Here is a 42,511-nt window from a genome sequence, read left to right on the forward strand (position 1 = left end):
CCTGCCGAAGCTTCGTGACGATCTCGTCGGGCTTGTGTCGCTTGTTTGCCATTGTGGTCCTCCTTCATGGTCAAAACCATACTTCAAGGTGGACCCGTTCAATGGGGGTGGATCAGGAACCGGCGCGTCGAGATCGTGGAACTGGTGACGCGGTCGGAGTAAGCATCGTCATCGGGAGGAAGATGTCCAACACCTGAATCTGTTGCGGGAGGCTCAGATGAAATGTCGTTCCAGTCTCGCTATCGCCTGCGCAACGATCCTCAGCACGGTGTCCGCGGCGCAGGCAAACGGCGCGATATCCGAATTCCCGGCAGGCGGCCTCGTCTTCAAGTCCGAGGAGAGCATTTCGATCGCGCGCGAGGACCTTGAGATCGGATGGGACCGGATCAATGTCCGCTACGTCTTTGTCTCGTCCGCAACCGAGCCGCTCGTAAGGACGATCGGCTTCCCCTTGGCAAAGGTTTCGCTGGAAGACGGACCAGACAATATCGAGAACAGGAGCTGGAGCCAGGACGAAGGCGTGGACGATCCGCGCAACTACATGGCTTTCAGGGTCTTCGTGAATGGCACGCCGCTGACGCCGAAGCTTCACGAATACGCATGGTCCGGGGAAACCGATGTTACTCGAAGACTTCTCGATCTCGACATACCGCTCCTTTCGACCGACATGGATTCATACGTCAGGCTGGCGCAACTGCCGGACGCGACACTTGAGGAGCTGAGACGGCACGATCTGGTGTGGGACGAGGTGCCGCCGGGCGCCGGCTGGATCGCCCCGAAATGGGAATATCAATCCGTCTATGAATGGACTCAGACTTTCTCGCCCGGCGAGACCGTGGTCGAAATCTCCTACCGGCCGCTGTTCGGTGCCGACGTCGATTACCACCGTTACTATCCGGATGGCGAAGGCGCTTCGCACTATTGCATGGACGAAGCGACCAAGAGGGAGTTCATGACGAGAGGCGGTCAACCGGAGGCGTTCACAGTCGGCTACATCCTGCAGACGGCGAGATACTGGAACGGCCCGATCGGTGACTTCCGGCTGAAGGTCGGCGACGACCTTGGGGTCCTGTTTGCGTTCTGCGTTCCCGAAGGCCTGGAGCCGGCCGGTGATGACCGGAGTTGGACAGCCAGGGACTTCGTGCCCGATTCAGACGTGAAAATCGTGTTCTATGTGTATGGCTAGCGCATATCGCCCACATTACGGCACAAAGCTTTCCGTTGCACACCTGCGCTTATTTCCAATCCTGCTCGTGCTCCTTATGGGCATGGCCGGCAGTGCAACGGCACAGCCGTCCTTTTCCCCGGAGGCGACCGACGCGCTGCCCGAGGGCAACGGAAGGACATATCTCGACCTCATCCGGCTCGTCATGCCAGGAATCGCCGTCAGCGGCAGCGCCTATTCCGACGCCCACCAGCCAACCGGCATCAGGCATCTCGGAGGCTGGATTGACGGCGATATCGGGTTGGCACCTACTGGTACTCTTGGGCTTCAAGCCGTGCCGTTGCGCTCTGGCGGCAGGCAACGGCTGGTGCTGCTGGTAGACTTCGGAATGACCGAATACAGCGTCGGCTATGCCATCCTGGCGCTTTTTGACATTGAAGGTGACGCCCGGCTGCTCGACGCCGCCGATGTCGCGTTGGATCGGTGGACATCGTTCATGGACCCCGTTCATCTGCCGGTCGGCGCTGACGACGATCTCCTGGTAACCCAAAGCACGCACCACAATTCTAGCCAGAGCTTCCTGTCCGCATCCCTGATCCTGGTTCGCAATGACCAGTTCGAATTGGTCGATACGATCTCCTTGCTCGGCGACAGAGCGTATGGCTTCGAACGCACCCAGGAGTTGACCATCGAACAACGCGCAGGCGAGCCCTTCGCGGACATAGCGGTCAGCGTAACTGAAACGACGGAGCTCACGGCCGTGGACCAGGACGACGGGACGCTTCCCGAGCCGGGAAGTCGTGCGATCACCGTAACCTATCGCTGGGATACCGCCGCCCAACGCTACATGCCGGATTCGAACGCTTTGACAACCCTGGCACGCGAGAACGAAGAGCGCTTCTGAAAAAGCGGCGGCAGTCGCGTCGGCCGCGGGCTGGAAAATCCGCCGCTTGCGCTCGCGGCGCGACGTCCAGAGACCAAATTCGGTGTAGCGACAGCGAAGCCGATGCCGGGCTATATGCAAGTGGGGCGGGCCTTGCTGTTGCCATTCGAAGTTCTGGTGCAACAGCTGAAGGACGGCTTTTTCAACTTTTGCACCCGGAAGCGGACGGGCAGGAAACAACCCCCGACCCAGCCATTCCGTTTCGCCATTCGCCGGGAGAGGCTGATCCGGCAGCTTCCGCCCCCATGTTGGACGTTTAAGGAGTCCGCCCTGAACAATGGCTAAGCCATTGACATTTCACGTCTGGGAAGACGGGCGGCAGTATCCGATTTCGCCATTTTCGGCATGAGCGATTGCAGTAGCCAGGCAAGCCAAAGGGCCAATACCGCAAGGATCAGGCGCAGATTGTGGGCGGCGGCCACGAGCAGCGCATTTGTCGCGTCGCCAGCATGGCCGAGGAGGAAGTTGCGGTCCAGCCGTCCATCGGTCTTCATGTGCCCGATGGTGGCTTCGATGGCCGATCGTCGTTTCAGTTCCCGTTTCATCGTGGCGGTCAGGCCACGCTTGCTGCCAGCGATCATCACCGAGCCCGAGCCGGCATAGTCGTGACCGCGATAGCCCTTGTCGACGTAGATGCGCTGCGGGTCGACGCCGCCGATCTCCACTGCCTGATCGACGGTTGCTGCGAGCGTGTGGCCATCATACGGATTGCCCTCGAAGGATCTGGCGGCCAGCACAAGGCCTTCCCGGTTGGTCGTTGCAATCCCGACCTTGCAGCCGAACTCGTAAGGGGTACGGGCCTTGCCTTTCGAGATGCAGACCACCTCGGGCGCATGCAGCGAATAGAGCTTGTTGCTGTCCTTCGGCTTCTGAGCCAGCAGCCGTTCGACGAGCCCGAGCAGTCGGGCGAACCTGGCCTCGAGTTCACCATTGCCGGCGATCTTGCGGCCGATGTCGCGGAATACTCGGCCGAGATAGGTGCGAAGACGCTTGAGCTCGCGCCGCATCCGTCGGAATTGCTTGGCATGGGCATAGCGTCCCGCCCGCGCCGCCGCAGACTTGGCCAGCCGGGTGTGGCTTTGCCTCAGCACGATGTCGTGCCGCTTCGCCTGGCGGACCAGGATCTGGATCGCCTTCAGGTAAAGCCGGCTATCGGTCGGATGTGCGATCGCCTTCGGCTGAACCGTAGTATCGACGCTGATCCGCTCCAGCGAACTGGGCTTGGCGACCCCGGTGTCGAGCGCAAAGTCAACGCTCGCCTTCAGCATCTGCTCAAGCCCCTCTGGCCCGATCCGCTTGCGCCAGCGCGTCATTGTGCTGGCGTCGATCGGCGCCTCGTGCTGGAAGAACTCGAAGCCGCAGAACAATTGCCAATAGGGATTCTCCACCCACCGATCGACCACTTCCTCGTCCGAAAGGTCGTGGACGTGCTTGAGGTAGTGCAGACCCACCATCAGCCGCGTCGGCTTGGCCGGCCTGCCGACAGGGCGATAAAAGCCGCCAAACGCTTCATCGAACTGCGCCCACGGCATCAGCTCCGACAATCGCGCCAGCGGATGACGCGGATTGATGATCGCGTCGAGACGCTCGCGAAAGAGATCATTCTTGCCGGATGATGGGCGGAACGGAGGCATTGCAAAAACCCAGAAAATGACCGGATCGGATTCGATTTCCGGCATTCTCCAACACTTCAGACGCCATGGGAATCCCCGAAGGACAAGGGGTTCAGGAGTTTTTCAGGGCGAACTAAGGACCTATTGCAGTTCCCCCAAAGCTGCCGTTCGTGAAGTGACTGGCTTCTGACATGATCGGGAAGGATGGAGGCGAACAGAACACTCCTTCAAGCATCTAGATCGCGGACTTGGCCAGGCTTCTTGATTTCTATGAGAGCTTGGCGACAAGATCGAATCGAGAATCTATAGCGTGAGTAGGCCCGCAGTCCCAATGTCTCCATCTGAAAGACAATACCTGACCGAACTCGCCACGGAGATGTCGCGGCTATACGGTTTCGCTCGTCAGATGAACGAGATGGACTTTGCGGCCTCCCTCGGCGGCGAGTTTCGCGGCATGCAGGACGCGGGCTGGTCCACCCAAATTACGGCCGCAGACGTTCGCCAGGAACTCGGCACCTACCTGACCAAAGATAGCCCGCTGACGACCGCCGAGTATCGCATCACGCTCCTGCTTTACTGCCAGCTTGCCGAAGCCGGCGGTGTGTACGAGTCGATTAAGAACGTGATGGGGGTTATTACGACAGTCCCGTACAACCTATGGCCTTTCAAGGACCTGGTCCGCGTCAGGAAACAACCCGCCGCGATCATTGGTCCGAACGCTAACAAGACATTCCGTGACCTTGCTAACACAGCCAAAGCATCGGCATGCCGCGCTTGGGGAAGTTGTTGGCCGATGCTTTTCGCGATGATATACGGAACGGTATCGCCCATGCGGACTACGTGATCTGGTCGGACGGACTGCGCCTTCGCCGCCGCAACGGCGGCAATGTTTATGCCATACCACATGAGGACGTTTTGTCGGCGGTAGTACGCGGGATCGCGTTCTTCGACATTCTGCAAGACCATAACACGACCGCGATGGGCTTTTACAATCCGCCGAAAGAGATCGTGGGCAAGTTCAGCGGGAATTTTCCGATGCCATGGACGATACACGCGGATCCGGTGAAGAGAACGTTTTCGATAAGTGGCTCATCGCCCGGGCCAGTCACCACACCGGCTTATCTCCGGCAGGTGGAGATCACCAGTCGTCTCGGAGGTAAAGTGCTGGCCGTGTTCCCGCGGAACGGAAATAGAGACGACGAAATTACAATCAATGGGATCGAAGCGGCTGGCTACGAGCCACACGTAGTGCCACTGGACGCTGCCGGATTTGCCGGCCTGATGAAACAGATCGAGCACCACGTTATGCAGGATGATCGTCGGACGAACGAGAACGGGCTCCTGGTCGCGAGCCCGTACGGTTTCACGCAATTGGCCGATGCATCCGAGCTCGAAGTCTTGCTGCCTCCCCCGATCACCACTGTCTTGTTTGACGAAGTCGAGTGCTTTCCGACAAACCAGGCTGAAGGCACCTGACTTTCAGAAAGCGACCGTGTTGCCGGTACGCAAGCAACAAGCGGACGGGCCGAAATCCACCGGATGCCGGCCATCACACCAACAACGCTCCTGTTCATTGCTTCAACGGCGGCATCGGGGCCGTCTTCAGACAGTCCGGTTCTGGCCGAAAAATCAGTAAGCCACCATACCACTCATCGCACCAATTGCGACCATTCTTCAATCGAGAATCGGTAGGGAAGCGCGTTCGTAAAATCGCGCGCGAACCGTTACTGTATTGCTGACGGCGCGATATTCGAAACGTGGCTCAGAACACTCAACGACGTGCGGAACATATGCGCACACCATTCACGGTTCTGGAACAAGCCGCTCGTCAACCATCCGGCGTGGCCTGCGGTCGGGTCTGTTCATGAGCTCGATGATATTGCCGGCAGCCAGGCGCGCGCAGACGCGATCGCTGCTTTACTGATCACGCGGTACTTGCTGCGAACCATCAATCCAAACAGTGCTTGGTGTTCGCGCTTGCGAACACACCTTATGGATTTCCCCAGTAAGTATGTGACATTAGGGATGCGGGATTTCCCGCAAACTGGCAAAGCGAGCCGATCTGGGAGTAGTGGCTAAGGCCTGTATCTAAAGGCCATGGGTCATATCCAAGACTAGTCGGCAGTAAGCTAAGAGTTCTTCCTTGTTCGTCTCGGCATTCGGGTCGCCTTCGATGGCCGCGTGGTTATCGGTGCGGGAGTACGCGTTGATCTCTCGCAAATCCTCAAGTGCCGCTTTGTATGGGTGATCATCCGGAGCTTGATCAAGCCTGCGGATAATCTCATCTAGCGTTGCCGATTGTCCAAACAAGCCGGGGTCGCCGCGACGATAAAAATCTTCACTTACCGTGCGCAGGCGGGTTCGGATATAAGCCAGTTCGTGCTGCTCTCCTTCGACGAATTCCTCGATCTGCATGCGCTCTGTGACATGGCGGGGCTGCGTCAAGTCGGGAATGCTGAACGCGGCAATCGTGGACATGCCCTGCGCTCCGGTCTGGAGCGCGATCGACTGGATCTTCGATTGGTCGATCTTCTCCCACAACAATCTGAGAAACATCTTGTCGTGGGAGAGAACGATGGTCTGAGCGGCTTTGGAGCAAAGCTTTTTGATTTCAATTGCCGTGAATTGCCGCCGGAACTGGTCAAGGCTGGTGAAAGGATCGTCGAGCACGATGATGGTTTCGCCCAACTCGGCGTCAGCATGCAGGCGGGCGAGGAAGAACGCCAGCGCCAGCGTGGATTTGTCGCCAGCGCTCAACGTGTTGCGGAATGACGGTTTGTCAATTTCGCTGGCCCGCGGCGACACCGGCTGTTCGTTGATAAGAATCTGATAGCTCGCCGCCGGTTCCTTTCCACGATAATCTGGTTCACGATAGTCGATCCGAAAACCGGCGTTCAACCGACGAAGATATTCGTTGATCGTCGCGCCGAGTTTTTCCGTGATGGCCTTTCCGTGCGCGTTGAGTTCTTCGCGCAAACGGTCTTTTTCCTTGGATAGTGCTGTTTTCGCCTGCTTGGCTGCATCCAGTTTTTCGATAAGAGCAACCGTCTCCGGCTCATATCTCCGCTTGTGAGCGTTCAGCGTCATCAGCGCGTTTTCAAGCGAAGGAAGCTGGCTTTCGTCCAGCGCGTCCCTGACGGAGGTGATAGCTTCAACGGCCTGGGTGACGACGGCATTGTACCGCTCGATATCGCCGCGCCCGGCGCTCCAATCGGACAACACCGACGAATAGTCCGTTGCGTTCAGCGGTTCCGCAACATTTTCGAGCTTGCGCGCCAGAAGTGCATCCAGGTCGGATGCAATTCGTTCCAGCGTGGACACCGTTTCATCAAGGTCGGGATACTGCGGCCGGGCGATCTGCGCATTGCTGTTCCAGAAGCCAGACAGTTCGTGGTTGCGCTCTGTCCGGGTCACAATGGCATTTCGGAAATCACCCTTGGCATAGCGAGCGCAGGTTTCCCTAGCCTTCCGTATCTTTTCCGACAGGTTTCGATAGGCGTCGCTGAAAAACGCCTTATACGCATCAACAAGGGTGCGGTCCTTGAGAGGCTGGCCGCAAAACGCACAATCTTCGGCGTCTGCGAAGGGCAGTCCGCTTTCCAGCCAGCTTTCGTGCGCAACAGCAATCTGTTCGCCATGACGGCGGTGCTTTTCGATATGCCTCCGTACTGCGGTTGCAGCTTGTTCGCTGATATCGTCAAGGCCAGCCCGGAACAGATCCTCGAACGTCTGGGCATCCGAAGGCGTTGGCAAGGATTCGGGCAACTTGGCCGCTTTCAGTTCTTTTGCTTTGCGCGCCCGGCTTACCTCCGCCGACTTTTCAACGATGAGGTTTTCGATCGCCGAAATTTCCTCCAACGCGATGAAGTCGCCGATCTTCATATTGATCGGCGCGTGGCCGCGCATGAGGGCGGTAATCTCCTGTTCGGTCGATTTGATGCTGGCGTTGCAGTCGCGATTCTCACCATCAATCTCGACAATGCGCCGGACGCGCCGCACGCCTTCCTCGCCGACGACAAGCCCATACTGATTCTTGAGGTGGTCGGCGGATACCTGATCGCCTGAGAAAACATTACCATTGATGAATGCGCTGTCATATACGGCAATCTTCGGCGTGTAACCGACCCATCCGCTGCCGTCGAAATGGACCGTGCGGCTGCCGAATGCGAACACGGCGGTCTGTTTGATATCGCCGCCAAGCGTCTTACGGCCGAGCACGATGGCTGGGTTTTTCGTTGCAATTGAACGCAATATATCGGCGAGCGTTGACTTGCCCCAACCATTCTCTCCAAAAACCAGGGTGCAGTGACCAAGACGAACACCAGGCATTGGCTTGGCCTCCGCAAACCGACCGATATTTCTGATCAGCTTAATTTCGGTAAGAATGGTCGAGCTTGTCAGATCACTGTTACTCAACTCTCTGTCCCCCTCGGTCTGCAAAAAGATCCCCCTGATCCGTCGCGATTTCGCTGTGAGCGCCTAAAATCGCGGCCAGCGCATTATCGTCCAAAGCGTCGGACAAGACGTCGCCGTTGAATTCCAGTACGCGCAGAACCCTGATATTTTTTGGTGAGCTTGCTTTGCCTTGGAATGCCCACTGCACCTTAATCGTATCCATGATGTGGATGTTGAGCTGCTCGGCTTTCACCAAGCCCCAAAACTCTTCGTCCTCGATTCGGAACAGCCGCTCGCGCCCCTTGGCATCCCTTGCCTTCCAAGAGCGATGACGATCCTCTCTTTCCCAGTTCGGGGACGTGACCTTGAGGTCCACTATGTCCGTCAGCCACGGCTCATCGTTTTCGTCCTTCACAGGCGGGAGAACGACCTGTAGGCGTGCAAAGCCGCTTCGGTTGATTGGAAAAACAGGTTCATCCTCGAACCCGACGGCGCGGATATCAGGTGTGGCAGCACAGGCTTCGTAGAATTCGTTCCGTGCGGAAAAGCCATCGCGGAAACGTGTCGTGGTTATCCCAACCGATTCCAGTTCGGCGACATCTGTTTGCAGGAAGGATTTTGTCGCATCGACAAGGAACTCCGCAGCGGCATGGCAGTTCGCTTCGTCATCTGCTGACGCGTCATCCGCTTCACCGGTGTTCCCGTCATCGTCATTAGAAACTATCTGTTCCCTGATCGCCGAACCTGCCTGCTCAGCCCAATGTGCCGGTTCCTGCAATGTCAAACCACGGATGAAAGCCTGACCGATGTCGCTTTCGGTAAACGTCCAAACGGCAAGCCAGCCACCGAACAAATAGACACCGATCCTGCTTTTGAAGGAGCCTTCCTGCGGCGGAAGCACCAGCATTTCGTATTTCAGCTTTCCATCGAACAACTCTCTGTTCAATGAGGCGATGATGACTTCCGCCTGCTCGGCGGTGCGCACAAACGTGTGGAGGGGTATGGCATGAGCCGGTAAGTCAAAATGGATCGGCAGGATAGCGAGTAGGCCGTCCCCACTTGATCTTGACTGCACCATCCCCGCGTCCCCCCGACGCAGCCAATTGCGGCTGCTTACATTTGAATTGATCCCAACAATGCAAACATGCTCATTTACCGATATCCAACGCAGGAAGGCTACGGACGATTTTCATCGTTTCCAAGCTGACGGTAATGACACGCTGAAACAGCTCCAACGGATAGTCGGAGCACACCGGCGCTCCGTGCCGGGCATTCGTGATACGACAGTCAGCCTCGTAGGCACGTCTTACGGCAGCTTTAGCTTTATATCTGCACAAAGCTGCCCGTCCGATTCCCACCCACTCAAGCCGTTCCGCGTCGCAAAGCGCGCGGTGACCGGCGTCTGGCAGGAGTCGCCCCCGTCTCGGACGTTTAAAGACCCATTGCGATTGCCCGAAAGCTGCCGTTCGTTTCACTTTCTCTGTGCGGCAGCGCTGGGCCATACCGGACTGCCCGGTTTTAGGAATGTCCTGCGCAAAGCTGACGTTCCGAGGTCGGCGTGTGTTTCGATTGGTCCGCCAGGCAGACTTGGCTACAGACCGTCTCACGTCCGGGGCCCGAGATGGGTTGATCGATTGCAAGCTTCATAGGAACCTCAAACGGCGCAGCCGGGAACAAGCCGTCCGTCTCATCCACTTGTCAGATTTGTTCCGACTCGACGAGCAGGTTTCCCCCAGAGTGCCACTAGAGATGAAGATCACCCGACGATTCCGGCTGGTAGATCACCTTCTCGATCAGGATACGTCGGGTGCGATCTGCAACCATCCAGTCGATGGCATCGCCTTCCTGGCAACCCAGGATCGCGGTGCCGATCTCGGAGAGGACCGATAGCTTGCGATCGCGCTCGTCGGCGTCTTGCGGATAGACGAGAGTGACTTCTTCTTTTTCGTCATCGAGATGCAGAACGACGCGCGAATTCATCGTCACGACGTCGCGTGGGACGCGCTGAGGCTCAACGACAATGGCCCTTTCGATCTCGTGTTCGAGGTCGGGCATCGGCACCTCTTCATCGAATGCCATCAGGCTCTGAAGCCGAGCCTTGTCGATCTCCGTGACGTAGATCTCGGCCGAATCTGCCATGACACCTTCGCGCAGAAGCTGGAGATATCGGCCAGCGGTCATGGACAGGAAGTTGAGCGTTGGCGTCTCGCGTTTGAGGCGAAAACCGCAGCGCTCGAAACCCTTCAGCGAGCGTATGTTGTTCGGATGAATCCTGGCGATGACGTTTTCGGCGCGCATGTCGAGGAAGGCGAGTTTCAAGCCTTCCCGAATAGTGCTCCCGCCAAGTCCTTGCCCCCAGTTCTCATGGTCTCCGATGACAAGCACAATTTCACAGTCAGCGCCCGTCTTGACCAGTCGGACGAAGCCAACCGGGCGATTGTTTCTGTCGTAAGCCATGAAGAAGCGGCCGCCCTGATTGAACAGATGTGTCAGGATCGGCATCTGAGCGCGATCGACGGCCTGTGCGATGAATCGGGACACGCTGCTTGAATCACTGAGGTAACGCGTGACACGTTCGTCTTCCATCCAATTCATCAGGGTAAAGGCGTGCGAACGGGTGATTTCTGGACGCAACGCAACAAAAGGCTTCTTCATCTTCGCCACCTTGGTCGCAAGAATGAAAGCCTGTCACGGTCGCTGCCGTGCTGGTTCTTTCGGATCGGTGTTTCAGGATTGGAGCGGACTCTTTAGCAAAGAACCATACATAAAGGCCAGAGGCGGAATGCACCTGCATGCATGGCACCTTCACGCCTTGTCCTGAGCGCGCGGTGGGTGAAGACCGAGCCATGACTTCTAAGGGGCCGAAGACGAACCCATTCAGGACATTAGGAAGTTGGGTCAGCGGCTCGAAACCGGCCATACTGGCTGGAACATGGCTCGACGAAAGGAGGAAACCTGATGACCGCCGGAACGACGGAAGGATATGAGCTGCGGTTTGAGTATCTGCTGGAGGCGCCGTGCACGAAGGTGTGGCGTTGCTGGTCGGAGCCTAGACTGCTTGAGCAATGGTTCCATCCTCCCTTCTGGAACACCGAGGTGAAGATCTTGGAGCAGCGCGCCGGGGGTGCATCGCGCATCGTCATGCGCGGGCCCAACGGCGAGGTGTCCGATGGCGTTGGCGTGTTCCTGGAAGCGGTGCCAGAACAGCGGCTGGTGTTTACTAATGCCTACAGGTCGGGTTGGATTCCGTCCGCTCCACCATCGGAAACCCCCTTAAGGACCATGATCATCGAAATGTCCGGCGAAGGCGATAGGACCCGATATGTTGTGCGGGCCCTGCACTGGAGCGAGGAGGCGCGGAAACAGCATGAGGATATGGGCTTCCATCAAGGTTGGAAACAGACATCTCATCAGCTCCAATCCCTTGCTCGTTCGCTCTGAACCGGGACGTCTCCGATCGCATGGCCGCTTTCCGGGGGGGTACGTCGCCAATGACCAACGGTCCGCTCCCCACCCCATCTCGGACGATCTAAATGCAAAAAAGCCCCCAGCCTTTCGGCCAGCGGGAAATCACGTTGAAGAGGTGGTTGCTTCCGCGGTAGCCAGGGACCGGTGAAGGTCTGCACACGCCCCATTATCGTCGTTCGTAATGCATCCGATACCACCCGAAATCGGTCCTAGCAGGCGGCGTTTGCATCAGAGATACCTGTCGAATAATCGGGATGCTTAACGAGGGTCTGCAACACCGATGAGGAGGCGAAGATGCTTGTTGAGTTACATCCCTATGACCCCTCCTGGCCTATCGCTTTTGAGGAACAAGTCGCGCGAATCCGCGACGCCCTTGGTCCAAAGGCGCTCGCGATAGAACATGTCGGCTCGACAGCCGTTCCCGGCCTGCCCGCGAAGCCAATCATCGACATAAATCTGACCGTGCAGGATTCGAGCCAAGAGCACGAATATCTTCCGGCATTGCAGCGACACGGATTCGAACTGCGCCATCGCGAACCCGACTGGTTCGAGCATCGCATGATGTATCATCCGTCGCCAGCGACCAACCTGCACATATTCTCGATCGGATGCCCGGAGCTTGACCGCATGGTCCTGTTTCGCGATCACCTGCGAAACAATCCGGAGGAACTGCGATTTTATCGAAAAACAAAGGAACGTTTGGCCGAACAACATTGGAACACGATCCAGGACTATGCCGACGCGAAGACTGAAGCTGTAAAGGCCATCCTCCGTCGAGCGGAGCTAACCAGGCTTTAGAACAGGGCGGTCGGCTGCCGCACCATCGCTTCCCAGCGGCCTCGGCCCTTGCAGTCGGGGCAGCTGCTTTTTGCCCCCATCTGCCGATTAGGGAGGCCAGGGCGCGCTCTGGAGAATTTTGCGACTGCTAGTTCGCGGAGATCGGATAAGGCATGCTGAGAACTACCTTTACGGACCTGATGCTGCTTGAATTGCGCCCGAGTCACGCTCGTGAGCTGTATGAGCTTCTTCAAAACAATCGCGACCATCTGACAGCTCATGGGGACTATCAAGAGGAAGTTTCAGCTTCCCTTGCCGAAGTTGAAGCCGAGTTGGCAGACGAATCTCGGAACGGCCTTCGCTTCGGCATTTTTCTGGCAAGGGATCTTATTGGGTGCATGGACTTGGTTCCTGTCGACCCGCCTCGTTACGGGCTGGGCTATTGGCTGGATCAACACAAAATCGGGAAAGGCTATGCTACTGCTGCCCTACGAGCATTGGTTGGACATGCGAAAAATGCGTTGAAAGCATCCGATCTCTATGCAGGCGTCACGCACGGTAATAAGCGAAGCGTGGCTTTGCTTTCGCGTGCGGGCTTCTCTCCTGTCGCCGATTTCGAGAAGTACACCCGCTATCATCTGCCACTCATTAGCGACGCGCTGCCGCGAAAATCCTGAGTTATGTCAGAATCGGCGGCGCTGAATTCTCACAGGAATTTCCGTCACAAAAGTCCGCGCGCAAAAATTCGCTCATGCGAGCGGTGTCTGCGCCCCGAAATGGCCGCTTTGCCCCATGCCAACCTGAAGCGGGCGTTCCGCTTTCCACCCCAACCAAGACCTTCTCGTGGCCACCGCTACATTCTTCTTCTGAGCGCTGCACTTCTCTGCTGAAATTGACACCCGCGCTTTCGCCGATTGTGAACCGCACACTCGGATTCCCTTGTTTATTCTCGCAGGAATGACGACCCTCGCGACAGATCCCAGCCGAGCTCTTGGTCAGCCGGCAACAATCGGCCGTCTTGGAATGGATGGTAGGCGAGGCGGCCGGCGATCCCTCATGCTTCATGGGCAAGCTGCCCCGATGCTCCGGCCATTTAGGACTGCTGGTTCTCTTCAACCGGTGCCACCCGACAGCCCTTCGCGCTGAAGGCTCAGCCACGGACGAGTGATGGCCGCGAAGGGGACAGGCCGCGTGATGAATGTGGCGCTGCCGCCAGGGTAGTGGGGGGCGGATCCTTCGCAGTCCGTGTTGGCGATGAAGAGGAAGGTTCTGCTGGCTGTCCCCGTCCTCTAGCTTCTTCTGAAAGACCGATCCCTCCTCCTGACTGATCCCCTAATCCCGTTCGGTTTCTGACCGCAACCCGCGCGGCTCCGGACCGTGTTGGCGCTCACGCGCCTGCCCGCCCCACTCCGGGCCTTACGGGTCAAGCTGACGCTGGGCGTCAGTGCAGGCATCTCCCGACGGTCTTGGCCGGGCATCATCGGAGGGATGGTCCCTCCGAATGAAGCAACGGAGAACTACCATGCAGAACATCGTCATCCTCGCAGGCAACATCGGCCAGGCCCCGGAATCCCGCACCACCCAGGGCGGCACCAGCATCACCCACTTCACGCTGGCCACCTCGCGCCCGCGCTACTCGGAAGGTCGCGTCGTCCGCGACGAAAAGGGCTATCGAGTCCAGGACACCGAATGGCACCGCATCACCTGCTTCAACGGCCTCGGCAAGACGGTCCAGGAGCATTGCGAGAAGGGCATGAAGGTCCTGGTCCGCGGCCGCATCCACTACACGAAGTGGACCGATCAGCAGGGCGTTGACCGCTACGGCTGCGAGATCATCGCCGAGACCGTGGACTTCCTCAGCCGGGCCAAGCAGACCCGGAGCGACGGCGGCCAACTCGTCGAGGACGATGAGATCCCGTTCTGAGGGCTCGGCTCAAAGCCCGGCGGTAAAAGCCGCCGGGCCCCACTTTCACGCCTATCGGGTTGAGCTTCGCGGACCAAGCGGGTAGTTGAAGATGAAGAAGAACATGAATCACCAATTGGTACGGGATAAGAGATTGTCCATGCTGCATTTTTCAAGAAAAGCTGTTTGCGTCGGCGCCGCATTGCTCTGTGTTGCTCCCGTCCTGGCCGCTTGTGGCGAGAAGACACCGGAAGCGACCGATGCCCAGCTTCTCGATCTTCTTGGTTCACGATCGACCTTTATTCGCTCGGACGCTCCCCTCAGCATTTCCCGAAGCACGGTGGAATGCGTCCGGCTGATTGCCAATCTCGACGAGGATATTCTCAAGGACATGCCGGCCGAGATGCTTGGCGTCATGAAGACCGAGTGCCGCCGGGAACTCGATAACCGTCTCAAAGACGAAGCCGCAAATCCCATGGGGTTCCAACTGGCTCATTTCGAGAATTCCGAGTTGGCCGAACGGATCACCCAGCTCAAGGAATCAACCGACGAGGCAAATCGGCAGGCTGAACAGGAGCGCAGGCAGCGCGAGGAAGACGAAGCACGGGCAAGCGCCGAGCGTGAACTGGAGGATCTGCGGACGCAATACGCTGCCTTCGTGGCCTCGATCGATGAGCGCCTTAGCGCGGCCCGACCGCTATGTGACGATTGGCTTTCCACCCAGGAGGCCCTCAAGCAGAAGGACAACTGGACCAACTGGGCTTATCGTCAACCATCGTCGATCTGCACCGACGATGTCGAGCAGATCAGGGCGCAAGCAGCGCAACATCTCGACGCCCTCAACAGCGCGGAGGTGAGCGGAAGCGGAACATTCTACAATTTTCCCAAGCCATATTTCGGCTACGCCAGCGCTGAATGGTTCGATGAGCAATCGGCCAAACTGAACGACGATATCGCGCAAATGCGGTCTCAGCTCTCGCAATGAAGGCACCGTTGCCGGCATTGACGGCGTAGCCGTGGACTTTCGACTACGATTGAGAGCCAGCTATTGGCGACCGCCGCGGCCTACGACACGATTAGGCAACGGATTTTGAAAGCAGCATGTCGCCACTGGCGCCATGCACACTACCTTACCCTCAGGCTCAGCCGCAGGAAATTTTGGTGATCGTCTGGGAACTGTCTTCGTAGAACACGTTCATCCGAGCACGGCCAAGATCTGACGTCATCGCGCATGACGAGCATGCTATGCGCCACACGGCATTTTCAGGCTTTTCGGGAAGAGCATCAAGCGGTTGGCCAACGAAGCCCTGGAACTCTGACGCCCGGCACTGATCGCCATAATAATAACGTGCCGGTTGCCCCTCGATCTCGGCGGTCCAGACACCCTCCATACGCGGATGGTTGCGGATCGTGGAGTTTTCCGGCGCCCAATAGGTAAAGGGCGGCGGCGGATCGGCCTCCATCACGACATTGGGTTCGGCGAGCACTTTCGACGCGGGCACATCCTGCGCCGCCGCGAGCCCTGCCACCATACCAATCGACAAGATTGCCGCCGCGAGAAACCTGAAAATAACGATCATAGTCCCACCTGTATCGTCCTTCCGCACATTGCCGCATCACGGAATGCGCCGTCACCGGGACCGTGCCGCTCAAACATGGCATCTCTGCGGTTGCGACCGACCTGGAAAGCCCGACACGCGGCCGCTCCCACCAGGTCTCTGGAATCCCGGCGTTAAGCCCTAATTGCTCATTCGGCGGCCATCGCAGCTACGCGGTTCGAGCCATAGGCGACCGAATCAGCCGTAGTTGACCATCCACGCAACCCCGCTTGATCCGTCCGTTTCAGGTGGATTTCCGGCCAACTCCGACTATAATAGATGGGGTATTCGGTCGCTCCCGGATGGCAGCTTCGAGCCTTGGTCAGTCGTTCCCGCCACGCTTCACGAATGACCGCATTGTGCCCCCTCCTGACCGTTGTGGACGTCTTTGCCGCTTCCTGTAAGCAGACATGTAGAAACCACGAGCAATGAGGCTTCTTGCGGCACAGAGCAGATGCTCAGGCATACTCGTCTCCTGCGGAAGCGGGCGGTCTATCCGAGCCAACGGAATGATCCTACGCCCCGAGAGGTCCGACCGCAGGTATCCTGGCCGGGACTCCGGCGATGCCAGCCGAAGGCTGTTGCTCCAGAGACAGGGTCAGGCCGAACTCCAATCCAGACGGCTGAAAATCAAAGGAAAAGCCTGCTCCCTTGCGACTACCCAGCATACGCTGGATCAGCTTGGTTCCGAAGCCTTGCCGGCCAGGCTGCGTTACGGAAGGACCGTCGCGCTCGACCCAGCGCAGAGCGAGTTCCAGTTCGGTGTCGTCTGCTCGTATTTCCCAGTTGACCTCGAGCCGACCGGCTGGGGTCGACAGGGCGCCATATTTGGCGGCGTTCGTCGCTAACTCGTGAAACGCCATCCCAAGCGCCAGGGCGAGATCGGGCGGCAATTCCACTTCCGGGCCTTCGAGCTGAATACGCATGCCGTCGCCGAACGGACTGAGCTCGCCCCGCAGAATCTCCCTGAGCGGCACGGCCTGCCAATCACCAGCAAGCAGCAGGTCGTGGGTCTGGGCCAGCGACTGGAGGCGCGCCGAGAGGATGTCCCGGAACTCGGCGACGCTGCCCACGGCGGTCGTCGGCGCCCGGATCAGCGCCTGCACGGTGGCGAGCATGTTTTTAACACGGTGATGCAGCTCGCGGATCAGGATTTCCTTGTGCTCCTCAGAGCGCCGGCGTTCGTCCAGGTAAAGCTCGGCCTCGCGCTGGCGCCGGCGCGCCCGCGCCGCCGAGCGCACGGCATTGACCAGCACGTTGGGGTGGAACGGCCGCTCGAGGATGGTGACGTTGCCGAGCAGCTCGACCAGGCGCGGATCGGGGGCCGCACCGCGGAAGGTGAGGAGGACGAAGGGGAAGTCGGACCACGGCGGCTGCGAGTTGATCCATGCCGCCAATTCCTGCCGGTCCGCGCGGAGGAGCCCTTCCGCCGAGACCACAGCACAGCTGGCCTCCGGCAGGTGTTCGATGAGTTCCGGGATAACCCGGACGGCGCGCGAGGTAATGCCCACGTTGCGCAAGATAGCGGAGGCTACCTCTGCATCGCGGCCCTCGGGCGTGAGAAGCAGGACGCGCCCGCTATCCGGCGGCATCGCGTTGCCTGATGAGTGTCTGGTCGTCGCCTTCATATGCCGGGACGCCGGTTAGCACTCCGCGGAACGTGGTCAGCGCCTCGCCTACCCGGATGCCGCCGGCGTCGATCATGAACTCGCGGATGGTGCTTTCATGCGGACCGGTGCGCTTCTTGATCGCCGAGGCGGCGCGCCGAATGCGGCCGCCGGCCTCGAAGAAGCGCAGCATCAGCACGGCGTCGCTAAGATAGGTCAGGTCGAGCGGCGAATGCATCTGCCCTACCATGCCGCTCTGCGCGAGGATAAGGATGCTCACCACGCCCTGTTGGTTGAGATAGGTCGCCAGCTCGTGCATCTGCAGCAGCAGGAACTGCTCCTCGGGCATCGCGTTCATGTATCCGCTGAGGGAGTCGATCACGACCACCCGGGCGTCGTGTCCCTCGACCGCGTTGCGGATCCTGCCGACGAGTTCGCCCGGCGACAGCTCCGCAGGGTCCACGTGCTCCGCCACAAGCGCGCCGGCGTCGTGGAAGGGCTGGAGGTCCATTCCGAGGCCGGCCGCCCTGCGGAAGAAGACGTGCCGCGTCTCGTCGAAATTGACGAAAAGGGCATGCTCGCCGCGCTTCAGCGCAGCGTAAGCGAATGCGAGCGCCAGCGACGACTTGCCCGAACCGGAGGGGCCGGCGATCAGCGTCGTAGTGCCGCGGTCTAGTCCGCCGCCGAGCAACGCGTCGAGCTCCGGCAGTGCGCTGGAGGCGGGTTCCGAGTCGAAGGCGCGCTGGTGCTCCTGGGCGACGAGGCGAGGAAACACTTGCACCCCGCCGCGCCGAATGATGAGGTCGTGATACCCGCCGCGGAAATGCGTTCCACGCATTTTGATGACCCGGACACGCCGCCGCTCCACACCATAGATGGGCGCCAGTTGCTCCAGCCGGATGATGGCGTGGGCCAAGCTGTGAAGATTGAGGTCGTCAGGTCCGGCCGCGAGATCGTCGAGCAGGAGAACTGTCGTATTATGGAGCAGGAAGAAATTCTTCAGCGCCAGCACCTGCCGCCGGTAGCGCAGGGAGCCCTGTGACAACAGGCGGATTTCCGAGAGGCTGTCGAAGACCACGCGGGTGGGCTTGACCCGCTCGGCCTCTGCCAGGACCATGCGCACCGTCTCCCCGAGTTCCAGCTCGGAGGAATGGATCAGTGTCTGCTGGTTGCTCGGATCGAGGCTCAGTTCGGGCGGGATGAGCTCGTAGATTTCGAGGCCGGAGAGATCCCAGCCGTGTCGCTCGGCTACGGCCAGCAGCTCACGCTTGCTTTCGGATAGCGTGATGTAAAGACACCTTTCGCTGCTGCGCAGGCCTTCGAGCAGAAACTGGATGCCGATCGTGGTCTTTCCGGAACCTGGCTGACCCTCGATGAGGTGAGCACGGTTGGCGGCATAGCCACCTGCCAGGATGTCGTCCAGGCCCGGCACGCCAGTAGGCACGATGACTGCGTCCCCAGACAATACGCTCATTCAAACCCTTAGCAACTGTCGTGAAATAGTTGATATTGGGGCGTGAAAGCTGGTGCAAGCACCAAGCTTGCAAGCTCTCGAAGCTGCGGCAAGTCGTCGCGATGCAGGTTTGGCAGATCCACGCTACGTCCTCAGCCGGATGGAACCACCTCACGCGCCGGCGCATCAACGTCGACCAGCGCGCGGAGTTCCGCTTCGTCAAGCGTCTCCTTTTCCAGTAGACGGCGGGCAGTTCGTTCCAGCAAATCGCGGCGTTCGGAAAGCAGCGCGACGGTCCTGTCGAACGTCTCGTCGACGATCCGGCGTACCTCCGCGTCCACCGCGGCGGCCGTTTCATCGGAATAGCTGCGTTCCTGTGGACCGTAATAGGGCTGGTCGGTGGCCAGGAAGGAGCGCCGGTCCTTCTCCAGCGCGATATGGCCGAGCTTCTCGGACATGCCATAGCGCGTGACGATAGCTCGGGCGATGTCGGTGACCTTCGCCAGATCGTCTGCGGCTCCGGTTGAGAGGTGGCCGAAGGCAATCTTCTCCGCCGCGCGACCACCAAGAAGTACCGCCATCTTGTTTTGCAGTTCTTCAAGAGTCATCAGGAATCGGTCCTCGGTCGGCCTCTGGATGGTGTAGCCCAGCGCGCCGATGCCGCGCGGGATGATCGAGACCTTGTGGACCGGATCGACGCCCGGCAGCGCCATCGCCACCAGGGCATGCCCCATCTCGTGATAGGCCACGATCTCGCGTTCCTTCGGGTTGAGCAGCCGGTTGCGCTTCTCGAGCCCGGCCACGATGCGCTCCACCGCATTGTTGAAATCTTCCATTGTCACGGATTCCGCCTTGCGGCGGGTGGCGAGCAACGTGGCCTCGTTAACGAGGTTGGCGAGGTCCGCTCCCGTGAATCCGGGAGTTAGTGCCGCGATTTTCTCCGGCTCGACGTCCGGCGAGAGCTTGGCCTTCTTCAGATGGACACTCAGGATCTGGACGCGACCCTGCTTGTCGGGCCGGTCGACCAAAACCTGACGGTCGAAGCGGCCGGCGCGTAGCAGCGCCGGGTCGAGGATTTCCGGCCGGTTGGTCGCGGCCAACAGCACGAGACCAGTGGAGGAGTCGAAACCGTCGAGCTCGACGAGCAACTGGTTGAGCGTCTGCTCTTTCTCGTCGTGGCCGCCCGCCATCGGGCCGATGCCGCGGGCGCGGCCGAGCGCGTCGAGCTCGTCGATGAAGATGATGGCCGGCGCCTTGGCGCGCGCCTGCTCGAACAGGTCGCGCACGCGAGCGGCGCCAACGCCGACGAACATCTCCACGAACTCCGATCCGGAGATGGAGAAGAATGGCACGCCGGCCTCTCCCGCGACGGCCTTGGCGAGCAGGGTCTTGCCGGTGCCGGGCGGGCCGACGAGCAAAACGCCTTTGGGCATCCGCCCTCCAAGGCGGCCATAGCCTTGGGGATCCTTCAGGAAATCGACGATCTCTTTCAGCTCTTCCTTGGCCTCGTCCACGCCGGCCACGTCCTTGAAGGTGACGCCGGTGTCGGACTGCACGTAGATTTTCGCCTTCGACTTTCCGATCTGCATCAGCCCGCCGCCGATGCCGCCGCCCATGCGCCGGATCATGAACATCCAGATGCCGACGATGAGGGCCACTGGGATGATCCAGGACAGAAGATCGCGAAGGAAAGTGCTTTCGATCTGGCCGGTGACCACCACGCCGTGCTCCTGAAGCTGACGCGCCAGATCGGGCTCGACGCGGGTGGTGATGAACATCGGCCGTCCATTCACCGGCTCCCTGAAGGTGCCTTGGATGAAGCGGTCGGAAACAGCGACCTCGGCGATCCGGCCCTGTTCGAGATAGGTCTGGAACTGGCTGTAGGGGATCTGCGCCACCTGCGTGGCCGTTGTGAAGAGATACTGAAACAGCATCAGCGCGAAGAAGGCCGCGATCCAGTACCCGATGTTGAACTGGGTTTTCTTGTTCATTTCCATGGTCGCAGCTCCCGTTCACCTCACGACTAGCAGGAGACGGCCGCCGTCGCGGATCAGCTCCAGCGCCAGTATGGTGCGCTGGCCCGCAATCGCGCCGCGCAAATCCGCCACGGAAGAGACCGGCGACCTGTTGACCGCCACGATCATGTCTCCGGGACGCAGGCCAGCCCGTGCTGCGGGGCTGTCGGGCAGAATGCTCTCGATGACTACACCGTCGGCTCCGGCCTGCTGCGCCTCGGGCGGGGAAGCATCCCGCATCCGGGCGCCATCGAGCGGCGTGCCGGACAGATCGGCCGACGTGCCGGTCTCCGCGGCGATCTTGGCGCTGACGACCTGCTCGCTGTCCCCGCGTCTGATCGTCAGGCCGATCGTGCTGCCGACCGGGGTGAGGCCGATGCGGTTCCTGAGGTCCGTCGCTCCCTGAACGGGATGCCCGTCGATCGCGGTGACCACGTCTCCCACCTGCAAGCCGGCCCGCTCGGCTGGCGAGCCGGGCTCGACATTGGCGATCACAGCCCCTCGCAGCTCGCCGAGCTGGAGCGCCTCCGCGAGATCGGGTGTGAGGTCTTGTATGCCGATGCCCAGCCTGCCGCGCCGCACCTCGCCGTGCTCGATCAACTGGTTCATGACGGAAACCGCCATGTTGCTGGGCACCGCGAATCCGATACCGATGTTGCCGCCTGCTGGGGTGAGGATCGCCGTGTTGATGCCGATGAGCCTGCCGTCCAGCGTCACCAGGGCGCCGCCCGAGTTTCCGGGATTGATGGAGGCATCGGTCTGGATGAAATCCTCATAGCGGTCATTGCTGATGCCGCTGCGGCCAAGCGCGCTGACGATGCCGGAGGTGACCGTCTGGCCGAGGCCGAAGGGATTGCCGATGGCGACCACATAGTCGCCGACCTTGAGGCGGTTGGAATCGCCGATCTCCAGCGCGACGAGATTGCTGCTCTCGACCTTGAGGAGAGCGATGTCCGTCGCCTGGTCCGAACCGACAAGCTCGGCGCGCAGGCGACGCCCGTCCTTCAGCGTGACCGTGATCTCGCGGGCGTTGGAAACCACGTGATGGTTGGTGAGCACATGGCCATTGGCCGCGTCGACGATCACGCCGGAACCGGCGCTCATGCGCTGCCGCGGGGGCGGCGCTTCGGGAAGATCGAAGAAACGTCGGAAGTACGGATCGTTGTAAAGCGGATTGGATGCCGCGGGCGTCTCCGAGACGACCGAGATGTTGACCACGGCTGGCGTCACCCGTTCGAGCACGGGGGCAAGGGTGGGAAGCGCTCCCGCAACGCCCGGCACGGCCTGCCCAATGGCCGCGGACGGCAGTCCCGCGAAGGCGAGGGCCGCGCAGAATGTGATGATGGCCGGACGCAGGGTTATGACACTCCTGAACATGAGCGATCTCCGTTTTTGACCAGTCGGCTGATGTCCTCCTTTCCGCCTGAGGTCAGACGGAGAGTGCGAATAGGCCCGGCGCACGGCCGGGCCATTTTTGACGTCAAGCTGTCGAATATGGCTGGTTGCTGCCGAGCCACAGGCTGACTGCGGCCAGGGCCGCGGCGATGAGGCCGGCAATGACATGCGCCGCCATCGCGGCCGTCACGGCCGAGAAGCCCAATGCCCAAGGCGCGATCACGGCCCAAAGGCCGAGCGCAACGTTGGCCCATCCCTCTACCTGATGGAACGCGAAGAGCGCGGCGACCCCGATCAGCGTCACGGCGGCGCCGACGACCCAGGCATTCCACGCGGCATAGGTTTCGGCCGAATAGCCGAGATACCAAGGTGACAGCAGAAGACCGAGACCGGCGACGATATTGACGATATCGAAAGCGGTCCGGTTGTCGGAGTTCAGAGACTTTAGCATCGTTCATTCCTCACTGTCGGTTGGTTGCGTCATCAATGAACCGTCTCCCGCTGACGGGAGGCGGGTGCGGCAGCGGCGCTTCCGCAACCGCCGCCGCGAAGCCTGGAACCCGGACCGGGAGGAGGAAGAGAACGCCTTCCGCCCGGATCGAGCAGAAACGGTGCAAGCTCGTTGCGCGTAAACACGCCGGCTGCAATCTCATGCAGCGCAAGATCGGTCACACTGCCATTGTCCGCATCGAGCCTTGGCTCAGCGCCCCGGCCGAGCGCCCGGGTGCGCGCGGCGGCGGCAAGCGTCAGTGCAAACCTGTTCGGCAGAGCCTTCTGGCAATCGAAGACGACATGCGGGTCCATCGCTGCACCTCACGCTGCCTTTCGTGCGCCTGAATCATTCCGATCGGCCGCAACTCCTCGTTCGAGTGCGAGCAGCGCCTGTTCGACCTCGTCGAGGCGCGATGGCCGGTTGTTTTCAGGCATGCCCTCGTTGGTGGCCTGGTCGATCAGATACTCCGTCATGGCCCAGTTCATAAGGATCGAACGCTTGGCCTCCAGCGTCAGCGTTGGATCATCGACCACGCCCATGGGCGTTGCCCAGCTTTCCGGACCAGGCGGATCGTTGCGGTTCGCCGCGCTATCGAGCGCGCGCCCATAGCTTTCCTGAAGAGCCGAAAGGCCGAGCCGGTCCAAGGTCGCGTCGGAGAAGGCGTGCATCCGCCTTCCGTCATGCACAGGCGCTTCATCGGCTGGCCGGCGGTCTGCAGCAATCTGTGCGTCCGGAGCTTGGACCACATAGGTCAGTCCCTGCCGTTCGGCGTAGTTGATCGCGGTTTCCAATGACGGAAAACTGAGCTCGACCTGGGTCAGCGTATCGTCGCCGCCCGTATAGCCCATAAGCGGCTCGATAAAAGGCGCGGTGCGCCGCTCGAAGGCGAGGCGCCAGCCCTTCGTGCGCGCCTTGCCGGAGGACATTACCGAGCGGGATGGTTTGTAGATGCGCGCGACCGCGTCCTCCGGAAAAAATGAACTTGCCATCGAAAGAGGCCTGTGCCGGTTGTCGTTGCACGGCCAACTCGGCGGAACCTGCGTTTTCGGCGTTTGCTCTATCTGTCCTACAATCTCCATCGTTCATCCCTCCCTGGTTGGCGAAGGATGCGCCGGCGGCGGCCGAATGGCCCGCCGCCGGCCTGCCATGCGTCAGCTCTTGATAGCGATGCGCTTGACCCGCGACTGCGCCTTCTCGCTCTTTGGTAAGGTCACCGTCAGCACACCATTCCTGAAACGTGCATCGACCTTGTCTTCCTGGAGCTCGTAGCCGAGCGGGATACGGCGCTCGAAACGGCCATAGAAGCGCTCGGAGAACTGCCTGTCCTTGTCCTCCGTCTCGGAGCGCTTTTCGCCACGCAGTGTCAGCACGCCGTCGTTGAGCAGGACTTCGATGTCCTCCTCCTCGAGCCCCGGCACCTCGGCCGTCACCTTGATCTCCTTCTCGCCGTCGGAGATTTCGACGTTTGGCCAACTCCCGCCGAAAGCGGAGACACCACCGAAGGATGGCAGGCTGGAACCGAAGCCACGGAAGACATCATCGAACAGCCGGTTCACCTCACGATGCAGCGACAGGAACGGATCACGCTCGCCATCGCGGAAGAGGCTCGGGGGCTGGTTTCCGTTGTTTCGGCCCCACGGAATCAGATCACGAACACTCATTGTTTTTCTCCTTCCGGTTCACTGGATTGCAAAGCTTCCCCGTCGGCGCCGAACGGATTGCCCGGCGCCGGGTGCGCGAGTTGCGATGGGGACGGCCTTAGGCGGCCTGCTTTTCGGCTTCGATCTGCTTGGTCTCGACCTTGGGGAGCGACTCGCCCGCCGCGATCTCGATCCGGCGCGGCTTCATCTCTTCGGGAACCTCGCGCTTGAGATCTATCTTCAGTAGACCGTTGACGAGGCTCGCGCCCACGACCTTTACATGGTCGGCCAGCTCGAAGCGGCGCTGGAAAGCGCGTCCGGCGATGCCGCGATGCAGATACTGACCGTTGTCCTCACCAGCCTTCTGACCGGACACCATGAGCATGTTCTGCTCCTGCGTGATGGTCAGCTCGTCCTGGCTGAAGCCGGCCACCGCCATGGTGATGCGGTAGTCGTCCTCGCCAGTCTTGGCGATGTCATAGGGAGGCCAGTTGTCGATGGTCTCGACGCGGCTCGCGGCTTCGAGCGCGCTCAGCATTCGGTCGAAGCCGATGCTTGACCGGAACAGGGGAGTGAAATCGAAAGTGGTTCTCATAGCCACATCCTCCTTTGAGCAACATGGATACAAGTCCTTTGTCGCCGACTGCTCTCTCGCATTCACACGACATGCCGGCCCCGAATGGGCATCCGGCAGAAGACGATTTAGTTCAGTTGATTGGTTGTTCAAGAGCCCTGCAGGCGCCCCGCTTGAAATGGGCAGCCGAGGTTTTGTCTGTGTCAGGGGCATACAGCAGGCCTGCTTCCCCGGCCTATCCAGAAGTAGCCGATCTGCCTACGCCCCGAACACGTCATTCGGCCATCAACGTGCCAATGACCGCTCATTCCGCTTTGCTTCCGTCCCTCAGCAAAGCGACGTTTTGTCTTCATCCGTGTGCGCTGGTCGAACCATTTCACTCTTCTCTCCAAACCAATCCTGAATACTTCTGACACGTTAGCAGCGCGTTTCGATGACGCGTGGAACCGTGCACCAGCAAGCCGTGCCCTCGCACCACAGAACTTTGCGGGAACGGAATTTGGCATGCTTTGTTTCGTATCATGACGAGAAGGGATACGGATGCAGATGAGACGGGACACGAATTTTGAGGTGTCGCGCGCAATTGGCGACGGGCATCGGAGACAGAGAGATTACCCGACAGCTGCAAAGGCATCCCGCCTTTGCATTGCCTACCGGATCCGAAGACATGTTCCGGCACCTACTCGAAAAGCTCGATCACGTTGCAGGCGGCGATGCCATGAGGTCATTTGCATCCCGTTCCGGCGCGCAGCCACAGTAATGCTGCGAGCCGGAACGACCTCCCCCCAGCCGCTCGGCCGATTCTGGCGCGAGCAACTCCAGATGCAACGAGAATATCTCTGCGCCATACATTCGCTCGGGGACAGACGCTTCCAAGGATGATTTTCCCCCCAGGTGTGACGATCCTGGATCTACCTTGCAAGCAAGTGCCCGGGTATCCCCATGAACGAAGATCTCAGCGCGTGGCAGTGGCCGTGACGTCAGGAACTCCGGAGCCGCTTGCAGCCGGCGCTATCGTTCCAGCGAACATGCCAGGAACGACTGAAATAGTCGTAGTTTACAAAACCGTCCGAAGATTGGTTATGAGAACTGCCGGTCCTTGATTCGAAGAAGGGGATTCGGAATGTCTCAAAGCTATTATATCGGGCTGGATGTCTCGGCCCGCAGTGTCAATCTCTGCGTCGTCGATCACGATGGCAACGTGGTGCATGAACGCAAGCTTTTCTCCGATCCGGAAGAGATCGCTCAGCATATCCTGTCACTTCAGTTTCCGATCGTCCGCGTCGGTCTCGAGGCGGGGATGTTGTCACAGCATATCTATGGGTCGTTGGCGGAAGCCAACATTCCGGTTGTCTGCGTCGAAACCCGACACATGAAAGCAGCGCTGGCGGCGCAACTCAACAAGACAGACCGGCACGATGCGCGCGGGATTGCGCAGATGATGCGCGTCGGACTGTTCAAGCCGGTGCATGTGAAAACGCCCAACAGCCAGCGTCTCCGCACCATCCTCACCGCGCGGCAACTCCTGCGGAACAAGCTGCAGGACGTCGAAAACGAAATCCGCGGCCTCATCCGAAACTTCGGCTATCACCTCGGCAAGGTGACTGCTCGCGACTTCGAGTCTCGGGTGCGCGAGTTGATCGCTGACACGGACCTGCACACCGTGGCCGACGCTTTGCTGCTGGCGCGGCGCGGGTTGCGAGAGCAATTTGGCCGGTTGGATGACATGCTTGTCCGGTTAGCCCGCCAGGATGAAGTGACACGCCGGTTCATGACCGTTCCCGGCGTCGGTCCTCTTGTCGCACTGACGTTCCGGGCGACGGTCGATGTTCCGGCCCGCTTCACGCGCTCACGCACTGTCGGCGCCCACTTTGGACTGACACCACGCAAGCTACAATCCGGCGAAGTCGATCGCAACGGACGGATATCGAGATGGGGCGATGAGATGATGCGAAGCCTCCTCTATGAGGCCGCGCAAGTGCTGCTGACGCGCGTGAAACGGTGGTCGGCGCTCAAGGCATGGGGTGCACAGATCTCGCGACGCCGAGGCCACAAGAAGGCAATCATCGCGTTGGCGCGGAAAATCGCTGTGATCCTCCATCGCATGTGGATCGACGGAACGGAATTCAACTGGGGCCAGCGGCCGGAAGGCGCAACTCCATCGGCATAAAGATTCGATCGGGTTGCTGCTCGATCGAGGCACTTCCCGTGAGGGGACGGGGAACGGCGAGCGCGCAAATACGACTTGACCGCCAAGGCCGATGCCGAGGTGATGTCGCAATTTAGATTGTCCCGCCGGTTCCTCTGATCCCATCCTGTGGCGGTCTTGTACCGACCACGAAGAGAAGCATGATCCTCGCGGGTGTGCCGCTCAAACCTCGTCGTCGGGCTCGACCAGATCGACGTGGCTGACGCCGAGGGCCTGGGCGAGTTCATACAGCGTAATCACGGTCGGATTCCTCCGCCCACGTTCGAGGCTGCTGAGATATTGCTGGCTGAAGCCGGAACGTGCTTCGACCTCTTCCTGAGTCAGGCCCTTCTCCCGACGCAGGCGGGCGAAGTTCCGGCCGACCAGTTTGCGCATGTCCATGCGCAGGAAGATCGCGATTTACATACTATGAGTTTATCAACTATAGTATGTAAAATGTCCGCTCGAGAGTGACGGGTCTCTCGCTACTGGGTTGGTCCGAATAGAGAAGTGGTAGTTCTGGCGTGCGCATTCGTGACTGTAGGAGGTGATCATGCATGATCACCGCTCATCAGACACGGGCCGGGCGCGCATTGCTGGGTTGGACACAGGAGATGCTTGCCGACAGGGCCAAAGTATCGCTCACGGCGCTCAAGCGCATGGAGTCGCTCAATGGCCTGCGCGTCTATGAAAGCACCGCCGATCAGGTGCGCCGCGCGCTCGAAGCGGCTGGTGTCGTCTTCATCAATTCCGGCCCGCATATCGGGGTGATGATCGATGTATCGCAACTGGAGACGCAAAAGTAGAAGAGTTGCCTCTTCTGCGTCTCCCGTTTTCGCCGAAACCATCGACGATTGCCGCCGTTTCCCCGTCATATCGTTGCACTATTGTGCGCGCCGCTTTAGTGGACTGCACCACAAACAACGGGAGATGGAATGACGACGCTATCCTTTCTCGACGAGGCGCCGGCCGGGGATATGCTGACCGAGTACGACCGTCAGCACGTCAAGCTCTATTGTCGCCTGCTCGATGCCGAAGCCGACGGGGCGTGCTGGGAGGAGGCCGTCGAGGTGCTTTTCGGCATCGACCCCGACGCCGAACCGGAGCGTGCGCGCAAGATCCATGACAGTCATCTGGCTCGAGCTCATTGGATGACCGAACACGGCTACAAGATTCTGCGACTGGGCCGGCCGAACTGAACGCAGCCCGACCATCGCGTTGCCGGTAGCGCAAGGCGGCTTGCCGCGGCAGGGTGCTTGCCCTGTGGATGAATCACCGGAATCCTTTCTCCTGTTTGACGTGTTGCTGTTGAGCGGGAGGAGCAGTCATGAAGCCCAATACATCCGGCTGGCGCGTTGAAGCGGCCTATGACTTCGTGGACCATGCCAGTGTCGACGACATTGCATGGGAATGCCTGAGGCGAAATCGGGACTATCAGAAGGACTACGCCACCCTGAAGCGGCGACGCGCCCTCGGTCATCCGATGCCGGCTGAACTGGAGCGCCGCTGGGGTTTGCGATTTCGCCGCCCGTCCACGACTGGCCGGCGCTGATCAGCCGATCTTCTGGAGCGAGCACGCCAATGCCGGCGTGCTGCGCCTTATAGCCGGTACGAGCCGGAAGCCGCAGAAAGGTCAGGCGACCGCAAGCATGGTTCTCGACTGGGAGACCAGAGCCTCGCCTGAGAACCTGCATATCCTTCGCCGTAGCTTGGGGCAAAACTTTCAACTCGTCATCGACCGGGAATGCGGTCCGCACGATCCCTTGGAGGCGCGCATCCCGATCAGCCGTGACGGCCTCGATAACATGGCTGCTCTCGACCGGCTTCTGCGCCATTTCCTTGGATACAAGGTGCCGCCCGACCGGCGGATAACAGCCCAGCAAAGGCAGCGTCTGAAAGCCATGTTCCGTGCCATCGACGGCCGCGAGCACGATGCCAGTCAACGCGAAATCGCTCGCGTCCTCTTCGGCATCGAGCGCGTAGCTTCCGAACACTGGAAAACCTCCTCCTTGCGCGAGACCGTGAGCGGCCTCCTCGACTATGGCGATGCGATGATCGGCGGCGGCTACCTCAAGCTCCTGCGCTTCCGCCGCCGGCTATAGCCGCCGATACGATCATGGGTGGGGGATTTTAGGCCCCCCTTAATTCCCCCTCCCTCTACGCATCTTTCCTTCGCCACCGTGGCCCGTGTTCGCCGCTGCAAACCAGCGGCTCGAAACCAACCCACGGAGGCTTCCATGCGACCCGATACTGCTCTTTTGCCGCCGCGCTTCCTGCGCACCAAGGAGGCGGCTGCTTTCCTCGGCTTGTCATCCCGGACCCTAGAAAAGCACCGCACCTATGGCACTGGCCCATCCTATCGCAAGCTCGGCGGCCGCGTCGTCTATGCCGTCGATGAGCTGGAAGCCTGGGCTGCCAAGGGCACGGTCACCTCGACCTCGGACCCGCGTGGCAGCGTGCTTCCTGCCAAGCGGCAGGAACCTGCACGCCAGCTCAATGCCGGCCGCTACGCACGCTGAGGCCGGGCCGTATGTCACGCCATCGACCACAAGCCTCCGAACGAACCCACCTCGACGCGTTCGTGATCGCCACCGGCGACGCCAGCCCGCGCGATCAGCGCGATCTGATGGAACGGCCCTTCTTCTCCTTGGCCAAGGCCAAGAGGACCGTTCCGATCCGCTATGCTTCCGGCGATGTCCGGGTCGAGGTGTTCGCCGTACCCGAGCACGGCATGGCGACGATCTGGGATGCCGACGTCCTTATCTGGGCGGCGAGCCAGATCGTCGAGGCCCAGAACCATGGGCTGGTCACATCCCGCTTCTTGCGTTTCACGCCCTATCAGCTCCTGACCGCGACCGGGCGCGGCACCGGTATTCGCGCCTACGACCTGCTCAAGGGCGCGCTGGACCGGCTGCAATCGACCTCGATCCGCACCACGATCCGCCACGACAAGCACTGGCAGCGGCTCCAGTTCTCCTGGATCAACGAATGGGAATTGCTTACCCGTCGCGATGGCCGTGTCGAGGGCATGGAGTTCGTCCTGCCCGACTGGTTCTATCGCGGTGTCATCGACCGCACGCTGGTGCTGGCGATCGATCCGGCATATTTCCGGCTGACCGGCGGGTTGGAACGCTGGCTCTATCGCGTTGCCCGCAAGCATGCCGGACATCAGCCTGAAGGCTGGCGCTTCGAGTTCTCCCATCTTCACAAGAAATCCGGTTCGCTCGCGCGGCCGTCGGATTTCGCGTTGCAAATGCGCCGGCTGATCCTGCGTCAGCCGCTGCCGGGCTATCGGCTGGCACGCGAAATCGAGGGCGGTCGCGAGCTCCTTCATATCCGTCCCACGCGCTCATCAGGAGCCTGTGGACAAAATGTGGAAGCGATCTGTACTTCGCACGCATCCACTATCTGTACTTCGAACGCACGAGGCACTGTACTTCGCACGCACGGATCGCAGCTAAGCCTTTGGCAGGACACGCCGAATCCGCCTCTTAACTTATATAACTCCTTTGAATCTAACTTTTGTATAGACGCGCACTCTGGGGAAAACCTTTCTTTTGGCGTCGATTCCGGGGGATCCGATAGCCCTCGATCGGGGCTCACGAGCGCCCCTGAAACACCGCCACGGCCTCTGCGCAGTCGTCCGTCAGGAGCGGAGCGATGAGAGTGCCCGCGGACGTGCGCGCCGCCTACAAGGCCGCGCCCCATCTCACCCATGTCGAACTCACTTGGCGCGAGGGCCGGATCGAGCACTGGCTGCGCTTTGGCCGCCCAGTCACCGAGCAGCGGATCGATTATTCCCGCCGTATTGCGAGCTTCGCTCCGGGTAGCGTCTTCGCGTTCGTGAGATGGGCGTCCAACGCCTATGGGACCATTATCTCGCGCATCGACATCGTGCGTGTCGTGGAGCCCGGCGAAGCCTACCAGACGCTGCCTTTCGTGCGGCGCGGCGGCGATATCCTGCTCAAGCTCAATGGCTGGCCCCAGGTCGAAAAGGTACTGCAGACAATCGATGCCGTCGAAGCACTCGGCATCGATCCGAGCGACGTCGCGCCCGATCACTGGCGGCATGTCCATAACCGCCTGGCCGCTGGCCTACCGTCATCCCGTTACTCGCTCGCCCAGCACCGCGCATGGCTTGCGCGCAGGAACATCCTGCCATGAATCCGCAACGCGCAACGCTGATCGCAATGACGATGGGCTGCACCCTGATCGCGCTGCCGTCATGGACCGAACATGCGCCGCGGCTGATCTGGAATGCGTCTGCGAGCGTACCGGTCGGCCTCTACGCTGTCGCGCCGGCGGAGGCGATCGATGTCGACGATCTGGTCGCGGTACAACCGCCCGACAACCTCGCCACCTTCCTCGACGAACGCGGATATCTGTCGCGCGGCGTACCTCTCATCAAGCGCGTGCTCGCGCTACCCGGCACCAAGGTGTGCCGCGCCGGAATGACAATCATCGCTTACGACCACGCCTATGGCGAGGCGCAGGCGCGCGATCGCTTCGGTCGCGATCTGCCGCAATGGCAGGGCTGCCGGCTGCTCGCCGACGGCGAAGTATTCCTGATGAACTGGGACGCGCCCGACAGCCTCGACGGACGATATTTCGGGCCGCTTTCGCTCTCCTCAATCACTGCCCGCGTCACGCCGGTCTGGACCGACGAGAACGGCGGCGGGCGCTTCGAATGGCGGGCGTCAACGCGGTGAACGCCCGGCCTTCGGCGGCGCCATGCGCGCCGACCGTAACATCCACCGCACAGGAAAGGACTACACCCATGCCTCAGATCGGCGAATTCACCCGCGAGAATTTCGGCTTTTCCGGACGCATCCAGACAATGTCGCTTGACCGAACCGTCGCCATTCTTCCCGCAGAACCATCCGATACTGAGAACGCGCCCAACCATCGCGTCTACCTCGGCGGAGACGGCGACGGGCCGGAGATCGGCGCTGCCTGGACACGCACCGGAGAGAAGGCCGGCGAATATCTCTCCGTGCTGCTCGATGATCCGTCCCTCGCACATCCGATCCGCGCCAATCTGTTCCAGAACGGCAGCGACGCGGTCTCCTGGTCGCTGCATTGGAACCGGCAGCCCAAGGGCGACGGGAAGGATTGAACGATGCCATTACGTTGCATTCGGCATCGCTACGCAAACGCGCTCGGGCTGCATCACGCCGCCCGGCGCTTTGCGCTCCTTCTCCTTTCCGGCCTTTTCCTTGCCACCACTCCAGCATTGGCCGCGCTTGCACAGGAAGTACCGTTCACGGCGCAGTCGGCGAACGATCCGATCGCCGATCATGTGTCGGAAGCCGCGCAGCGTTTTAGCATTCCGGAGCACTGGATTCGCGCCGTCATGCTGACCGAAAGCGCGGGCGATAGCACGGCGATTTCGTCCGCAGGCGCCATGGGCCTAATGCAGGTCATGCCCGACACCTGGGCGGAACTGCGCCTGCGTTACTCCCTCGGCGACGATCCATTCGCGCCGCGCGACAACATCCTTGCCGGCACCGCCTATCTGCGCGAGATGCTCGATCGCTACGGCAATGTCGGCGCGATGCTCGCGGCCTACAATGCCGGCCCAGCGCGCTATGACGAATACCTCTCGGCAGGCCGCACTTTGCCGGCTGAAACCCGCGCCTATGTCGCCGCTCTTGTCCCCTTTTTCGGTGGCGATCCGCTACCAGATGGTATCGCGAATGTAGCATCGTCGGTCACCGATTGGCGCGAAACCGCGCTCTTCGTGACGTCACCTAACCGCTCGGCGTCTGCGTCTGGATTGCACGGAGATGGCAACGTCGTTGGCACGACGATAGCACCGGCCACCCATGCAAATCCGCTCGCGCCCGCGCCGGCGGATGCCCTGTTTCCGGCAATGACTGCACTCGGAGGGAGGCCATGAGAAGTGGCGTGCAAATTCGCAGCGCAGCGGGATGCCGGAAAGGATGGGCGGAAAGGCGGGCGGCATTAGAGATAGTGCGAACGGTAGGGCAAGTTAAAAGCGCCTGCCACGAACGCCCTAAACCTCTGATGAGGTTTGGCTTTTGCGTGGCAGACGGGTCGGTCGCGTGCAAGAAGCACGGTTTTTGGCATGGATTTCAAGCCTCCCGCGTGGCAGGTGCTTGTTTGCATCCGCGAGGATGCCGGACATGAGCGACAGCGAGCGCGAATTCCGCATCCGCCCCGGCAAGCCGCGATCCACTCGCACGCCGCAGGCCAAAAGCTTCGTCAACCAGGTCCTGCGTGCCGCCCAGAAGGCCGGTCATACTACTTCGCTTGGAGCATCGCGTTCGTCTCGCCACTCATCCAGCTCTGCGCCATCCACCTTTGGCCGTGGTCATAGCAAGTTCGGGCGCTCACGACTGTTCGCAAGCCGACGCCGTGTCATCGTCAAGGCCCGCATCGCCCGCCACAAGGGCCGCACGTTTCGCGCAGCGCCACTGTCGGCGCATCTCGCCTATCTCAAGCGCGAGGGCGTCAGCCGGGACGGAGAACGGGGCATCATGTTCGACGCGGAGACCGACCGCGCCGACGATCTCGGCTTCGCCCGGCACTGCGAAGGAGACCGGCACCATTTCCGCTTCATCATCTCGCCCGAGGATGCTGCGGACATGGAGGACCTCAAGGGGTTCACCCGCGATCTCGTCAGGCAGATGGAAGCCGATCTCGATACGAAGCTCGACTGGGTCGCCGTTGATCACTGGAACACCGACAATCCCCATGTGCATCTGCTGGTCCGTGGCGTGGATGAGACCGGCGCCGACCTCGTCATCTCGCGCGAATACATCAGTCGTGGGTTGGCATCGCGCGCCCAGGACCTTGTCGATCTCGAACTCGGCCCGAAGCCCGAGTATGAAATCCGCAACGCACTCGAGCGTGAGGTCACACAAGAGCGTTGGACCCGGCTTGATCGGGAGATCGCTCGAACGGCCAATGAACTCGGTTATATCGACCTGAGGCCCGAGGCTAAGGGCCCCGACGATCCCGAAATACGCCGGCTGATGATCGCGCGCCTGCGCCATCTCGAAAAGATGGGCCTCGCCACCGATGCCGGCGTCGGTGAATGGTTCGTCGGGCCGGGAGCAGAACAGACATTGCGCGATCTGGCGCAGCGTGGCGACATCATCAAGACCATGCATCGCGCCTTTGCCGAACGCGGCATGGAGCGCGGCGTCGCAGATTTCGCGATCGATGCAGGCCGCAACGGCTCGCCCATCCTCGGCAGGCTGGTCGACAAGGGCCTCCATGACGAGTTGACCGGCGAAGCCTATGCGGTGATCGACGGCACCGATGGTCGTGCACACCATGTCCGCCTGCGCGGGATCGAAGCCTTCGAACACGCGCCCGACATCGGCGGTATTGTCGAGGTCCGGCGCTTCGGCGGACTGGAGGACCCGCGCCCCACGCTGGTCCTGGCCAATCGCTCCGACCTCGACCTCTCAAGCCAGATCACGGCACCTGGAGCCACCTGGCTCGATCATCGGCTGGTCGAGCGCGAGCCCATGCCGCTGGCCACGGGCGGCTTCGGCAAGGAAGTGCGCGAGGCGATGGATGCGCGGGCCGAACATCTCGCCAACGAAGGTCTTGCCCGGCGTGAGGGGCAGCGCATCATCCTGCAACGCAACCTGCTCAGAACGCTGCGGCAACGTGAACTCGATATCGCCGGCGCCGAACTCGCGGCTGACACCGGCCTACCGCATGTGAAAGCGCAGGCTGGAGAATATGTCTCCGGCACCTATCGCCGTCAGATCACCCTGAACTCGGGCCGCTTCGCCATGATCGAGGGGCGCGGAGCAGACGGCGCGCTCGGCTTCCAGCTCGTGCCCTGGTCGCGCGAGATCGATGACAAGCTCGGCCAGCACATCACCGGCGTCGCCAAATCGGGCGGCGGCATCGAATGGTCACTAGGGCGCAAGCGCGACCTTGGCCTGTGACAGGACAAGGCAAATGGTCGAGGCACTTCCCGGATAGAAAATGGCTAGACCGATAGCGGCTTGGATATGTGGCCTGTTACGCGTTACCTCCTGAACGGCAGAGCCGTGACTCTCTTCGGGAGCTTTTATCAACAGTCCGCCATGGCTCTACCGTAGCAACCAAAGACAGGAGTTCGAATACCAACCCTCTTACGGTGGATTTCGCCATGAACGATGGCGAGGCAGCTAATTGTTGGGGATCGTCGCACTACGCTCTGGCTGTGACGGTATCGTCGTCAAGGCCGTGCATGTCGAACCTTATCTGCCTGACCCTTGCTGCGGTCGGAGGAAGCGGCCCACCATGGTGGAGACAAGTCTACGGCTCTCTTTGAAGTCGATACCAGGCGCCATAAGCGGAAGCATCGGCACGGCATCGAGCACCGCAATCAGGATTGCGCTCGTCTGCTCGGGATCAAGACCTGCGTCCACGTCGCCGCGTGCCTGGCCGGCCACGAGGGCCTGAGCCAGCAGGCGTCGGATGCCAGAAGTGTTCTCACGCAGGATCCCGCGGATGCTCTCGGTGCGGCCGGCTTCCGCCAGGAGTTCAAACAGGATGCGGCAATGGTCGAGGTCATCTCAGCCGCTCATGCTCCAGGGGTAGAGCGGAGCGGCGAGTTTGCCCTTGGGACGACGCTTCCACCACATCACCACACCTGAGATCGCCATAAGGATGATTGCAGAGCAGAACAGCAGGTTGAGTGCGATGTTCCACCAGCCGAGATTACCCTGATGAAGTGCGATGCCGGCCGCCATGGTCTTGGCGTCCCGGAATCTACCTGTGTGAAAGGGCAGCGAACCACTTTACTGGAGCTATGCGGCGACCACACGGCCCCGTATGTGATCGGTTCCGGCTCGTCGAGAATGGCGACGAACGTGATGCGACAAGTTTCATTGGAATGCCTGGCATGGCCCGCATCCCGATCGACTTGCGGCCCGCAGGGGCAATCGAACCTATTGTATATTCCGAACCCCTTCCGTGAGCGCCTCTCTGGAAATCTCTCCCATGTGCACCGACTGCAACGTCCCATCGCTTCCGATGAATAACGTCGCTGGCAAACCCGGCACCGCGTAGTGCCGTCCAAACTCTCCCAGTGAATCGAGCGCGACATGATCGAGCTTGAGGTTCTCGGTCTTCAGATAGCGGTCGATGGCCTCACGTCCTTCGCCCTGATTGACGAAAACGAACATGGCCTCGTCATTGGTGGCCGCCACGTCAGCCATCATCGGCATTTCCCGGCGACAAGGCGGACACCACGTCGCCCAGAGGTTGATGACCACGGGCCTGCCCTTGAGGTCGGTTGGCTTGAACGGCTCGCCGGCCAGTGTCACGTAATTGTCTCCGGTCGGGAGAGGGGTCGCTGGGGCGCCGGCGGTCAGTTGCAGGACGAAGACGGCGACATAAGCCGCGACGGCACCGGGCAGTGCTGACCAAAGCGCCAGGAGCCAATGCTTTCGAAACCGGAGCAACGTGAACAGCACCGCAACCGCGACGCCGGACGCGATGTGGAAGCCGCCTTGCCAGAGCGCCAGAACCCGCCATGGCTCGTCCATAAAGCTCGCAGCGTGCGTGACGACGTGACCAACCCGCGCCCCGATGACGAAGGCTACAACGGCGCCCCACGCCCATGAGGAAAAGCGCTGGTCCACCCTTCGCGACAGAACTTCGCTGATGATCAGGAAGATCGCAATCGCGAGAATGGCGGCGAAGCGGTCGGGCGCGAAAACGAGTGGGCCGATGGCGACAGCATTCATCTCACTGTCCCGTCCGGGCGATCGAAGCTCGCAGCGTCTCGGTGGTCACGTCGCCGACCAGCCGGGAACCGCTGAGTTCCGTGGCATTTTTATCGAAGAAAACCATTGTGGGCGGCCCGACAACGGCGAGATCGCGCATCAGGGCCTGGTTGGCGTCGTCCAGCGTTGTGAGATCGACCTTGACCCGCTGGAAACCGTCGAGCCCGGCCACGATCTCCGAATTCGGCAGAACGTTGCGTTCGATTGTCCCGCAGGTGACGCACCAATCGGCGGTGAAGTAGACAAGTGTCGGGCGGCCATTGGCGGCGGCGAGCTTTTCTTCCAGAACTGGTGTGGAATCCGCTTCGGCAAAGGTCAGTTCGGTCGTCGACTGCTGCCCCCCGCCGCCGGCGCCGAATTGGGCAAGCGGCCGTAGCGGATCGGTGCCACCGGATGCTGCTCCGAGGGCAAGGATCACGCCGCCAAGCGAAAGCGCCAGGCCGGTCGCCTTCCGGAAACGCGGGCCGGCCGTCGCATCGGCCGTCAGCCGATCAGCCGCCCCAATGAACACGGCCGCAGTCAACAGCACGATAGACCATAGCCCCAGGGTCGCCTGCGGGGGCAGAAGCCTGGACGCCATCCAGACAGCCGCACCAAGAAAGACGAAACCGAAGACATATTTGACCTGCACCATCCAGGCCCCGGCCCGGGGCAAGGCGCGGCTTCCCATCGTGCCAAAGGCGATCAAAGGAAGCCCTTGCCCCAGCCCGAGCGCGAAAAGAGAGGAGGCGCCGAGCGCGGCGTCGCCGGTCTGGGCGATGTAGAGCAACGCCGCCGCGAGCGGAGCGGTGACGCAGGGTCCGACGATGAGCGCAGAGATAAACCCCATGGCGGTCGCACCGCAGATAGAACCGCGTGCGCCGGCCTGGACGCCAGCCACGCGGTTGACCCATGCGGAGGGCAATTGCAGTTCGAACAGACCGAACATCGACGTTGCCAGCACAACGAAGAGAATGGCGACGGTGCCAACCGCATAAGGCGACTGCAGCACGATTTGCAGGTTCTGTCCCGACCAGGCAGCGCCGATACCGAGCGCGCCGAACGCAGCGGCCATGGCCAGCACATAGGCGGAAGAGAGCACAAAGCCGCGCCGCGCTGTCAGCGCCTCGCCCTCGCGCGCCAGTGTCGCACTCAGGATCGGATACATCGGCAGAACGCAGGGCGTGAACGCGAGCAACAATCCGAAAACGAGAAAGCTGGCGATGACCCAGAGCGCACCGCCGCTGGCGAGAAGCGAGCCAATCATGCCGCCGCCAGCCGACTCTTCCGAAAGCTGAAATCCACCGCCCTCCGAATTACTCGAGGTGGCCGGCTGGGGCGCCGTGACTCCGAAGCCGACCGCCGCATCGGCAACCTGCAGGGTCGTTGTGTCGAGTGTCAGCGTGATCGGCGGATAGCAGATCGAGTCCTTCTTGCAGCCCTGATAGGTGATGGCGACTCGATCTGGCGCGTCAGCGCCCAGCCGCGCGATCGCTTGCGAATAGTAGACCTCGGATGAACCAAAATTGGGATCGTCGGCCTGCACCACACCGGCATCGGTCTGAAGTACGACGCCCGTCCCGGTTCCGGCGTCCTTCGCCTCCAGATGATCGCGGTAGAGATAATATCCTTCCGCAATATCCCAGTGCAGGTTGATCTGGTTATCCTGACCGCGCTCTACGGAGAAGCGAAAGGCCTCCTCGGCCTGCAACAGATCCGACTGCTGTGCCGATGCAGCGGCTGACCAGAAGATGAAAAACAGGCTCGCAAGGAGCCGAAGGGCTGAAACAGAGCGCATGAATTCTCTCAGACGGTACGGTATCAAAAGAAGGGTTTATCCGGCTTTGCGCGCATCGGAGACGACCTGCCGGAATCCCTGTTCATCAAGCGCGGAAGCAACGAGGAATTGTCCAATCAGGAAGACCGGCGTACCGCGCAGCCCCAGGCCCTCGGCCTGGGCGTTGTTTCGCCTGATCAGGGTGGTGATCTCCGCGTCCTTTTCACGCGCATCGGCTTCAAGCCTGGCGAAGTCGAGGTCGGCAGCTTGAAGCGCCGCGCGCATTTTCTCCTCCGGCACTCTGCCGCCGGCGACCCCCATAAGGGCGCGATGGGCTGCTTCGTAGCGATTCTGATATTTTGCCGCGAGGGCGAATTTAGCGCCGTAGATGGAGGTTGGGAAAAGGATCGGCCAGTCCTTGTAGACGAGCCTGATCTTGCCGTCAGATTTGAGAACGGCGTCCAGCGGCGCGATCGTGCGCTTGCAGAACGGGCAATTGTAGTCGAAGAACGAGACGATCGTCAGATCACCCTGCGGATTGCCCCCCACAGGCGCCTGCGGATCATTGAGGATCATCTCCGCCGAGGTGTCACCAGCAGCCTGAACCCGTGTCGCCAATCCCGCGGCGCCAAGCACGGCCAGCCCCGCAAGAACGGCTCGCCSCCCAATCATGAAAGACGGCACAGAACTTTCTGCCACGGTCGGCGAGTGGTGGGACTTGATATCACGCAGGTCAAACATCGTGAGGCTCCTGATCATCCAGTTTGCTCCTGCGGACCTTGCCGAACTTAAGACAGGCTTAAGGCTGAGCTTGCCGCTTTGACGCAGCGATAGATTTCACAGCATCGCGATATCGACCATCTCTGGGATGAACGGGTCTATGTCGCAGGCAAGCCCGGATGATATTTGCAGGTTGTATTTGCTGCGCGGCCGCAGGGTGATGTCCGTCCATCGGGGCGGACGGACATCTGGCTCATTCGCTGATGTTCTGCGGCAGACCGTAGGCGTCGGCGATGAGCTCTGTCGAACGATGGATTGCGGCCGGGGAATGCCCAAGATTAAGGATCATCATTTCGTCAGCGTTTATGTGCTTCTGCCTTGCGTTGAGTTTCTCGACGACCTGCTCGGCTGTTCCGACCATGGTCTTGGCGTCCCACATTTCGATGATCTGCTGCTCCCGGTCGGTGTAGGGATAGGATTCAGCCTCTTCGGGCGTCGGCACGACGAAGGATTTGCCCTGCGACATGCGCATCATCGCATGCGAATAGGCCCAGGACTGACGCTGCGCCTCACCTTCGTCATCGGCGGCCATCACGCCGGAACTGACGATGACATAAGGCTGGTCGAGCACGGCCGAGGGCCTGAATTTGGCACGATAAAGCGCAACCGCGGCTTCGAGGTTTTCGTCGGCCAGATGCGCCGCGAAGGCGAGCGGAAAGCCAAGATGCGCGGCAAGCTGGGCCGAATAGCCTGAAGAGCCCAGGAGCCAGACCGGCGGACGGCCGAAGTCAGGCGGCCGAAGCTTGATCCCTTTATCCCGATCATCGAGGGCTGGCTTGAGGCGGATCGCTCCATGCCGCGGAAGCAGCGGCACACGGCGAAGCGGGTGTTCGACCGGCTTCGTGACGAGTGCGGGTTCACCGGCGGCTACACGATCATCAAGGATTACATCCGGGAGCGAGAACGGCGGGGCCAGGAAGTGTTCGTGCCGCTGGCGCATCCCCCGGGCCATGCGCAGGCCGACTTCGGCGAGGCGATGGTCAAGATTGGCGGTGTCGAGCAGAAGGCCCACTTCTTTGTTTTGGATCTGCCGCACAGCGACGCCTGTTACGTCCGCGCCTATCCGGCGGCTGTGGCCGAGGCTTGGGTGGACGGCCACATCCACGCCTTTGCCTTCTTTGGGGCAGTGCCGCAGTCGATCGTCTATGACAATGACCGGTGCCTGGTGGCGAAGATCCTGCCCGATGGCACCCGCAAGCGGGCCGTCCTGTTCAGCGGCTTCCTGTCGCATTACCTGATCCGGGACCACTACGGCCGTCCTGGCAAAGGCAATGACAAGGGGAATGTCGAGGGCTTGGTGGGCTATTGCCGCCGCAACTTCATGGTGCCGCTTCCCGAGTTCACGAGCTGGGAGGCATTCAACCTTTGGCTGGAGGAGCAATGCCGCAAGCGCCAGCACGATGTCCTGCGCGGTGAGAGCGAGACGATCGGCGAGCGGTTGCAACGTGATCTGGTTGCCATGCGCCCCCTCCCGGTCGCGCCTTTCGACGCCTGTGACCAGGACAGTGGCCGCGTCTCGTCCCAGTGTCTGGTGCGCTACAAGACCAACGACTACTCGGTGCCGGTTGCCTTCGGCCATCAGGATGTCTGGATCCGGGCCTATGTCCACGAGGTGGTGATCGGCTGCCGGGGCGAGGTCATTGCCCGCCATCCCCGCTGCTGGGATCGCGAGGAGATCGTCTTCAACCCGATCCACTACCTGCCGCTGCTGGAGCAGAAGATCAACGCACTCGATCAGGCCGCACCATTGCAAGGCTGGGAGCTTCCCGAGGAGTTCGCAACGTTGCGCCGGCTAATGGAAGCTCGCATGAACCGACATGGCCGACGCGAATACGTCCAGGTCCTGCGGTTGCTCGAGACCTTTGATCTGGCTGATCTGCATGCCGCGGTGAAGCAGGCGCTTCAGATGGGCGCAATCGGCTTCGACGCCGTGAAGCACCTGCTGCTTTGCCGTGTTGAACACCGTCCGCCCCGGCTGGACCTGGACTGTTATCCCTATCTACCCAAGGCAACAGTCGAGAAAACCAGGCCCGGCTCCTATATGCGGTTGTTGTCGGGCGATGCGGAGGACGCGGCATGAGCGATGGTCCGGAAATCCTGCTCGCCCATCACCTCAAGGCGCTGAAGCTGCCCACGTTCCTGCGGGAACATCAGAAGCTGGCCCGGCAATGTGCGGCCGAAGGCATGGATCATGTCCGATACCTCGCCCGGCTTGTTGAACTGGAGTTGATCGACCGGGAGCGGAGGATGGTCGAGCGCCGCATCAAGGCCGCCAAATTCCCCACGGTCAAAAGCCTCGACAGCTTCGACTTCAGCGCCATCCCGAAGCTCAACAAGATGCAGGTGCTGGAACTGGCCCGCTGCGAATGGATCGAGCGGCGCGAGAACGTCATTGCCCTTGGCCCAAGCGGCACGGGCAAGACGCACATTGCCCTTGGCCTCGGGCTGGCGGCTTGTCAGAAGGGCATGTCGGTCAGCTTCACCACCGCCGCAGCCCTGGTCAACGAACTGATGGAGGCCCGCGACGAACGTCGCCTGCTTCGCTTTCAGAAGCAGATGGCTGCCGTCAAGTTGCTGATCGTCGACGAACTGGGCTTTGTGCCGCTGTCCAAGACCGGCGCCGAGTTGCTGTTCGAGCTGATCTCGCACCGCTACGAGCGCGGCTCGACCCTGATCACCAGCAATCTGCCCTTCGATGAATGGACCGAGACCTTCGGCTCCGAGCGCCTCACCGGCGCACTGCTCGACCGGCTGACCCACCACGTCAGCATCCTCGAGATGAACGGCGAGAGCTATCGCCTCGCCAACAGCACTGCCCGAAAGCGGCAACAAAAGTCCTGAGATCAGATCGCTCGTTTTGGCCCAAAGAGGCCAATGCGCCATGGCACGCGCCAGCTATTGGTAAGCGCGCGCGCCATGGCGCAGGCCACTGCCACCTGGCCTGGTTTTGCGCCGCCGCGTGGCCGGATTTTGCACCGCCGTTGACA

43 protein-coding genes and 1 pseudogene are annotated in these 42,511 nt (G+C 60.8%); 23 read left to right on the forward strand and 21 right to left on the reverse strand.

Annotated elements, in window-relative coordinates:
* Window positions 1-217: 217 nt before the first annotated feature.
* Window positions 218-1,186 carry a DUF4424 family protein gene (locus tag L598_RS09885; RefSeq protein WP_144862079.1) on the forward strand — a complete coding sequence of 323 codons (969 nt, stop codon included), beginning with the start codon at window positions 218-220 and terminating at the stop codon, window positions 1,184-1,186.
* Between the two features lie 82 nt (window positions 1,187-1,268).
* Window positions 1,269-2,069: a hypothetical protein gene (locus tag L598_RS09890; protein WP_144862081.1), complete on the forward strand. Its 801-nt coding sequence runs from the start codon at window positions 1,269-1,271 to the stop codon at window positions 2,067-2,069.
* Between the two features lie 320 nt (window positions 2,070-2,389).
* Here the strand turns inward: L598_RS09890 and L598_RS09895 are convergent, their stop codons facing one another.
* A complete protein-coding gene (locus L598_RS09895; RefSeq protein ID WP_144862134.1) occupies window positions 2,390-3,742 on the reverse strand; it encodes an IS5 family transposase in 1,353 nt (450 codons plus the stop codon).
* Window positions 3,743-4,052: 310 nt separating this feature from the next.
* Here L598_RS09895 and L598_RS09900 point away from each other — a divergent pair, with 310 nt between their 5' ends.
* Entirely contained in the window at window positions 4,053-4,565 is a 513-nt protein-coding gene (locus L598_RS09900) for a hypothetical protein (RefSeq protein ID WP_144862083.1), read from the forward strand.
* Window positions 4,508-5,197 carry a hypothetical protein gene (locus L598_RS09905; protein ID WP_144862085.1) on the forward strand — a complete coding sequence of 230 codons (690 nt, stop codon included), beginning with the start codon at window positions 4,508-4,510 and terminating at the stop codon, window positions 5,195-5,197. Before L598_RS09900 ends, L598_RS09905 begins: the two co-directional genes overlap by 58 nt.
* 612 nt (window positions 5,198-5,809) lie before the next feature.
* Here L598_RS09905 and L598_RS09915 read toward each other — a convergent pair.
* The 3 genes from L598_RS09915 to L598_RS09930 all read right to left on the reverse strand — a co-directional run bounded on the left by L598_RS09915 (window position 5,810) and on the right by L598_RS09930 (window position 10,771).
* A complete protein-coding gene (locus tag L598_RS09915; protein WP_144862087.1) occupies window positions 5,810-8,137 on the reverse strand; it encodes an AAA family ATPase in 2,328 nt (775 codons plus the stop codon).
* Entirely contained in the window at window positions 8,130-9,194 is a 1,065-nt protein-coding gene (locus L598_RS09920) for a hypothetical protein (protein WP_144862090.1), read from the reverse strand. Before L598_RS09920 ends, L598_RS09915 begins: the two co-directional genes overlap by 8 nt.
* Window positions 9,195-9,859: 665 nt before the next feature.
* Window positions 9,860-10,771, reverse strand: a complete 912-nt coding sequence (locus tag L598_RS09930; protein WP_144862092.1) for a bifunctional GNAT family N-acetyltransferase/nucleoside diphosphate kinase regulator — start codon at window positions 10,769-10,771, stop codon at window positions 9,860-9,862.
* A 303-nt stretch (window positions 10,772-11,074) separates the two neighbouring features.
* Between L598_RS09930 and L598_RS09935 the strand changes: the two genes are divergently transcribed.
* From L598_RS09935 to L598_RS09955, 5 genes are all read left to right on the forward strand, one after another.
* Window positions 11,075-11,557: an SRPBCC family protein gene (locus L598_RS09935; protein ID WP_144862094.1), complete on the forward strand. Its 483-nt coding sequence runs from the start codon at window positions 11,075-11,077 to the stop codon at window positions 11,555-11,557.
* A 321-nt stretch (window positions 11,558-11,878) separates the two neighbouring features.
* On the forward strand, window positions 11,879-12,382 hold the full coding sequence (locus L598_RS09940; protein ID WP_144862096.1) for a GrpB family protein: 504 nt from the start codon (window positions 11,879-11,881) through the stop codon (window positions 12,380-12,382).
* Window positions 12,383-12,534: 152 nt separating this feature from the next.
* On the forward strand, window positions 12,535-13,038 hold the full coding sequence (locus tag L598_RS09945; protein ID WP_144862097.1) for a GNAT family N-acetyltransferase: 504 nt from the start codon (window positions 12,535-12,537) through the stop codon (window positions 13,036-13,038).
* Window positions 13,039-13,883: 845 nt separating this feature from the next.
* Window positions 13,884-14,285, forward strand: coding sequence for a single-stranded DNA-binding protein (locus tag L598_RS09950; RefSeq protein ID WP_144862099.1), 402 nt, complete (start codon window positions 13,884-13,886; stop codon window positions 14,283-14,285).
* Window positions 14,286-14,424: 139 nt separating this feature from the next.
* Window positions 14,425-15,249 carry a hypothetical protein gene (locus L598_RS09955; protein ID WP_144862101.1) on the forward strand — a complete coding sequence of 275 codons (825 nt, stop codon included), beginning with the start codon at window positions 14,425-14,427 and terminating at the stop codon, window positions 15,247-15,249.
* 157 nt (window positions 15,250-15,406) lie between these two features.
* Here L598_RS09955 and L598_RS09960 read toward each other — a convergent pair whose 3' ends face one another.
* The 10 genes from L598_RS09960 to L598_RS10005 all read right to left on the reverse strand — a co-directional run bounded on the left by L598_RS09960 (window position 15,407) and on the right by L598_RS10005 (window position 25,060).
* A complete protein-coding gene (locus L598_RS09960; RefSeq protein WP_144862103.1) occupies window positions 15,407-15,844 on the reverse strand; it encodes a hypothetical protein in 438 nt (145 codons plus the stop codon).
* A 533-nt stretch (window positions 15,845-16,377) separates the two neighbouring features.
* The gene (locus L598_RS09965) at window positions 16,378-17,490 is read right to left on the reverse strand and encodes a sensor histidine kinase (protein WP_245261106.1); all 1,113 of its coding nucleotides are present in this window, start codon (window positions 17,488-17,490) and stop codon (window positions 16,378-16,380) included.
* Entirely contained in the window at window positions 17,441-18,943 is a 1,503-nt protein-coding gene (locus tag L598_RS09970) for an ATPase domain-containing protein (RefSeq protein ID WP_144705341.1), read from the reverse strand. The genes L598_RS09965 and L598_RS09970 overlap by 50 nt, the downstream gene beginning before the upstream one ends.
* 131 nt (window positions 18,944-19,074) lie before the next feature.
* Window positions 19,075-20,919: an ATP-dependent zinc metalloprotease FtsH gene (gene ftsH, locus L598_RS09975; protein ID WP_186441447.1), complete on the reverse strand. Its 1,845-nt coding sequence runs from the start codon at window positions 20,917-20,919 to the stop codon at window positions 19,075-19,077.
* 15 nt (window positions 20,920-20,934) lie between these two features.
* The gene (locus L598_RS09980) at window positions 20,935-22,314 is read right to left on the reverse strand and encodes a DegQ family serine endoprotease (RefSeq protein ID WP_144862105.1); all 1,380 of its coding nucleotides are present in this window, start codon (window positions 22,312-22,314) and stop codon (window positions 20,935-20,937) included.
* A 103-nt stretch (window positions 22,315-22,417) separates the two neighbouring features.
* Window positions 22,418-22,783: an SPW repeat protein gene (locus L598_RS09985; protein ID WP_028034386.1), complete on the reverse strand. Its 366-nt coding sequence runs from the start codon at window positions 22,781-22,783 to the stop codon at window positions 22,418-22,420.
* Between the two features lie 32 nt (window positions 22,784-22,815).
* Window positions 22,816-23,136 (reverse strand): DNA-directed RNA polymerase subunit omega, encoded by a 321-nt coding sequence (locus tag L598_RS09990; RefSeq protein ID WP_028034387.1) that lies wholly within the window; start codon window positions 23,134-23,136, stop codon window positions 22,816-22,818.
* A 9-nt stretch (window positions 23,137-23,145) separates the two neighbouring features.
* Window positions 23,146-23,904 carry an ETC complex I subunit gene (locus L598_RS09995; protein WP_144862107.1) on the reverse strand — a complete coding sequence of 253 codons (759 nt, stop codon included), beginning with the start codon at window positions 23,902-23,904 and terminating at the stop codon, window positions 23,146-23,148.
* A 72-nt stretch (window positions 23,905-23,976) separates the two neighbouring features.
* Complete coding sequence (locus tag L598_RS10000; protein ID WP_028034389.1) at window positions 23,977-24,486, reverse strand: Hsp20/alpha crystallin family protein; 510 nt, start codon at window positions 24,484-24,486, stop codon at window positions 23,977-23,979.
* Window positions 24,487-24,583: 97 nt separating this feature from the next.
* On the reverse strand, window positions 24,584-25,060 hold the full coding sequence (locus L598_RS10005; RefSeq protein WP_028034390.1) for an Hsp20 family protein: 477 nt from the start codon (window positions 25,058-25,060) through the stop codon (window positions 24,584-24,586).
* 1,102 nt (window positions 25,061-26,162) lie between these two features.
* On the opposite strand from L598_RS10005, the gene L598_RS10010 reads away from it, so the two are divergent.
* A complete protein-coding gene (locus L598_RS10010; protein WP_028034391.1) occupies window positions 26,163-27,209 on the forward strand; it encodes an IS110 family transposase in 1,047 nt (348 codons plus the stop codon).
* A 201-nt stretch (window positions 27,210-27,410) separates the two neighbouring features.
* Here L598_RS10010 and L598_RS10015 read toward each other — a convergent pair whose 3' ends face one another.
* Window positions 27,411-27,629: a helix-turn-helix transcriptional regulator gene (locus tag L598_RS10015; RefSeq protein ID WP_028034392.1), complete on the reverse strand. Its 219-nt coding sequence runs from the start codon at window positions 27,627-27,629 to the stop codon at window positions 27,411-27,413.
* Window positions 27,630-27,784: 155 nt separating this feature from the next.
* Between L598_RS10015 and L598_RS10020 the strand changes: the two genes are divergently transcribed.
* The 11 genes from L598_RS10020 to L598_RS10070 all read left to right on the forward strand — a co-directional run bounded on the left by L598_RS10020 (window position 27,785) and on the right by L598_RS10070 (window position 35,158).
* Window positions 27,785-28,033, forward strand: coding sequence for a helix-turn-helix transcriptional regulator (locus tag L598_RS10020; protein WP_144862109.1), 249 nt, complete (start codon window positions 27,785-27,787; stop codon window positions 28,031-28,033).
* A 129-nt stretch (window positions 28,034-28,162) separates the two neighbouring features.
* Window positions 28,163-28,426: a DUF2285 domain-containing protein gene (locus L598_RS10025; RefSeq protein WP_186444996.1), complete on the forward strand. Its 264-nt coding sequence runs from the start codon at window positions 28,163-28,165 to the stop codon at window positions 28,424-28,426.
* A gap of 128 nt (window positions 28,427-28,554) precedes the next feature.
* Window positions 28,555-28,779 (forward strand): DUF6499 domain-containing protein, encoded by a 225-nt coding sequence (locus L598_RS10030; RefSeq protein WP_144862111.1) that lies wholly within the window; start codon window positions 28,555-28,557, stop codon window positions 28,777-28,779.
* Window positions 28,780-28,876: 97 nt separating this feature from the next.
* On the forward strand, window positions 28,877-29,329 hold the full coding sequence (locus L598_RS10035) for a DUF2285 domain-containing protein (protein WP_144862113.1): 453 nt from the start codon (window positions 28,877-28,879) through the stop codon (window positions 29,327-29,329).
* 135 nt (window positions 29,330-29,464) lie between these two features.
* Window positions 29,465-29,746 carry a helix-turn-helix domain-containing protein gene (locus L598_RS10040; RefSeq protein ID WP_144862115.1) on the forward strand — a complete coding sequence of 94 codons (282 nt, stop codon included), beginning with the start codon at window positions 29,465-29,467 and terminating at the stop codon, window positions 29,744-29,746.
* A gap of 11 nt (window positions 29,747-29,757) precedes the next feature.
* Window positions 29,758-30,891 (forward strand): replication initiator protein A, encoded by a 1,134-nt coding sequence (locus L598_RS10045; protein ID WP_144862117.1) that lies wholly within the window; start codon window positions 29,758-29,760, stop codon window positions 30,889-30,891.
* On the forward strand, window positions 30,888-31,391 hold the full coding sequence (locus L598_RS10050) for a DUF2840 domain-containing protein (RefSeq protein ID WP_144862118.1): 504 nt from the start codon (window positions 30,888-30,890) through the stop codon (window positions 31,389-31,391). Before L598_RS10045 ends, L598_RS10050 begins: the two co-directional genes overlap by 4 nt.
* A complete protein-coding gene (locus L598_RS10055; protein WP_144862120.1) occupies window positions 31,388-31,936 on the forward strand; it encodes a S26 family signal peptidase in 549 nt (182 codons plus the stop codon). The genes L598_RS10050 and L598_RS10055 overlap by 4 nt, the downstream gene beginning before the upstream one ends.
* Before the next feature lie 68 nt (window positions 31,937-32,004).
* Complete coding sequence (locus tag L598_RS10060; protein WP_144862122.1) at window positions 32,005-32,343, forward strand: DUF736 domain-containing protein; 339 nt, start codon at window positions 32,005-32,007, stop codon at window positions 32,341-32,343.
* A gap of 3 nt (window positions 32,344-32,346) precedes the next feature.
* On the forward strand, window positions 32,347-33,126 hold the full coding sequence (locus L598_RS10065) for a lytic transglycosylase domain-containing protein (RefSeq protein WP_144862124.1): 780 nt from the start codon (window positions 32,347-32,349) through the stop codon (window positions 33,124-33,126).
* 247 nt (window positions 33,127-33,373) lie between these two features.
* Window positions 33,374-35,158, forward strand: a complete 1,785-nt coding sequence (locus tag L598_RS10070; RefSeq protein WP_144862126.1) for a DUF3363 domain-containing protein — start codon at window positions 33,374-33,376, stop codon at window positions 35,156-35,158.
* 297 nt (window positions 35,159-35,455) lie between these two features.
* Here the strand turns inward: L598_RS10070 and L598_RS21755 are convergent, their stop codons facing one another.
* The 6 genes from L598_RS21755 to L598_RS10095 all read right to left on the reverse strand — a co-directional run bounded on the left by L598_RS21755 (window position 35,456) and on the right by L598_RS10095 (window position 40,338).
* Complete coding sequence (locus L598_RS21755) at window positions 35,456-35,752, reverse strand: TetR family transcriptional regulator C-terminal domain-containing protein (RefSeq protein ID WP_281407385.1); 297 nt, start codon at window positions 35,750-35,752, stop codon at window positions 35,456-35,458.
* 21 nt (window positions 35,753-35,773) lie between these two features.
* A complete protein-coding gene (locus tag L598_RS21760) occupies window positions 35,774-35,950 on the reverse strand; it encodes a PepSY domain-containing protein (protein WP_246658704.1) in 177 nt (58 codons plus the stop codon).
* A 198-nt stretch (window positions 35,951-36,148) separates the two neighbouring features.
* Entirely contained in the window at window positions 36,149-36,949 is an 801-nt protein-coding gene (locus tag L598_RS10080) for a TlpA disulfide reductase family protein (protein WP_144862128.1), read from the reverse strand.
* Between the two features lies 1 nt (window position 36,950).
* Entirely contained in the window at window positions 36,951-38,765 is a 1,815-nt protein-coding gene (gene dsbD, locus L598_RS10085) for a protein-disulfide reductase DsbD (protein WP_144862130.1), read from the reverse strand.
* A 36-nt stretch (window positions 38,766-38,801) separates the two neighbouring features.
* Entirely contained in the window at window positions 38,802-39,485 is a 684-nt protein-coding gene (locus L598_RS10090; protein ID WP_246658705.1) for a DsbA family protein, read from the reverse strand.
* A gap of 232 nt (window positions 39,486-39,717) precedes the next feature.
* Window positions 39,718-40,338 (reverse strand): LLM class flavin-dependent oxidoreductase, encoded by a 621-nt coding sequence (locus tag L598_RS10095; RefSeq protein WP_144862132.1) that lies wholly within the window; start codon window positions 40,336-40,338, stop codon window positions 39,718-39,720.
* Between L598_RS10095 and istA the strand changes: the two are divergent.
* Together istA and istB are read left to right on the forward strand one after the other, a co-directional pair.
* Window positions 40,237-41,604, forward strand: a pseudogene (istA, locus tag L598_RS10100) (IS21 family transposase); the annotation flags it as partial. The gene L598_RS10095 and the pseudogene istA overlap by 102 nt on opposite strands.
* A complete protein-coding gene (gene istB / locus L598_RS10105) occupies window positions 41,601-42,365 on the forward strand; it encodes an IS21-like element helper ATPase IstB (RefSeq protein ID WP_028035775.1) in 765 nt (254 codons plus the stop codon). The pseudogene istA and the gene istB, both read left to right, overlap by 4 nt.
* Window positions 42,366-42,511 lie beyond the last annotated feature (146 nt).

It is taken from the genome of Mesorhizobium sp. J18 (genome assembly GCF_007829525.1).
GTDB lineage: Bacteria > Pseudomonadota > Alphaproteobacteria > Rhizobiales > Rhizobiaceae > VLJP01.

What these genes read in the sequence shown, in the direction of transcription:
- L598_RS10025 (WP_186444996.1), top strand. Translation starts at nt 28,163, where the DNA reads ATGACGACGCTATCCTTTCTCGACGAGGCGCCGGCCGGGGATATGCTG.
- L598_RS09945 (WP_144862097.1), top strand. Translation starts at nt 12,535, where the DNA reads ATGCTGAGAACTACCTTTACGGACCTGATGCTGCTTGAATTGCGCCCG.
- L598_RS09995 (WP_144862107.1), bottom strand. Translation starts at nt 23,904, where the DNA reads ATGGAGATTGTAGGACAGATAGAGCAAACGCCGAAAACGCAGGTTCCG.
- istB (WP_028035775.1), top strand. Translation starts at nt 41,601, where the DNA reads ATGAGCGATGGTCCGGAAATCCTGCTCGCCCATCACCTCAAGGCGCTG.
- L598_RS10070 (WP_144862126.1), top strand. Translation starts at nt 33,374, where the DNA reads ATGAGCGACAGCGAGCGCGAATTCCGCATCCGCCCCGGCAAGCCGCGA.
- L598_RS09885 (WP_144862079.1), top strand. Translation starts at nt 218, where the DNA reads ATGAAATGTCGTTCCAGTCTCGCTATCGCCTGCGCAACGATCCTCAGC.
- L598_RS09900 (WP_144862083.1), top strand. Translation starts at nt 4,053, where the DNA reads ATGTCTCCATCTGAAAGACAATACCTGACCGAACTCGCCACGGAGATG.
- ftsH (WP_186441447.1), bottom strand. Translation starts at nt 20,919, where the DNA reads ATGGAAATGAACAAGAAAACCCAGTTCAACATCGGGTACTGGATCGCG.
- L598_RS09895 (WP_144862134.1), bottom strand. Translation starts at nt 3,742, where the DNA reads ATGCCTCCGTTCCGCCCATCATCCGGCAAGAATGATCTCTTTCGCGAG.
- L598_RS09990 (WP_028034387.1), bottom strand. Translation starts at nt 23,136, where the DNA reads ATGGACCCGCATGTCGTCTTCGATTGCCAGAAGGCTCTGCCGAACAGG.
- L598_RS10040 (WP_144862115.1), top strand. Translation starts at nt 29,465, where the DNA reads ATGCGACCCGATACTGCTCTTTTGCCGCCGCGCTTCCTGCGCACCAAG.
- L598_RS09980 (WP_144862105.1), bottom strand. Translation starts at nt 22,314, where the DNA reads ATGTTCAGGAGTGTCATAACCCTGCGTCCGGCCATCATCACATTCTGC.
- L598_RS09960 (WP_144862103.1), bottom strand. Translation starts at nt 15,844, where the DNA reads ATGATCGTTATTTTCAGGTTTCTCGCGGCGGCAATCTTGTCGATTGGT.
- L598_RS10005 (WP_028034390.1), bottom strand. Translation starts at nt 25,060, where the DNA reads ATGAGAACCACTTTCGATTTCACTCCCCTGTTCCGGTCAAGCATCGGC.
- L598_RS10010 (WP_028034391.1), top strand. Translation starts at nt 26,163, where the DNA reads ATGTCTCAAAGCTATTATATCGGGCTGGATGTCTCGGCCCGCAGTGTC.
- L598_RS09940 (WP_144862096.1), top strand. Translation starts at nt 11,879, where the DNA reads ATGCTTGTTGAGTTACATCCCTATGACCCCTCCTGGCCTATCGCTTTT.
- L598_RS10030 (WP_144862111.1), top strand. Translation starts at nt 28,555, where the DNA reads ATGAAGCCCAATACATCCGGCTGGCGCGTTGAAGCGGCCTATGACTTC.
- L598_RS10065 (WP_144862124.1), top strand. Translation starts at nt 32,347, where the DNA reads ATGCCATTACGTTGCATTCGGCATCGCTACGCAAACGCGCTCGGGCTG.
- L598_RS10045 (WP_144862117.1), top strand. Translation starts at nt 29,758, where the DNA reads ATGTCACGCCATCGACCACAAGCCTCCGAACGAACCCACCTCGACGCG.
- L598_RS10000 (WP_028034389.1), bottom strand. Translation starts at nt 24,486, where the DNA reads ATGAGTGTTCGTGATCTGATTCCGTGGGGCCGAAACAACGGAAACCAG.
- L598_RS10020 (WP_144862109.1), top strand. Translation starts at nt 27,785, where the DNA reads ATGATCACCGCTCATCAGACACGGGCCGGGCGCGCATTGCTGGGTTGG.
- L598_RS09970 (WP_144705341.1), bottom strand. Translation starts at nt 18,943, where the DNA reads ATGAGCGTATTGTCTGGGGACGCAGTCATCGTGCCTACTGGCGTGCCG.
- L598_RS09920 (WP_144862090.1), bottom strand. Translation starts at nt 9,194, where the DNA reads ATGGTGCAGTCAAGATCAAGTGGGGACGGCCTACTCGCTATCCTGCCG.
- L598_RS10080 (WP_144862128.1), bottom strand. Translation starts at nt 36,949, where the DNA reads ATGAATGCTGTCGCCATCGGCCCACTCGTTTTCGCGCCCGACCGCTTC.
- L598_RS09985 (WP_028034386.1), bottom strand. Translation starts at nt 22,783, where the DNA reads ATGCTAAAGTCTCTGAACTCCGACAACCGGACCGCTTTCGATATCGTC.
- L598_RS09950 (WP_144862099.1), top strand. Translation starts at nt 13,884, where the DNA reads ATGCAGAACATCGTCATCCTCGCAGGCAACATCGGCCAGGCCCCGGAA.
- dsbD (WP_144862130.1), bottom strand. Translation starts at nt 38,765, where the DNA reads ATGCGCTCTGTTTCAGCCCTTCGGCTCCTTGCGAGCCTGTTTTTCATC.
- L598_RS10035 (WP_144862113.1), top strand. Translation starts at nt 28,877, where the DNA reads ATGGTTCTCGACTGGGAGACCAGAGCCTCGCCTGAGAACCTGCATATC.
- L598_RS10055 (WP_144862120.1), top strand. Translation starts at nt 31,388, where the DNA reads ATGAATCCGCAACGCGCAACGCTGATCGCAATGACGATGGGCTGCACC.
- L598_RS09930 (WP_144862092.1), bottom strand. Translation starts at nt 10,771, where the DNA reads ATGAAGAAGCCTTTTGTTGCGTTGCGTCCAGAAATCACCCGTTCGCAC.
- L598_RS10015 (WP_028034392.1), bottom strand. Translation starts at nt 27,629, where the DNA reads ATGGACATGCGCAAACTGGTCGGCCGGAACTTCGCCCGCCTGCGTCGG.
- L598_RS09890 (WP_144862081.1), top strand. Translation starts at nt 1,269, where the DNA reads ATGGCCGGCAGTGCAACGGCACAGCCGTCCTTTTCCCCGGAGGCGACC.
- L598_RS10060 (WP_144862122.1), top strand. Translation starts at nt 32,005, where the DNA reads ATGCCTCAGATCGGCGAATTCACCCGCGAGAATTTCGGCTTTTCCGGA.
- L598_RS09965 (WP_245261106.1), bottom strand. Translation starts at nt 17,490, where the DNA reads ATGAAGGCGACGACCAGACACTCATCAGGCAACGCGATGCCGCCGGAT.
- L598_RS09935 (WP_144862094.1), top strand. Translation starts at nt 11,075, where the DNA reads ATGACCGCCGGAACGACGGAAGGATATGAGCTGCGGTTTGAGTATCTG.
- L598_RS09955 (WP_144862101.1), top strand. Translation starts at nt 14,425, where the DNA reads ATGCTGCATTTTTCAAGAAAAGCTGTTTGCGTCGGCGCCGCATTGCTC.
- L598_RS21760 (WP_246658704.1), bottom strand. Translation starts at nt 35,950, where the DNA reads ATGGCGGCCGGCATCGCACTTCATCAGGGTAATCTCGGCTGGTGGAAC.
- L598_RS10050 (WP_144862118.1), top strand. Translation starts at nt 30,888, where the DNA reads ATGAGAGTGCCCGCGGACGTGCGCGCCGCCTACAAGGCCGCGCCCCAT.